General features: G+C 54.5%; 38 protein-coding genes and 1 CRISPR repeat array (1 of these 39 cut by a window edge). Of the genes, 27 read left to right on the top strand and 11 right to left on the bottom strand.

The features are described 5' to 3' along the window. Positions 1-346: 346 nt before the first annotated feature. Positions 347-1,963: direct repeats of the CRISPR family, unit length 35 nt; unit sequence GTTTCAGTCCCCTTGCGGGGAAGTGGTGGTGAAAG. A gap of 326 nt (positions 1,964-2,289) precedes the next feature. Further along, positions 2,290-2,565: a CRISPR-associated endonuclease Cas2 gene (cas2, locus tag IGS16_RS20850; protein WP_297088795.1), complete on the bottom strand. Its 276-nt coding sequence runs from the start codon at positions 2,563-2,565 to the stop codon at positions 2,290-2,292. A 12-nt stretch (positions 2,566-2,577) separates the two neighbouring features. Then, positions 2,578-4,845, bottom strand: a complete 2,268-nt coding sequence (gene cas1 / locus IGS16_RS20845; protein ID WP_297088794.1) for a CRISPR-associated endonuclease Cas1 — start codon at positions 4,843-4,845, stop codon at positions 2,578-2,580. A gap of 543 nt (positions 4,846-5,388) precedes the next feature. Here cas1 and IGS16_RS20840 point away from each other — a divergent pair. The 10 genes from IGS16_RS20840 (at position 5,389) to IGS16_RS20795 (ending at position 18,437) form a co-directional block, all read left to right on the top strand. Further along, the gene (locus tag IGS16_RS20840; protein ID WP_297088792.1) at positions 5,389-6,156 is read left to right on the top strand and encodes a hypothetical protein; all 768 of its coding nucleotides are present in this window, start codon (positions 5,389-5,391) and stop codon (positions 6,154-6,156) included. Between the two features lie 112 nt (positions 6,157-6,268). Continuing rightward, positions 6,269-8,146 (top strand): hypothetical protein, encoded by a 1,878-nt coding sequence (locus IGS16_RS20835; RefSeq protein ID WP_297088790.1) that lies wholly within the window; start codon positions 6,269-6,271, stop codon positions 8,144-8,146. Continuing rightward, the gene (locus IGS16_RS20830) at positions 8,147-10,684 is read left to right on the top strand and encodes an RAMP superfamily CRISPR-associated protein (RefSeq protein WP_297088788.1); all 2,538 of its coding nucleotides are present in this window, start codon (positions 8,147-8,149) and stop codon (positions 10,682-10,684) included. Beyond that, positions 10,674-12,272: an RAMP superfamily CRISPR-associated protein gene (locus IGS16_RS20825; protein ID WP_297088785.1), complete on the top strand. Its 1,599-nt coding sequence runs from the start codon at positions 10,674-10,676 to the stop codon at positions 12,270-12,272. The genes IGS16_RS20830 and IGS16_RS20825 overlap by 11 nt, the downstream gene beginning before the upstream one ends. 11 nt (positions 12,273-12,283) lie before the next feature. After that, entirely contained in the window at positions 12,284-12,922 is a 639-nt protein-coding gene (gene csx19 / locus IGS16_RS20820) for a CRISPR-associated protein Csx19 (protein ID WP_297088784.1), read from the top strand. Further along, positions 12,915-15,176 carry a TIGR03986 family CRISPR-associated RAMP protein gene (locus IGS16_RS20815; RefSeq protein WP_297088782.1) on the top strand — a complete coding sequence of 754 codons (2,262 nt, stop codon included), beginning with the start codon at positions 12,915-12,917 and terminating at the stop codon, positions 15,174-15,176. Before csx19 ends, IGS16_RS20815 begins: the two co-directional genes overlap by 8 nt. A 56-nt stretch (positions 15,177-15,232) precedes the next feature. Further along, on the top strand, positions 15,233-16,669 hold the full coding sequence (locus IGS16_RS20810) for a TIGR03985 family CRISPR-associated protein (RefSeq protein WP_297088781.1): 1,437 nt from the start codon (positions 15,233-15,235) through the stop codon (positions 16,667-16,669). Positions 16,670-16,772: 103 nt separating this feature from the next. Beyond that, positions 16,773-17,453 carry an HD domain-containing protein gene (locus IGS16_RS20805; RefSeq protein WP_297088779.1) on the top strand — a complete coding sequence of 227 codons (681 nt, stop codon included), beginning with the start codon at positions 16,773-16,775 and terminating at the stop codon, positions 17,451-17,453. Then, positions 17,425-17,739: a CRISPR-associated ring nuclease Crn3/Csx3 gene (crn3, locus tag IGS16_RS20800; protein ID WP_297088777.1), complete on the top strand. Its 315-nt coding sequence runs from the start codon at positions 17,425-17,427 to the stop codon at positions 17,737-17,739. The genes IGS16_RS20805 and crn3 overlap by 29 nt, the downstream gene beginning before the upstream one ends. Positions 17,740-17,777: 38 nt before the next feature. Then, positions 17,778-18,437 carry an ATP-binding protein gene (locus IGS16_RS20795; protein WP_297088774.1) on the top strand — a complete coding sequence of 220 codons (660 nt, stop codon included), beginning with the start codon at positions 17,778-17,780 and terminating at the stop codon, positions 18,435-18,437. A gap of 16 nt (positions 18,438-18,453) precedes the next feature. On the opposite strand, the gene IGS16_RS20790 is transcribed toward IGS16_RS20795, so the two are convergent. Further along, positions 18,454-18,951 carry a hypothetical protein gene (locus tag IGS16_RS20790; protein WP_297088772.1) on the bottom strand — a complete coding sequence of 166 codons (498 nt, stop codon included), beginning with the start codon at positions 18,949-18,951 and terminating at the stop codon, positions 18,454-18,456. A 62-nt stretch (positions 18,952-19,013) separates the two neighbouring features. Here IGS16_RS20790 and IGS16_RS20785 point away from each other — a divergent pair, with 62 nt between their 5' ends. The 3 genes from IGS16_RS20785 to IGS16_RS20775 all read left to right on the top strand — a co-directional run bounded on the left by IGS16_RS20785 (position 19,014) and on the right by IGS16_RS20775 (position 23,418). Next, entirely contained in the window at positions 19,014-19,697 is a 684-nt protein-coding gene (locus IGS16_RS20785) for a response regulator transcription factor (protein ID WP_297088770.1), read from the top strand. Next, positions 19,694-21,064: a HAMP domain-containing sensor histidine kinase gene (locus tag IGS16_RS20780; RefSeq protein WP_297088768.1), complete on the top strand. Its 1,371-nt coding sequence runs from the start codon at positions 19,694-19,696 to the stop codon at positions 21,062-21,064. The genes IGS16_RS20785 and IGS16_RS20780 overlap by 4 nt, the downstream gene beginning before the upstream one ends. A 113-nt stretch (positions 21,065-21,177) precedes the next feature. Then, entirely contained in the window at positions 21,178-23,418 is a 2,241-nt protein-coding gene (locus tag IGS16_RS20775; RefSeq protein ID WP_297088766.1) for a GH3 auxin-responsive promoter family protein, read from the top strand. A gap of 90 nt (positions 23,419-23,508) precedes the next feature. Here the strand turns inward: IGS16_RS20775 and IGS16_RS20770 are convergent, their stop codons facing one another. After that, positions 23,509-24,645, bottom strand: coding sequence for a hypothetical protein (locus IGS16_RS20770; RefSeq protein ID WP_297088764.1), 1,137 nt, complete (start codon positions 24,643-24,645; stop codon positions 23,509-23,511). A 165-nt stretch (positions 24,646-24,810) separates the two neighbouring features. Here IGS16_RS20770 and IGS16_RS20765 point away from each other — a divergent pair, with 165 nt between their 5' ends. Further along, positions 24,811-25,056, top strand: a complete 246-nt coding sequence (locus tag IGS16_RS20765; protein WP_297088762.1) for a hypothetical protein — start codon at positions 24,811-24,813, stop codon at positions 25,054-25,056. Positions 25,057-25,319: 263 nt separating this feature from the next. Here IGS16_RS20765 and IGS16_RS20760 read toward each other — a convergent pair whose 3' ends face one another. Beyond that, positions 25,320-27,644 carry an alpha/beta hydrolase gene (locus tag IGS16_RS20760; RefSeq protein ID WP_297088760.1) on the bottom strand — a complete coding sequence of 775 codons (2,325 nt, stop codon included), beginning with the start codon at positions 27,642-27,644 and terminating at the stop codon, positions 25,320-25,322. Positions 27,645-28,721: 1,077 nt separating this feature from the next. On the opposite strand from IGS16_RS20760, the gene IGS16_RS20755 reads away from it, so the two are divergent. The 4 genes from IGS16_RS20755 (at position 28,722) to IGS16_RS20740 (ending at position 34,723) form a co-directional block, all read left to right on the top strand. Further along, positions 28,722-29,651, top strand: coding sequence for a YihY/virulence factor BrkB family protein (locus IGS16_RS20755; protein WP_297088757.1), 930 nt, complete (start codon positions 28,722-28,724; stop codon positions 29,649-29,651). A 124-nt stretch (positions 29,652-29,775) separates the two neighbouring features. After that, positions 29,776-32,265 (top strand): HAD-IC family P-type ATPase, encoded by a 2,490-nt coding sequence (locus tag IGS16_RS20750; protein ID WP_297088755.1) that lies wholly within the window; start codon positions 29,776-29,778, stop codon positions 32,263-32,265. Positions 32,266-32,405: 140 nt separating this feature from the next. After that, a complete protein-coding gene (locus tag IGS16_RS20745) occupies positions 32,406-33,854 on the top strand; it encodes a DUF2252 domain-containing protein (RefSeq protein ID WP_297088753.1) in 1,449 nt (482 codons plus the stop codon). A gap of 77 nt (positions 33,855-33,931) precedes the next feature. Beyond that, positions 33,932-34,723: a DUF1186 domain-containing protein gene (locus IGS16_RS20740; protein WP_297088751.1), complete on the top strand. Its 792-nt coding sequence runs from the start codon at positions 33,932-33,934 to the stop codon at positions 34,721-34,723. Between the two features lie 59 nt (positions 34,724-34,782). Here IGS16_RS20740 and IGS16_RS20735 read toward each other — a convergent pair whose 3' ends face one another. Next, positions 34,783-34,944: a hypothetical protein gene (locus IGS16_RS20735; protein ID WP_297088749.1), complete on the bottom strand. Its 162-nt coding sequence runs from the start codon at positions 34,942-34,944 to the stop codon at positions 34,783-34,785. A 191-nt stretch (positions 34,945-35,135) separates the two neighbouring features. Here IGS16_RS20735 and cobM point away from each other — a divergent pair, with 191 nt between their 5' ends. After that, on the top strand, positions 35,136-36,002 hold the full coding sequence (gene cobM / locus IGS16_RS20730) for a precorrin-4 C(11)-methyltransferase (RefSeq protein WP_297088747.1): 867 nt from the start codon (positions 35,136-35,138) through the stop codon (positions 36,000-36,002). 368 nt (positions 36,003-36,370) lie between these two features. Here cobM and IGS16_RS20725 read toward each other — a convergent pair whose 3' ends face one another. Together IGS16_RS20725 and IGS16_RS20720 are read right to left on the bottom strand one after the other, a co-directional pair. Next, on the bottom strand, positions 36,371-37,693 hold the full coding sequence (locus IGS16_RS20725; protein ID WP_297088745.1) for a calcium-binding protein: 1,323 nt from the start codon (positions 37,691-37,693) through the stop codon (positions 36,371-36,373). Between the two features lie 258 nt (positions 37,694-37,951). Further along, entirely contained in the window at positions 37,952-39,778 is a 1,827-nt protein-coding gene (locus tag IGS16_RS20720; RefSeq protein ID WP_297088743.1) for an ABC transporter ATP-binding protein, read from the bottom strand. Positions 39,779-40,504: 726 nt separating this feature from the next. On the opposite strand from IGS16_RS20720, the gene IGS16_RS20715 reads away from it, so the two are divergent. From IGS16_RS20715 to IGS16_RS20700, 4 genes are all read left to right on the top strand, one after another. Continuing rightward, a complete protein-coding gene (locus IGS16_RS20715) occupies positions 40,505-40,657 on the top strand; it encodes a hypothetical protein (RefSeq protein WP_297088741.1) in 153 nt (50 codons plus the stop codon). A gap of 445 nt (positions 40,658-41,102) precedes the next feature. Then, entirely contained in the window at positions 41,103-42,587 is a 1,485-nt protein-coding gene (locus tag IGS16_RS20710; RefSeq protein WP_297088739.1) for an AAA family ATPase, read from the top strand. A gap of 54 nt (positions 42,588-42,641) precedes the next feature. Beyond that, positions 42,642-44,564, top strand: coding sequence for a serine/threonine-protein kinase (locus IGS16_RS20705; protein ID WP_297088736.1), 1,923 nt, complete (start codon positions 42,642-42,644; stop codon positions 44,562-44,564). Between the two features lie 405 nt (positions 44,565-44,969). Continuing rightward, positions 44,970-45,335: a phospholipid-binding protein gene (locus IGS16_RS20700; RefSeq protein ID WP_297088734.1), complete on the top strand. Its 366-nt coding sequence runs from the start codon at positions 44,970-44,972 to the stop codon at positions 45,333-45,335. Positions 45,336-45,434: 99 nt separating this feature from the next. On the opposite strand, the gene IGS16_RS20695 is transcribed toward IGS16_RS20700, so the two are convergent. Next, positions 45,435-47,591 (bottom strand): PAS domain S-box protein, encoded by a 2,157-nt coding sequence (locus tag IGS16_RS20695; RefSeq protein ID WP_297088733.1) that lies wholly within the window; start codon positions 47,589-47,591, stop codon positions 45,435-45,437. A gap of 456 nt (positions 47,592-48,047) precedes the next feature. Here IGS16_RS20695 and IGS16_RS20690 point away from each other — a divergent pair, with 456 nt between their 5' ends. Both IGS16_RS20690 and IGS16_RS20685 read left to right on the top strand, forming a co-directional pair. Next, positions 48,048-48,920 (top strand): alpha/beta hydrolase, encoded by an 873-nt coding sequence (locus IGS16_RS20690; protein WP_297088731.1) that lies wholly within the window; start codon positions 48,048-48,050, stop codon positions 48,918-48,920. Positions 48,921-49,080: 160 nt separating this feature from the next. Continuing rightward, a complete protein-coding gene (locus IGS16_RS20685; protein ID WP_068515513.1) occupies positions 49,081-49,419 on the top strand; it encodes a P-II family nitrogen regulator in 339 nt (112 codons plus the stop codon). A 39-nt stretch (positions 49,420-49,458) separates the two neighbouring features. On the opposite strand, the gene rdgB is transcribed toward IGS16_RS20685, so the two are convergent. Next, positions 49,459-50,040, bottom strand: coding sequence for an RdgB/HAM1 family non-canonical purine NTP pyrophosphatase (gene rdgB / locus IGS16_RS20680; RefSeq protein ID WP_297088729.1), 582 nt, complete (start codon positions 50,038-50,040; stop codon positions 49,459-49,461). 211 nt (positions 50,041-50,251) lie between these two features. Between rdgB and IGS16_RS20675 the strand changes: the two genes are divergently transcribed. Together IGS16_RS20675 and IGS16_RS20670 are read left to right on the top strand one after the other, a co-directional pair. After that, a complete protein-coding gene (locus IGS16_RS20675; RefSeq protein WP_297088726.1) occupies positions 50,252-50,554 on the top strand; it encodes a hypothetical protein in 303 nt (100 codons plus the stop codon). Between the two features lie 80 nt (positions 50,555-50,634). After that, positions 50,635-51,015 (top strand): phage holin family protein, encoded by a 381-nt coding sequence (locus IGS16_RS20670; RefSeq protein ID WP_068515517.1) that lies wholly within the window; start codon positions 50,635-50,637, stop codon positions 51,013-51,015. Here IGS16_RS20670 and miaB read toward each other — a convergent pair. Continuing rightward, a protein-coding gene (gene miaB / locus IGS16_RS20665; protein WP_297088722.1) for a tRNA (N6-isopentenyl adenosine(37)-C2)-methylthiotransferase MiaB crosses the window boundary here: on the bottom strand, positions 51,012-51,742 show its 3' portion. It continues 625 nt past the right edge of the window; 731 of the gene's 1,356 nt are visible here — the last part of the coding sequence; its start codon lies off the right edge, out of view — the gene reads right to left on this strand; its stop codon occupies positions 51,012-51,014. The two genes, IGS16_RS20670 and miaB, sit on opposite strands and share 4 nt — an antisense overlap.

The raw sequence follows: 51,742 nt of genomic DNA, 5'->3' as shown, positions 1-51,742 counted from the left end.
TTTTCGTTTTTCGTTCTTTCCCAAAGCTTTCCGTCCCCTTGCGGGGAAGTGGTGGGGAAAGGAGAAGGGAAAAAGGAAGAACGAAGAACGAAGAGGGAAGAACGAACAGGGAAGAACGAAGAGGGAGGCAATTCTGGGCGAATCCAGTTTCCTTTTTCGTTTTTCGTTTTTCGTTCTTTCCCAAAGCTTTCCGTCCCCTTGCGGGGAAGTGGTGGGGAAAGGAGAAGGGAAAAAGGAAGAACGAAGAACGAAGAGGGAAGAACGAACAGGGAAGAACGAAGAGGGAGGCAATTCTGGGCGAATCCAGTTTCCTTTTTCGTTTTTCGTTTTTCGTTCTTTCCCAAAGCTTTCCGTCCCCTTGCGGGGAAGTGGTGGTGAAAGCATGATGATTTTGACTTTGTCTGAAGCAGAAAAAAAAGTTTCAGTCCCCTTGCGGGGAAGTGGTGGTGAAAGAGAAGCTGCTTTTGATGCCGCAGTTCACGAATCCCGTCAAGGTTTCAGTCCCCTTGCGGGGAAGTGGTGGTGAAAGTCTTCTGGACAAAACCTGGCTCAACGGAACGGAAGTGATCAACGTTTCAGTCCCCTTGCGGGGAAGTGGTGGTGAAAGACTGGCGGAACTGCTACTACTGGTCCGATCAACATTGATCAAGGGTTTCAGTCCCCTTGCGGGGAAGTGGTGGTGAAAGTCGTTCGTCGTTTTGTTTGCTACGAAGTTATTACTGGAGTTGGTTTCAGTCCCCTTGCGGGGAAGTGGTGGTGAAAGATAGAGACAGTCTACGTCAACAAGCGGAATAAAGGAGTTTCAGTCCCCTTGCGGGGAAGTGGTGGTGAAAGTTGCTAACAGATCCACTACAAATGCACCGTGCAGCATTGCAAATGTTTCAGTCCCCTTGCGGGGAAGTGGTGGTGAAAGACCCGTTGAGTTTACCACCAAACCCGGTGTCACGTCACTGTTTCAGTCCCCTTGCGGGGAAGTGGTGGTGAAAGGATTAAAGCAGAGCGGGGCGTTTCTCTCCATGGCGGGGTTTCAGTCCCCTTGCGGGGAAGTGGTGGTGAAAGTTGGGTGTTTGTCTGCGGGGTGGCAGCGCCAGGGTCAACCGTTTCAGTCCCCTTGCGGGGAAGTGGTGGTGAAAGCGTCCAAGACGGGCGTAAGTTGATTCTCAAGGCGGGTGCAAAGTTTCAGTCCCCTTGCGGGGAAGTGGTGGTGAAAGTCTCTCCGAGTGAAGCGAATGCAGCGGCTGAAGCGAAGTTTCAGTCCCCTTGCGGGGAAGTGGTGGTGAAAGATGGCAACTGTAACACATGATTTTGATTGGTCAGTGCAGTTTCAGTCCCCTTGCGGGGAAGTGGTGGTGAAAGGCTGCTATGGAACGCGCCAGCGAAACACAAGCTGATCGTGGTTTCAGTCCCCTTGCGGGGAAGTGGTGGTGAAAGCTGCTTCTGCTGTCATGAGCCAAGCGAATCGTCAGGAAGTTTCAGTCCCCTTGCGGGGAAGTGGTGGTGAAAGTTTCCGGTTGAAAAGAGGTAAGAATCACCTCTACCTGACCGAGTTTCAGTCCCCTTGCGGGGAAGTGGTGGTGAAAGCAGTCTTTCTATCAGAGACACCAACAGCGCGTTGCTCAAGGGTTTCAGTCCCCTTGCGGGGAAGTGGTGGTGAAAGTCCCAGATGACACCAACGTTCAAGGCGGCTAGACACCTTGTGTTTCAGTCCCCTTGCGGGGAAGTGGTGGTGAAAGCTTCATCTAAAGAGGTAACCATGGCCAACAATCAACAACAACAGTTTCAGTCCCCTTGCGGGGAAGTGGTGGTGAAAGCGAGCAGTCTCTTGAATGGGCTTTGCAGTACCAGAGCAATTCGGTTTCAGTCCCCTTGCGGGGAAGTGGTGGTGAAAGAAACTCTGAATTACAAGGAAAAAACACCCATGTCTCACTGTTTCAGTCCCCTTGCGGGGAAGTGGTGGTGAAAGAGTGCCGTCTGAAACCCTGTCTGGGCAAGGCTCCCAGAACAAAAATCGACACGATCTTTCCGGAGTGGCAATAAAGCAAAGAAAAGAGACACCAGGACTTTTCTCTGAGAGCCAGAACCCTTACTGAGTCAGGCATCTCCACAATCGAACGAAGTTATGCGGCTTTCAAGGTGCGGTTGGATCGTGGAGGCGACCCATCGACCCCCTCAGCATAGTGGGTTCTTCCTAGAAAAGTCAATGGAAGAAAAAATAAAACGGACAGAGGTTGCCCTCCATCCGTTCCATTGGGTTTGCCCGTTGCCCAGGCTGGTGCTAAACGATTTGCGCTAGATGATATAGGCCTTTGGCGGGGGCGCGGGCGGTTCGCTGCCGATCGTCAGCGTTTTGGGCAGGCTGTCGGCGGCGATCCAATAAAACCGCACGTTGTCTTCAGCAGGCTTGACCTGTCGCTTCACCTTTTCGTAGAGCTTCTTCATCTCTGATTGGGAGAGAAAACATTCAAACACGCTATATTGCACCCGCCGCCCATGCCCTTCGAGCAAGATAGCGAGGCGATCGCGGCGTTTGTCATCGGGAATGTCGTACACCACAAGCACTAGCATGGCATCCCTCCCTCAAATTGTCCGAATAAACGGGTCGTAGGGCTGGGAGTCTTGCAGACATTTTTTGTAGCGCTGGATTTGGAGCTGAATCGCCCGCCGATAGCTAACGGGCTGTTGCACGATGGGATGAGTCACCGTTTCGGTAATGCGATCTTCAAAATGTTTGAGAAACACGCGCCGCGCCGCGTTTTCCAGGTACACGCCACCTTCGGCATTGGGAAAAGTGAAATCGGTGGGGCGAATCGCCTTTTTGTTGATTAGCCACATCACCAGGCTATCGACGATGGGCGATCGCCATTCTTCCATCAGGTCAAACGCGAGGTGTGGCTCCTTGCGGTCGGAGCGGTGCAGGTTGCCCAGGTAGGGATTTAGCCCTTCGGCGAGGATGAGGCTGAGGACGTTGTTGAACAGCAGCGTGTAGCCAAAGCTGAGGAGGCTGTTGACGGGATCTTTGGGCGGGCGGCGGTTGCGCTCCGTCAGGCTAAAGCCGGGGTTGGTGATCAACTGCCCCAAAGCGGTGAAATAGAGCCGGGCCGATGCGCCTTCGTGCCCGCGCATTGCGTCCAGATCTGTCGTTTTGGTCAGCGCGGCGATGTGCTGGTCGATGCGGTGGATTTTGGCACTCAGCCCTTCTACCTTGCGCTTGCGATTGAGTCGCAGCAGCAGATGGCGCGAGTTGGTGAGCTTGCCATGCAGGATTTGCTGCGCCATTTTGACCTGAAAGCGGGGATCATGCCGCCGCCCAAACTGGGCTGCCTCGGTGGGCAGGTCGCAAAACTCGCTGCTCCAGAGGTGCCCTTTATAGTCTCCGGCACGACTCATAAACACGACGGGAATCTGATGTTCCAAACATTCCGACAGGGCGCTGGTGCTGATTTGCACATTGCCCAATACCAAAATGCGCCCGACTTCTTTAATCGGGATTTCAAGCGGGGGGAATGGTTCTGGGGTTTTGGATTGGGGATTTTGGGTTTTGGATTTGGGGGTTGGAGGTGGGGACGGGGGCGATTGCGCCGTGAGGCTTTCGTCTTCGTCGGTTTCAAACCGGCCGCCCTCGATGACGAAGCGCCCGTGGTCTTTGCGGAGCATTGTGCCCTGACGAACCAGATACAGCGTAGACATGCCGTTTTTCCAACTCCATTCTTTAGATTCGATTTGCACGGGTTTTTCGTCGCGCACCCGATAGCCCATGACGACATACAGCGGCGGCGGAATTGGCTGTTCTGCGGTTTGAATGGCCGCCAAGAGGGCTTGCTGCATTTGGGTTGTTTGGGGCGGCGGGTCGCTGTGGTGGAGGATGGGGGATGCCTCTGGGTGAGTGGCTTTTTGGGCGATCGCCGTTTGCTCAAGCTGCCGCTGCTGCCGGGTTTTGGGCTGGTCTTGCACGACGAGCGATCGCACAAAGGTATGGCCCAAAAACCGGAATCCTTCGTTGAAAGTTGTGACGCGGGTTTTGTCGGGGTGCAGTTCCAGCCCCATCGTGTGGAGTAAACTTGCTACCAGGTCGTAGGCTCTTTCGATCCGCGCTTTGGACTTGGCCAAAATCACAAAATCATCGGCATAGCGCACCAGCTTCAGCCCGGCGGCTTCGATGGCTTCGTCAAAATCATCGAAATACACATTGGCCAAAATGGGCGAAATCACCGCCCCCTGGGGCACGCCCTTATTCGGCAAGATCAGCCCCGCCGCGGTGGACACACCGCTACCGATCCACCGCTCTACCAGATGCCCGATCGCCGGATCATGCACCCGCTCTTGTAGCTCGTCAAACAGGCGGCGGTGCTGAATATTGTCAAAGTATTTCACCACGTCGGCATCTAGCACCCAGTCATAGCCCTGCTGTCGCCACTGGTCGATCTGCTGCACGGCGCTTTTATAAGAGCGGCCGGGACGATAGGCAAAGCTGCTGTTTTCAAACTGGGGTTCCAGCAGGGGATGCAGCAGGTTGAGCAGGGCTTGTTGCACGATGCGATCGCGCACCGTGGGCACAGACAGTCCGCGCCACTCGGTTTTGGGGGGTTCGCCTGGTTTTGGCCTGGGCTTTTTGGGAATGTGGAGCGATCGCAGCGGTAGGGGTTGGTAGGTACCCGTTTCGATCTGGCGGCGCAGCGTGGCCAGCTTGCGCTCGGCATCCTGCTCAAAGGCTTCCACCGTTTCGCCATCGACCCCCGCGCAGCCCCGGTTTCGCCGCACCTTGAGCCAGGACTGCCAAAAGTTTTCTGCCGACAGAAACCGCTGCCAATCTAGTTGGGGCAGTTCCAATTTGGGTCGATCTGGCATGGGGACATCTCCTGCAAGAAAAGAAAAGTTAAAGGTTGCAACGCAAAATCAGAGACAGCGATTAGATTTGAGACTTATGTACCTAAGACCGAGCTTGATCCCTCTAGCCCGCCTTAAAAAGGCACTGACAGACTTGAGACAGCAAACTTACTGCCCTCATCCCCTAACCCCTTCTCCCCGCTTGGGAGAAGGGGAGCCAGATATGGGGTTGAAGTCCCTCTCCCGCTCTGGGCGAGGGCTTAAAGCCATCGGCATACCAGAAACGGGTGAGGGCTGAAATTGCTGCGTGAGTTATATTTAGTGCCCTTATATTTAGTGCTCTTAAAAGGGGGGGAAACCGATCCGCTCCGGAGGTTCCCTCTGTTTCTGGCAAAGCAGATGGCATAGCAGATGGCATAGCAATGACACTTGGTGCGGTTTGTGTTTTCAGTTCATATCTTCAACGGGCTTGGAAGACCTCCCTTCCAAAGGGGTGTAAAACAGTTAGGTATAGATCCGGTATCGACATCAGACCTTGAGAAACAGGGAGGTTTGCCCTACGCCATGCGAAACACGCTGACCGAAGCCATTACCCAAGCCATCAAGATTGTGTTTAATGCAGAGACGATTCTGCCGTTTTTTATTGGGTCGGTGTGCCTGGGACTCTTTGGCAATGCGGTGTATGACCTGCTCCAGTCGTGGCTGGGCGATGATGCGACGGCGCTGATTCGCATTGCGCTGATTTCGCTGCTGATTTTGGTGGGGGCGATCGCCACAGTTTCGTGGTTGATCTCTCGCCAGATTTCCCTGTTGCCAACGGACGTTCCGTTTGAGGTGCAGCAAAAACAGATGGAGCAAAGATATCCGGGGCTGATTCTGCTGGTCAGCAATCTAGAAGCTTGCGAAACGGCCATTCGCTTTCATCTACCCGCGCTCAAATGCTGTTGGCTTATCTGCTCACGCGAAAGCCTAGATAAGGCGATGGATTTGCGCCAAAAATTTCCTGACGTATGTGTGGATAATCCCATTGTGATGAATGATGTCTATGATCCTCTGAAGTTTCGCGATTGTGTGGATGAAATTTATCGAACTCGCTTACCCAAGGGCTGGTCTGAGCAAGACATCATTACTGACTATACGGGCATGACTGCTCACGCCACGGTAGGGGCAGTGTTGGCCTGCATCAACACGGCTCGCCCGCTGCAATATATTCCTGCTCGAACCGATCCAAGAACTGGCAGAGTGATCGGCTCGCTCGATCCGATCCGTGTGACGCTGGGGGTGCAGATGGTGGGGCGATCGCCCTGGCGCGATCGGCAAAAAGTAAGCTAAGTGTGCTACCTGCTGTGAGTTCTGGGTGCCTGTGAGTCCTGGGTGTCTGCGAGTCCTGGGTGTAGCTAGATCCGCGTGTTCGGTTTTCCCTTTTTATCTTTGAGCAATCGCTATGTTTCTCGTCCTTCTGGAAACGTCTGGCAATCAGGGCTATATCTTTTCGACCAACAAGCTGCGTGAAAACGTCGGCGCATCGGAGATGACCTTTCGCGCTGGCACGAAATGGGTGCTGGATGCCGTGGCTCAGAACGGTGGAAATTCCCGTTTAGGAATCTGGAAAAATTCGCAGGGCACAGAAGAAATCCGAGAAGATAAAATCCGAAAAAAGCTGATGGATTCAGCGCTAAATCCGCCGCTGGAGTCAACGCCAGACATTGATTCTGAAATCATCCTGGCAACTTCTGGCAAGGCGCTAATTCTCACTCATGACGAAGAGAAAGCAAGAGGAATGATTCAAGCCGTCACGCTGAAGGCACTGAGAGAAGCAGCCGGATTGGATATCTTCGGCGTGTTTGAGGAATTTAGCTGGGAACAGGATAACCTATCGGATGTGAACGAGCGGGTGCATCGAAAATTTGCAGAAGCGCGATCGCACAATGCCACCCATCATCTCCGCTTTTTGCGATTGCCCGTGGTCGATCAGTGCGCCACCAGCGGTTTGCCTGCCAACGAAGTAGATCCAAAAGCGGCTGGAGGGGAATCTGTGCTGCGATCGCGCGTCTCCGTAGCAAAGCGCAGGAACTACGACAGTAATATCGAACGCATCGGAGAATTACTCAAGCGAAATCAGATTCCTCAAAGCTTTGCAGAAAGCATTAAAGCCCTAGATGACGAGGATGAACGGCAGAACAAGCAAGGTTCCTGGCGGGCTGTGATTCATGCCGATGGCAACGGCCTGGGCGAAATCTTTCTCAAGTTTGGAGCGCACCTGACCAAGCTGGGGAAAATGACGGGTGATATTAGCCAAAATAATCGCACCTATGTAGACGCATTGCGCCGTTTTTCCCTGGCGCTGGATGTTTGCACTGAGCAGGCATTTATCACCGCGCTGCGATCGTTTGGTACGGGGCTTGAGAAGTTGCCAATCGTGCCGTTGGTGCTGGGTGGCGATGACCTGACGGTGATTTGCGATGGCAAAGCGGCGCTGCGGTTTACGCAGCAGTTTCTCCTCGCCTTTGAAGCCGAAACGCAAAAGACCGATGATGCTCACTACCACGGCATTCTTCCTGAAATTGCTGAAGCAGCGCTGGGCGTGAATCGTCTCTCTTCTTGTGCAGGCGTGGCGATTATCAAGCCTCATTTTCCCTTTTCAGTTGCCTACGAGCTTTCGGAATCGCTCATGCAATCGGCAAAAGCAGTAAAGCAAAAGCTGACCCATGTGTTGCCTGATGAAACAAAAGCCGTTCCCTATCCCTGCTCTGCGCTAGATTTTCATGTGCTGTATGACACAAGCGGCGTGAACTTGAGACAGATCCGCGATCGCCTTAGCCCCACATCCGACACTCAGCTCTACATCGCGCCTTACATCCTCACTCCAGTTAAAGATCTGTCGGTCAAAGACGAGATGACGCAATGGGCAGAGCCGCATCAATGGGAACACCTAGCGCGTCGAGTTGAAGCGCTAAATGCAAAGGATGAAGACGGGCGGCGCAAACTGCCGAATAGCCAGATGCACAACCTGCGGAATGCACTGTCGCAAGGTGCAGAACTGGCAGATGCCCAGTATCGGCTGATTCGCAATCGCTATATTGATTCACACGCAGATGTACAAGATGAGGATGCTGTTGAGAAGGGCGATCGCCCCATTTTCGACATTCAAGCACTGGAAGGAGATCGCGAGTCTTTATTCACAAAAGTTACTGATCCTGTCACAGGAAAATCACTCAAAATGACTGGCTTGCTGGATGCGCTGGATGCGGCTGATTTTTTAGCCGCCGACCTCTCTGCGGACCCAATTTTTCAACGCGCTGCCGACCGGGAGGATGGCTAAATGAAATTTCAACTCACCATTACGATGCGGAGCGACTGGCATGTGGGCGCTGGCGCTGGGCGGCGAGGCGACATCGATCGGCTGATTCAGCGCAACCCCGACGGCTTACCTTACTTGCCTGCAAAGACGCTTACGGGCATTTGGCGAGATGCCTGCGAACTCATTGCCGATGGGCTGGATAGCACTGGAATCTCTGAGGATGCATCCACATCCTGGAACCAGTGGGTCGATTTCTTATTTGGAGATCAGCCTGCGATCGCCAACGCTGGAATTTCAACTGCGCCCCAGCCCGCCGCTCTTTCCATCCGAGCCGCCCACCTGCCGGAATCCCTGAGAAATTTGCTGAAGCATCGGGCCAAATCCTCCAGTCCTGCACATCAGGCATTGCAAAGTGCGTTTACCTTCATCAAACCCGGAATCAGCATTGATGACAGAGGATGTGCAAAGGAAGATTTTCTGCGCTTTGAAGAAATGGCGCGAATTGGCACGGTGCTGACGGCAGATTGTGAATTGCTGGCAGTGTTGACTCCGGATCAGCAGCAAGCAGCTTGTACTCTGTTGGCAGCGGGCGCAGCGGTGGTGGAACGGCTCGGCGGCAAGCGGCGGCGCGGTGCAGGTCGCTGCGAGTTCAAGATTGATTGGCCTAAGGAGGTTGGAATTCAGCAAGCCCTGTGGGACATTCTGGCGCAAGATGCACCTGAACTTCCCAAAGCTTCAACACACAGCTCAAATCACTCAGATCACTCAGAAAAGACGAATTCTCCGGAAATTCGCAGTGATCAATCCGGGTGGCAGCGAATCACGATCGCCCTAGAAGCCCTAACGCCCCTGGTCATTCCAGCCCGCACGGTTGGCAACGTAGTCGAAACGCTGGACTACATTCCCGGCACGCAATTGCTGCGGCTGGTACTGCAACAGGTGCGATCGCTCGGCGTGGATCTGGGCGATGCGGTGGGGCGGGGCGACCTGCTGGTGACGAATGCCACGGTTGCGATCGCCGATCAGCCAGGACAGCCGATTCCTGCTTGCCTGTTTTACGAAAAATCGGGCGGTGGACTGGACAAAGGAGGCAAGGTTTACAACCGTTTCTGTGAACTGGAGCCAGACGCTCAGCTCAAGGGCTATCGCAAAGGCTATATCGAGTTCACAAAGCGCCTAGAAACGCTCCCCGAATACCAAACCGTCGATACGCTCGTTGGCACACACAATACCATCGAAGACCAATACCAGCGCCCTACCAGCGAGGTCGGCGGGGTCTATAGCTATGAGGCGATCGCCCCTGGAACCTGCTTCCAGGCTGAGCTACGAATTCGATCATCAATATACGATGCACTGTGCCAGAAACAGGCTAACTGGTATGAGAAATTGCAGGGACATCACCGCATCGGACAATCTAAAAAAGATGATTATGGGGACGTTAAAATCACTGTAAAGATCATTCAACCGGAACGCGAAACGGATGCCCAAACGGAGGATTCAAAACCAACGGGAAAACTTTGGGTGTGGCTGCTTTCAGATGTGCTTCTGCGGAACGAGTCGCTGCGGCCGACGGCATCGGTCGAAGACTTTCGGCAAGCACTCCAGCAGACGCTCAGCGCTGAGGGGAATGAATCTATTCAGCTAGAACTCTCTACTCCCGGTGAGGGGTTAATTTCCGCCATGCTACGATCGCACCGAGTCGAGTCCTGGCAGACGCAGTGGAATTTGCCTCGTCCCTCTCTAGTGGGCATTGCGGCAGGAAACTGCATGGTCTTTGAGGTAAAATCTGGAACGCTTACTCCTCAGCGCCTCAGACAGCTTGAGCTATCGGGCATGGGCGAACGAACTGCGGAGGGCTACGGGCAGCTTTGCTTTAACCATCCACTGCTCAGCGAACCGTTGAGCGCTAAGAAACCAAAGCACAAATCTGAAAAAGCTGAGTCAAGTCCGCCGCCATCATTGATTAGCGCATCTAACTGCGATTCTGAGGTTTTCAAATATGCCCGCTTGATCGAGAAGGCGGCCTGGCGCGAGGCGATTCGCAGGGCTGCTTTGTTTTTAGCTAGTCAGGGCGATCGCCGTGAAAGACTGCTAGGCATTTGGATACACCAAACCGAACAGGGCGCGTTTGTGAGCCAGCCCAGCATGAGCCAGCTTGGTGGTTTGCGCTCAGTCCTCTCTCAACTGAAGTTCAATCAAAAAGAGCCAGTTCTGTCCTGGATCGAAAACATTCGAGAGAAGCGCTCTAACACATGGGATGGAACAAGAGATGGACTGGACAAGATTGAGCGTCTGATCCATGAAAAGATACAGATTTGGCAATGGATTAGCACTGCACTTTGTCATGCTGATCCGAATCAAAACAGCCTCAACCATCCCTCTCTTCAGGAACTCACCCTGACCCAAACGGGCGAATCAGAATTGAAGCAAGAGCTTTGGGCAGAAGCAGTTCAAGTTGTCATTGATGCCTGCATTCGCGCTCACAAGCGAGAGCTAGAGGAGCTAGAGAAAAAGCAGGAGCAAGCAGGCGTTGCAGCAGGAGCAAATCATGGCGCGTAAGATAGACGCTCGATACATCATCACAGGTACACTCATTGCCGAAAGCCCCTTGCACGTTGGCGGGTTAAACAATGACCCAATGGTTGATTTAACGCTGGCAATCAACGGAGCCGGAGACTACTACATTCCCGGCACCAGCCTTGCGGGGGCGCTGCGCGGCTGGATGGAGGAACTGGAAGAAGATTCCCAAATTATTTCCATGCTCTGGGGGCCGCGTCTGGGGCAAAACGGCAGAACGCAGAGCGACGACGGCCACGCGAGTTGGGTGCTGATAGAAGATGCCGTGATTCAGGGCGATGTGCAAACGGAACTGCGCGATGGGGTGGGAATCGATCGCTTTGGCGGCAGCGCCGCAGAATACATCAAATTCGATCGCGCGATTTTGCCGAAAGGTAGCAAGCTCAAGTTGCACATTACGTTAGATCGGGTTGCAGAGTCAAAGTTGGCGCTGAATGATGCTGAATGGAAAGCAGCCTGTGAAGCATGGTCGGGGCTATTGCAAGCACTGCAAGACGGCGACCTGAGCCTGGGCGCTGCCAAAACGCGGGGACTGGGAACCGTAAAGTTGGAAAAGTTGGAAGTTAAAGAGCAACTGTTCAACTCTCGTGCAGGCATTCTTGCGCTACTCAAAGGGGAATCTGGCAACTCGTCGATTTTTAATCTGGAGGCAAATACACCGCGAAAGGCGCGTTCTGGTTTGACCGTTACCATTGACTGGGAACCTGTTTCGCCGTTGATGGCAAAGGCAGAGCGCGAAGGTATCGCAGTCGATATGCTGCCGTTGGTGAGCAGCATTGGCGACCGAGTTGCGTTTGTGCTGCCGGGAAGCTCCATCAAAGGGGCGCTGCGAACCCAGGCAGAGCGCATCGTTCGCACGGTTTGCCCTAAGTTCAATCATGCCGCCGCAACAAAGCCAGCCGATTCCAAAAAAGCATTTTTGCAGCAGGTGGAGGTTCCACTGGTCGAGAACCTGTTCGGCAAGGCAGCCAAAACCGAGGGTAAGCAACAGCAAGGGCGCATGGGTGCATTGTCCGTTGCCGATTGCTACGCTGACCACGAAATCTCAGGACAGCAATGGGAAAAGATTCAGACCGCCAAGGAATCTGCGGAGTTGCTACAGGCTCTAAAAGACGCGAAGCTGCATGATGTGCAGCAGGCGTTTCACGTTGCGATCGATCGCTGGACGGGTGGCGCAGCGGATCAGTTTCTGTATAGCACGCTGGAACCGATGGGGGTGCAGTGGCAGCCGATCGCCCTCCGGATCAATCTGCATCGTTTGGAGGGGGCAGACCTGCAAAAACAGGGTGTGGCGCTGCTGCTGCTGGTGTTGCGAGATCTAATTCAGGGGCGAATTCCGCTGGGCTATGGCGTGAACCGAGGCATGGGGGCGATCGCCATCAAATCCATTTCGTTTTCAGCCAGCGGCGCGAACTTACCCGACGAAATCCAAGCCCTTCACAACGTCACGCTGAAGGTTGAACCAGAACAATCGCAAACTTACCTCACCGCCCAGCATCTCGCTCAGATCCGCAGCCTTGCAGGGTTGAACGATGCCTGGAAAGCCTGGATCAAATCAACAATTCCTTAGGAGGTTGCATCATGAGTGAGGCAGTCGCTACCAAAACGAAACTTTACAGGCAATCAGATCAGGACATCTCTTTGAAAGACGCGCTGAACAAGGTTAAAGAGCTGATGCCAGGGGCGATCGCACTACTTTATAGCCCCCAAGCTTGCAGGTTCGGCAAATTAGAGTCAGATGGACAAGTCACAATTTGCTGCAACAGTAAACAAGACTGGCAAGAGCAGCACTTGGATCTGTCCCCTGAGTCTAAAGCCAAAGTGTTTGAAGCCAGAGTATTCAACGAACAGGCAGAGCTACGCTGGCTCAGCATTCCCGGCAGAAAAGGAAAGGCTGTGCTGATCGCAGAAACAGACTTGGGCAATGGATTTGCAGACCACAGAGAACCATTAACCTATCTCGAAACCCTCGACCAGACCTACGTGCTTTGGGGCAAGCGTCTTGCACAGCGGACTCCAGAGCAGTGGAGCATCTTATCTGCGGCTCGAATCGGGTCGATGTCTGTTCCAATTTCCGCAGGCACTAGCAGCCAGGACACTGTGATTCTGCACAGTCGCGAGTACCTGGGCGAAGTTGATAAGTACGGCAATGTCGCAGTGCAAGAAGAACGCTTGGTGAAGTTGACTTGGCAAACCCACAAGGAGAGCAGCTATGAATAAGAAGCGAGTAAATTGGTCACAATTGGCACAACTCAAATCTCAGTTGCCACTCGGGGAAGAAAATGAAAACGACGTAACACTTGAAGACGTGAGGGAGAATGAATCCGCTTTTCAAGGAGGATTTCATAATCCTTACAACTTCATTCCTGCGCCCAGTCGAAAGCAAACTGGGGAACTTCAGGATGAAAAGCCATTGGGTCATGCGAGCTATTTAGAAAACAAGTGGAGTGGACGCATTCGTGTTTCTCTAGAGACAATCACACCATTGCTGATTCCTGATGCTGCCAATCTTAAGGCAAGTGGTCAGGAAAAGCATAAGAGCTATCCAATCCGAAAGCTTGGTGAGCAGCCTTATCTTCCTCCCACGTCTATAAAAGGAATGCTGAGAACAGCTTATGAGGCTGTGACGAACTCTCGGTTTGGGGTATTCCAAAATCATCAGGATCGGCTTGCCTATCGAATGCCTGCGACAGAGGGATTAAGTCTAGTGCCTGCCCGAATTGAGGGCGATTGCGATCGCATTCAACTTTTACCTGGAACCACCCCCGGTTTACCGACTTGGAATACTAAGAATGAACGCTGGAATATTCCCGGCAATTTGATGTATGCTGCGTGGCTACCTCGATATAAGAAGGGGAGCGATCGCCTCTCTCTGGATGCTCCTAAATTTACCGGAATGCAGCATGGGCAGGCTGTTAAGGTTTGGCTGCAAAAAGTAGAGCGAAAGCCTTTCTTTTACTGGGTAGTTTGTGACATGGTGCCCAGTTCATCCGAACTTCCTGAACGTCCAACTCCACCGAACTTAAGCAGGAGTCATAGACTCACCTCGGAAACATTAAAAATTGAAAATGCCTATCTATGTATCACCAACCAAAACATCAAGAACAAATACAATGAGCGGGTATTTTTCATCCGTCCAGAAGATGAGAAGAAATGGGGTGTGAGCTTAGATGAGCCTCAAGCTGACAAACTTAAGAAAGCTTGGAAAGAGCTAATTGAGAATTATCAAGAAGAACACAAACGCGAAATTGAAGCAGGCTCAGAACGTCCACCTCAAACCCAATACGGAAAATGGTCAAGACACATCACTGGAGGGAGTCAGGAAGCTCAACTGAAAGATGGCACTCTCTGCTATGCCTTTGCTGAGAAGGATGGGCAAGACTGGAAGGTGATTGCGCTGTATCCAGTGATGATTGCCAGGAAGCTGTTTGAGATCGATCCTGATTCACTTTTGCCTGAGTCGCTAAAACCTCCTGGCACATTCAATGAGCTTTCACCCGCCGATCGCGTTTTTGGTTGGGTGAATCAGAAGGGCAAAGGTGCTTATAAAGGTCAGTTGCGGCTTCACTCAGTGAAGTGTTTGTCAACGGATGCGATTCAAAAGTTCACGGACGACCCAGCGAATCATCCTGGATTGCCGCTGACCATTTTGGGACAGCCAAAGCCCCAACAGTCTCGATTTTATGTTGCCAAGAATAAACAAGGCGAAGCTCTGGGGAATAATGTCTCCAAGCAAGATGGGTATGCCTCTGCAAATCAAGGGCTGCGGGGGCGGAAGGTGTATCCCCATCACAAGGCGATCGCCCAAAATGCCGACTATTGGAATGCCGACCATTGGGACGACCCGATGGGCGATCGCACTGGGCAATCTGTCAATGGCTACTATCAAGAATATCGCCGCCCGAAAAAAGACGGTGCTGAGCAGCGCGATAGCCAAAACCGCTCGATCCAAGACTGGGTGAAGCCCAAGACGCAGTTTGAATTTGACATTGACATTACAAACCTGTCGCCCGTAGAGTTGGGCGCGTTGCTCTGGCTGCTGGAGTTGCCAGATGGCCATTACCACCGACTGGGCGGCGGCAAGCCCCTCGGCTTTGGCAGTGTGCAGCTAAAGATTGATTGGAGCCAAACCGATCTGCGATTAGGACAAACTTGGAAGCAATATTATGAATCGCTGCTGCCGATCGAGCCACCCGATCCAGGGCAGGCAGCGGAATGTGTCGATGCGTTTAAGCAGGCCGTTGCACTTGCTTATTCACCGCACAAGAACAAAGAGGACTTTGAAAAAGTTCTGTTTATTCGAGCATTCAAGCAGGCCGCAAAAGGACTCGACGGCCCGATTCACTACCCTAGAGTGAAACCACAGCCAGACCCAGATGGCGAAAACTACAAATGGTTTACCGAAAATGAGAGCAAGGACAAGCGATCGCTCCCGCCGCTCTGGAATGAAACGGGTTTGCCCTATGGGGAATAACACGCTGGATTCGCAATCCAAAATCGCCAATCCAAAATCCAAATTGGTTCATATCTATGGAATCTTCGTTTGACTATCCGCCGACGGTAGAGCTGTTGGATTATCTGGTGCCTGGTATGCTGGGGCAAAAGGGCAATCTGCAAAAGGCAGTGCGGCTATGGGCGATTTTGCGATCGCTCTACGGCGAAAAACCCATGCTGCTTTCTACCGATGCAGTGGGTTCCTTTAGCAATGCCCAATGGCGAGACTCGTTCTTGCAGCCAGAGCAACAGCAAAGAACCCTCAAGCAGTGGCTCTTTCAGGATCAGCCTCAGATAGATGAAACGCTATGGCGGCAAGCATTTGTGAATCGCTATGGCATTCAGCGCGATCGCCTTTCTGCACTGTTGGGAGATTCGCCAGCAGATGAAGAGCCGATTCCGTTTCAAGTCGATCACCGCACCTTGCGGAACGACTTTGCAACGCTGGAAAAACTGGGCTGGCTCAAGGCTAGCGGCACAGGCAGCCAGCGGCGCTACTACAAAGTTAGCGTCTTGCCGACCTTGCCCTGGATTGCTGCGATCGCCGCCAAATCTGCGGACGAGCCAGCGTTGATCCACTTCATCCCGAATGATTTGGCTAACGTCGTTGAGCATTTTCCTCAGCCCATCAACGGCATCCAGCGGTTTATCCTGGATACGGAGTATATTATTTCCCAGGCTGTATCTTGCCAAGTGGAGCAATTACTCCAAACCTTAAAGGAGGGCTGGCAGCAGACTCCCGTACCTCCCGTGCGGCTGGTCTATCGCAGCATTCGCTACTACGAGGCAGAGTTTAATATCCTAACGTATCCCGTTTGCATTTATTATTTCCAGCGTGCGCCATACCTCTTTGCCTTTGGTCAAACGCCGCAGCATTTAGATGATGGTAAACCGGAGCATTGGAGCTGGTATGACTATCGCCTCGATCGAATTCTGTCTCTCCAGCTTTTGGATTGGAACGATCCATCACTGCCTGCCGAATGGCGGTTCAAGCCTTCACAGGTATTATCTTCGGCAAAGTCGGCCCCGCGCTTACCCAAGCGATTTGCTGAGAAAACACCGGAATTTGTGCAGCAAGAGGTTGCCTTGGCTATGGGTGTCGAAATTCATCGCCCGATCGCCCCTTTATTACTCAGATTTGAGCGCTATTTCTATGGCAACTACATTGCCAACACCGAACGCGCCAAGCTGTTTACTGAAATGGGCTTTGCCCAAGCAGAAAAGCGCTTTCGGGCTGATCCAGAGATCAGCAGGCAGGGCTTATCGCTAACCAAGCTGTTTGGCGATCGCCCCCGCCACAAGAGCAGCGTCTTTTGCACTGCCCAACATCGACTCGGCGACAACAATGTCGTGATGCGGCTGCGGGCGTGGGGTCCCAATGTAGAAGTGTTGCTGCCACTAAGTCTGCGTCAGCGCATGAAGGACGATATGCAAGAAACTTGGACGCTGTATGAATATAACCTAACTGGATAAAAACACCAAATAAATCATCCAAATCAGTAAGGATCAATCCACGCAGATGATTGCTAACAATCAGTCTCAATTCCAACCTCTTAGCTCGCGTTTTGCAAACGCCTTGACCTATGCCTTTCACTTGCATCAACATCAACTTCGCAAGGGCAGCACTGTGCCTTATATCAGTCACTTGATGAGTGTGGCGGCGCTAGTTCTCGAAGATGGTGGAGATGAAGACGCTGCGATCGCCGCACTGCTTCATGATGCAATTGAGGATCAGGGCGGGAATGCCACTCGGAATGAGATCCGGAAACAGTTTGGTGATGCCGTGCTACGCATTGTAGATGCCTGTACGGAATCGGACGAAACGCCAAAACCATCCTGGAAAGCACGAAAACTTCGGGCGATCGCCCAGATTCAGCAAGCCGAATCCGCCATTCAGCGCGTGATCCTTGCCGATAAGCTGCACAACTTGCGCTGTATCTGGGCAGACTGGCAGCGTCAGGGCGATCGCGTGTGGCAGCGTTTCAATGCCAGCCCTGCTGATATTCTGTGGTTCTACAGCATTTTCTTGCCTCGTGAGGCACATGCTGCCCTCTCGATGCAAGGGCTTATTGACCATCCGTGTGCCTCACTAGCTTCAAAAACGCTGTATCGGGCTTGCCTGGATGCCGTGGGCGATCGCTTTTCTAGCCCAATGCTAATAGAACTCCGCACACTGCTTACAAATCTGGAAAATTCTTTAGACAATCTCACCTCAAACGTAAACTCTCATGGCAAAACCCGTCTTCACAATTACTGATCACCCCCATGAGAATGGGCTAGTCTTTCGCTTGGTGGAGTTTGAAATTCCCACTGGAGTCACGACACCAGAGCAATTTGCAGAAGCGGTGCGAGAGATTGAACCAGCACTCGTGGGTTCATCGCCAATTTTGATCAACGGTCGTGGCCCGGTGTGGGGATACGGCATGATTTTTCATGCAGCGCACCCCAGTCCGGCGATCGCCACCTATGACCCCCGCCTGGGTTATGTCATTGTGCAAACGCATGATGAACGCTTTCAAGTTGGCAAGACGATCAGCCTCTAATCTCTACTCCAATCTCTAATTGTGTGCCCTCATCTACCATGACGACTCCCCATCGCCCCCTGACTCAACCCTCTTCTGCCACTGATCCCCGTGCCCACTATCACGGTCGCGTGATTGCCGTAGGCGGGCCGCCGCATTCAGGAAAATCAGTTTTTTTGGCAGAACTGTATCGACAGTTGTTGCAGCAACAGCCGTCGGGGGTATTTTTGCACCGCGCCTGTCCCGATGGAGAGGGCATGTGGTCTAATGAAGCCGATCCGACCGTGGTGCAGCAAATCCGCAAAAAAGCTGCCTTTTCGGAAGAGTTTGTTGGCTCAACGCTGCATGTGATTGAGCAATTGGGAAGAAACTCTCAGTTGTCTCTGATCTTGCTCGATCTGGGGGGCAAGCGCACGGCTGAGAATGCCGAAATCTTGCGGCGATCCACTCATTGCCTTGTGCTGTCAGCAGATGAGGAAGAGGCGATGCGCTGGCATGTCTTCGCCGCCGAGGAAGGGTGTCCAGTGCTGGCTAGCTTTCAGTCGCGCCTGGTGCGATCGCCCAACCATCAAATCGACCCGACTGCCCGCTCCACGATTCAGACCGATCGCCCCATTCCTCAAGGCACACTCGTCAACCTCTGCCGCGAATTGGGAGCCGATTGTTATCAAGAGGCGATCGCCCAGTTTGCCGACTGGCTGCTGACCCAACCGTATTAGCGCCCAACACCGACGCTTACTCAATTCGATAGCGAATCAGTTGGCGAACCTGCTCAGGCGGCAGGCTTAGCTCCTGGGCGATCGCCCGCTCCACCGTGGCATAGTCTGTGAGCGGATATTCAAACTCCAGCGCCTGCAACGTCGAGCCACGCACTTGGACGGCCACCTCAGACGTGCCCTCGCGCTGGTCAATCTCCACATCAATCGAAACCACCGTCAGCCGCAGTGTTAGCTCCACCTGTGGCGGATTGGGCAGAATGATTTGGTCTGGCAGGCGATAGGATTGCCCCAAAACGCTCTGGTTGAGCCAGCCTGTTCCCAGCCAGAAAAGCGCACCAACGGCAGGTAGCGTCAGGAAAAATAGCCCCAGTTTCAAGAATGACGCGGGCAACAGGCTGTTGGCGGGCGATCGCAGGGAGGATGAACTCTCCTGCTTTTGGGCAATCTGCCCATCCTGAGCGGATAGAATTCGGTTTTGGGAGAACCGGGCACGCAGCCAGCGAAATGGAGTCATAGCAGGTAAAATTTGAAACCTGGAGGCAGCCGCAGGACGAGCTTCCTGAGCAGAGCAGGGTTATGAAGATTCTATTGGCTGAAGATGATCCGATTCAACTGGAGCCGCTCCATGCCGCCCTTGCAAAAGCCGGCCACATTACGGATGCCACGCTGGATGGGGAAACCGCGCAGTGGCTCATGCAGGAACACACCTACGATCTGCTGATTTTGGACTGGATGTTGCCCAAGATTAGCGGGATTGATCTGTGTCAGCAGCATCGTCAGACAGGTAGAGGCACGCCGATTTTGATGCTGACTGCCAGGGATGGGTTGATGGATCGGGTAACGGGGCTGGACGCAGGCGCAGATGACTACCTGATAAAGCCAGTGAGCATTCTAGAACTGCTGGCGCGGGTGCGGGCGCTGGGGCGGCGATCGCCCCTTTGGACGGGCGACATCCTACATTTGGCAGATCTGCAACTGCATCTCGCCACGCTGACGGTTCAGCGGCAAGACGTGAGCATTCAGCTTTCGACGCGAGAGTTTCAGTTGATGGAATACTTGATGCGGCATCCTCAGCAAGTCCTGACCCGCGACCAGATTGAGCGAGCGCTGTGGGAATGGAACATGCAGCCGGAAAGTAAGGCAGTCGCGATTTTAATCCACCGGCTGCGATCGCGCCTGCAACCCCTGGGGGCAGAAACCTGGGTGCAGACGGTCTATGGCATGGGCTATCGCCTGAGCGTGCCAGAGGCAACTCTTTGAGACTCCGTTCTGATGCCGCTGACATGCTATTCAACCGCAGCCGCCAAAATCTAGCTACCTGGTTTACGCTCTCGATGGGCAGCATTCTGGTTGTCTTTGCAGCGCTGTTGTATTGGCGCGAGGCCCGCGATCGCCTGCAAACCTTTGACGCAGACCTCTACAATACGGCCCAAATCATGGCGGGCGGCGTTGAAGAGATTGAGTATCAATCGATTCGGCGCATCGACCTGGAAAGTGTGCCCCTGCTGGGAAACGATACGCTGGTGCTAGACACCTACTTGCACTTTGCCCGGTGGTATACGCCCGATCGACGGCTCCTCCAGTTTGTGGGAGACATTCCCGCTGCCACGCTAGAGGCACCTATTGGACTGGTCACTCTGACGGGTGCGGCATTGCGCCCGGCCGCTCCATCGAGTCCGTCACGGGCCGGCCCGCCTCAGCAGTTTCGCCAACTCACGCTGCCCGTGCGTCGGGGCGAGGAGGTGCTGGGCTTTTTGCAAATTGCGGCATCCCTCGATTCGGTTCAGGAACCCCTGCGAGAATTGCGGCTGTTCTTGTCGATCGGCGTGCCAGTGGCGCTGGGGGCGATCGCCCTCACAGGCTGGATTTTGGGTGGCGTGGCTATGCAGCCGATTCGCCAGTCCTATCAGCAGCTCCAGCAATTCACTGCCGATGCGTCTCATGAGCTGCGTGCGCCCCTGGCGGGCATCCTCAGCAACGCCCAGGTCGGGCTGATGGAGCCAGTGGACTCCCAGGAGCAGAGCCACCGCCTGCAAGCCATTGTCGAGATTGCCGAATCCATGAGCGCTTTAGTAGGTCAACTCCTGTTTTTGGCGCGACACTCTGGGCAACTGCCGCCGCATGTTTTGCAGTCCGTTGATTTGGGGCAACTGGTGAAACAGCTTGTAGACGCGACCCAGGCGCAAGCCACCCACCGCCAGCAAACCCTGCGCTGCACAGTGCCACAGACGGCCGTTCTGGTTTTCGCCGAGCCGCAAGTTTTGCAAATGGCGATCGCCAACCTGCTGCAAAATGCCTGTCGCTATACCCCCGCAGGCGGCACGATTGACCTGGTTCTTACTCAACAGCCCGCCAAAGCAATCCTGCAAGTCAGAGACACAGGCATCGGAATTGATGCAGCCGATTTGCCGCACATTTTCGATCGGTTCTATCGAGCTGATGCCGTGCGATCGCGCGAAACCGGGGGCGTGGGGTTGGGACTGGCGATCGCCCGTCAAATCATTGAAGCCCACCAGGGGAGCATTGCTGTCCGCAGCCAAATCCATCAAGGCTCGGTCTTTGAAATTCAGTTGCCGCTCATCCGGCAAAAAGGAAGCCGCAAGGGAAAACCCGCCCAGGGTTCCTGAAACCTTCTTGTTACTTTTGGCTGGCACTGTAGAAGCTGGCGCTGCACGGCTGCCCTCATCTTGTGCAGGTCTTTTGGAGTGCCCAGTTTCTTTAGCAAGATTTGATCAGGTCCATGAATCATCGCTTTACACGCACACTGCTGGAATCCTATGCTGCACATGCGCGAGAACGTCTGATCCACAAGACCAAGCAGGTGATGGAAACGCAAGAACTGTTTCTAAGAGAATTTATTCAAGCACATAAAAATACAGAGCTAGGACAACAGTTTGAACTGTCAACCATCAAAACACTGGAGCAGTTTCGTGAACAAGTTCCGGTGCTGCCCTACAGCTTCTATGAACCCTACACAGAACGAATTGCCCAGGGCGATCGGGGAGTCCTCAACCCCGATCCGGTGGTCTATATTAACCTCACCAGTGGAACCACCAGCCGCAAAAAACAAGTGCCCGTGACTCGACGCTATCAGCGCACGCTGCGTCGGGCTGACCTGGCCAGCATGGGCTTTGCGATCGCCGAACTGAAACAGCGCCGCCTCCCCTTTGGCAAAGCACTGCTCACCAATGCAGTGCCTCAACCCCAAACAACGAGCGGCGGCATCCCCACCGGCCCCGTCAGCGTGGGCAGCATTCGTCAGGGGCGACCGCTATTCCAGCATTTGTTTAGTCAGCCCTTCGAGGCGCTAGAAATCGCTGATACCCTGGCTCGCCACTATGTCTGCCTGCTGTTTGCGCTGCGCCATGCAGATTTGCGGGGCTGGGTCGCCAATTTCCCGATGCTGATGCTGCGAACCTGCCGCTATCTGGAAACCTATGCCGAGGAACTGATTCACGACCTAGAACAGGGGGCGATCGCCCCGTGGCTCCAGCTTGAACCCCACCTGCGGGCCCAGCTCGAACGGCGATTTACGGCGGCTCCCCAGCGGGCAACAGACTTGCGGGCTGCCCTCTACTATGATGGTCGGCTCACGCCCAAAGCGGCCTGGCCAGGACTCAGCTATCTCACCACTGCTCGCGGCGGCACTTCCAATTTTTATCTAGAGCGATTTCCCGACTACTTTGGCGACATCCCGGTATTTGGCGGCGTTTATGGCACCGCCGAAGCCACCTTTGGCGTTTATCCCAGTTTCAACACCGACGGCAGCATTCTGGCAATCGAGAGCGGCTTTTTTGAATTCGTCCCGCAGGATCAGTGGCATGTTGAACAGCCCAAAACCCTCCTGCCTGTGGAGGTGCAGGTTGGCGAACGATATCGTATCTTAGTGACCAGCTACAGCGGCTTCTATCGTTACGACATCGGCGATGTTGTGGAAGTCGTTGGATTTTATGAACAAGCGCCGCTGATTGTGTTTCGCCATCGGCAGGGTGGGCTGCTGTCTTCTACGACAGAGAAAACAACGGAATTTCATGCAATCCAGGTCATGGAACAGGTGCAGCGCGAGTTCAACATCAAGCTCCAAGACTTTTGCATTACCCTGTCTGCCGATGAGTTTCCAGCGCGATATTGGGTGAACATTGAGCTAGCCCCTGGACATTCTCTAGCGCGTCCGTATTCTTTCCTAATGCGGTTTGAATATTGGCTGCAACAGACTAATCTACTCTATGCCAGCGCCCGCCAGGATCAGGTGCCTCCGCCTGGTCTGCGGGTTCTGGCAGCAGGCAGCTTTGCCACGCTCCATCAGCGCCAGGTGCAGCGCGGTATATTTGATTCGCAGCTCAAGCTGCCCCATATCAGCGAAGATCGAACCCTGCTAGAGGGTCTACCCGTGCAGTATGAAATCGGGCTAAGCGATTTCCCAAATGCTAAGCCATTCTGCCATTCCGAATCGGATATTGCGCTATCAGATTTTGCGCTCAGCGGCAACGGGCCTGAGCCAAGTTCTCCGATCTGTGAGCCAGCGCCGCAAGTTCAGCCACAAACGCTTTGGGAGCCTCAACCTTGCCCAACCCGCCTTGTGCCAGAGCTGCACTGCTTGAGGGGCGCAAACCTAATTCGGGCGGATCTAGCAGGGGTAGATTTCAGCGGGCAAGACCTTTCCTATGCTGACCTCAGCGGCGCAAATCTCCAGGGTGCAGTTCTGCGGGGCGCAAACTTGACAGGGGCACTGCTGCGGGAGGCAAACCTGAGTAATGCAGATTTGAGTGAAAGTATCCTGATCAATACTGACCTGACGGATGCACGGCTCCATCGGGCCTGCCTGCGCGGGGCCGTGCTGGATGGGGCGTTTCTGACGCGAACAGACTTTAGCTATGCCGACCTTTCAGACGCAAATCTGAGTAAGGTGTTGATGTGGCATACAAACTTTAGCCATGCCAAGCACACGCTGCCAGCTTTGACCTCATCGCCCATGCTCTGAGCGTGCTGCAAGTCCGGCTTCCGGTATGTGGAGCATCGCAGAAGCAGCGACAGAACAGTGATGGAGCAGTTGCAATAGAGTAAGAGCCAGCTACACCCCCAGCGAAATCACGTCGGTAATGCTTTGTCCTTGGTGAACCCGATTGTGGCGCTGCCCCAGGCTATGCTCCTGGTGGTGCTGCTCGATCAGGTCTGCTTTCGTGCGAAATACCTGGGTGATTTTGGTCTGTGTGGCCACACCGATGGTCTTGCAGAGATCTTTCATCACCGGAAAGGAGATTGCCCATTTGTCTGCATGGGAGGTTTGGGCATTGTTATAGTCCATAATGGCGTACAGCGCCTTTAGCACGCCCGGATCGAGCGATGCATCTTCTGGGGCGGGTTTGGGTTTAGCGGCGCTGGGCCGGGCAGTGGTGGGCTTGGCGGCGGTGGGCTTGGCGGCGGTGGGGGCGATCGCCTTCTTGCCACGGGTCGATGAAACGCGGGACGCAGCTTTTTTCGACGCTACAGGCGTGGGTTCGGGTTCGGCAAGCGACACAGTGGGCACTGCTGGACGTACTATTTCGACCCCCTCAGAAGGGGCTGGCGTAGAAAGGGCTGGCGTGCTGCTGCCGTTTAGCAGCTTGCGGAAGGCTTCCAGCTTTTCTACGGCTGCATCTCGCTCCTGCCGGAGTCGCTGGTTTTCCTGCTGGAGGGCTGCAAGCTGAGCATTGGGCTGGGCTTGTCCTTGTTGCAGCGCTTGCTCTAGCTGCTTCACCTGGTTTTTTAGAGTTTCGATTTCGTTGGTAAACCAGGCCAGCGTTTTGGCCTGATCTGCCACAATCTTGAGGTCAACGGCGGCGGGTGAAGATTCGGCGGTCTCCTCGGCCGAGTTGACGGGTTCGGAGGCGGGTTGGGCGGACTGAGCGTGCGCCTCGACTACCTCTGCTGGATCAACGCCCAGCACCAAAAATATTTCTAGAACCTGGTGCAATAGATCTTCAGAACTGCGGTTTTTACCTTTGATGCCGATCTGTTCTGCAACGGCTTTTAGCAGGTTCAAATCCACAATCACGGGCTTTCGGTAAGCGCGTCGGGTTTTAGACGGCTTTTCATCAGACTCAGCGGCAGATGGCGTTTGGGGTTTGTCAGCGGTCGTCGCAGTCAGTTTGGCAAGCATTTCGGCAGCATTCGTTAGGTCGGTGTGGCTTACTTGGTCTTGGTCGGTCGTGATGAAATCGTCTGTCATGATGGTTTTGGAAGTCTGGGGATGACGGATGGGATACGAGAGTCGGTGGGATTGGGGCGATCGCCCGCCTTGGTTCTAGCGATCAGGCTTCGCAGGCTGAACTGCTTATGGTTCAAGGATTTTACAGATTAGAGCATCGGCGTGTGCTGCTGTTCAGGGGCAAAAATGGCAGAAGACTGTGAGCAGGGCGCGGCTGCTTTATCCATGCGGCGCAGTTTGGCGCAACCTGGCGCAATCTGGCGCGATCGCCCGATCGTCCGCCATCACGGCGGTTGGGGCAGTGGGCATGAGATACGCTCAACCCACAGCACTCGTCACCTTCGCCTCAAGCTGGCGTGCATTAACCTGCTGTGCATTAATCTGTGCATTAATTTTGACCAGAGCCTCAACAGAATAGCTTACTTAGAATAGCTTATTTCTAAAGAAAGCGTGCAAAAATATCTCACCTTTCAGGAAGGAATTGAGATCCAGGCAAATGACAACTCCAAAATTGCTCTGATAGGTCTCAAATAGGTGTCAAAATTGTCAGAATTTAGGGCACTCAAATCTGAGACGCAAAAGCAGTTCAAGTATACTAACGCCACGACTTCAGCTTGGTCAGGAGATGCTGCTTTTATCTTATTCCTGACAGCCTGAAACGCTGGAGTTTGAGGGCGATCGCCATTTTATAGGACTCAGCGAAAGCAGGTTTCCAGGTTAAATAGATTATCGGCATCAAAGTTCCTGGCATACTCTCGACGCTGCAATCGAGCAGGTTCCGAGCGCAAATAGCGATTGACCAAGGAGCGCCAGGGGCGATCGCCATCGGGCAAAGCCAGACCATAGAAACTGCATTCCAGAGATTCATTGGGCACTAGCCCAAAGTTGCCCGTAGCGTAAAAAGGTTCAGAGAAGACAATTCCGTTGACCGTGGTGTGGATCGGGTTGGGGCCACATTCCAGATGAACAGATCCATTCCGAACCAGGTCAAAGCGATTGTCTGCATTGGACGGCAGCACCACCAGCGCCACCGACCTTGATTCCGTCCTCGTAATATAGTCAGCCAGTTGCCTGGCCATGTCAAAGCAAAAGCCCGTCCACTCTGACTGTGGATTAACGTAACCCAGCGGAGCCACTTCGGAGCGAATCCCAATTCTCAGAACGCCCGTTGCGTCTAGATCGTCTAGCACGGAACGACTAGCGGCGACGGGTGAAGAACGGGATGCAAGAGGGCGATCGCCCCCCAGAATTTGCCCTCCGTAGGCAGCGACCAACTGCGCCGGGGATAAAGATTTAATCAGATAAAGCCGATTTTCGTCGTTGCTGAAGGCCGCCGCTCGCTGGGTCAGCACTTGTCCAAAGGAGGCAGTCAAGTAGGGAAGATACTCAGACGTTTCGGGGCGATCGCCCAAATAGGCTTTGAAAAACGCGACGCTGAGGTTGCGGATATAGGAACGCCCAATCGCCCAAGCCGGCCCCCGAATCCGCGCAGGAACCAGTTCTTCATTTTGGGGCGGGCTGGTGGAGAAGTGGGTTCCAGGCACCATCAGTCCCAAATACTGATCGGGGGCATCCATCCAGGCAAACATCGGAATTTGCTCATACACCGATGGCGCTAAGATATCGCGAGTCCCCGCTAGAATCAGCATCGGAATTTGCACATTGCCCACCCCGGACGGGCCATACAGGGTTGCCCCCATCGGATATTGAGCAATCCCAGCGCGAATGCGGGGGTCTGTAAAGTCATAGAGAGTCGGCGGCAAGAAGCGAGCGTGGCATTGCAGCAGAAACGATGGATTGAGCTGGGTTAACCCCTCCGCACAGCGCGGCACAAGCTGAGCCGGGTCGAAGCTGGCCCCTGCTGCTCCCAGAACGGTCATCGCACCCAGAGATTGACCGATAATGCCGACCCGCTGCACGTCGATTTGCCCCTGCCACTGGGGATCGGTCATGTCGAGTTTTTCTAGCTCGTCTAGCAAAAAGATAATGTCTTGCTGCCGACTCACATACTCCGTCGGACTGGTCAAATCGCCCAACCCACCTGCCAGGAACAGACTGCGATAGGTGTCCGTGGTGCCAACATGTTCGGGCACTGCAACGGCAAATCCATAGGAGGCCAGGTGTTCGCCATCTACCATGCCATCGCTGAGACGACCACCCCAGCCGTGGGTGTAAATGACCAGCGGCGCGGGCGTTGGAGCGTTCTCTGGAATGTAAACATCTACCCGCATGGTGTAGCGTCCAGAGAAACCATCGAGCGTCGTGCGAGTGGCTTGGATATCAAACGTCAACTGTTCCCGGCGAAAAGCATAGGGACCGGGCTGGCTCAGGTCTGGCAGCTGATCATAGGCAAACTCCGGATCAGCAGCGGCTTCTTGATTAGAGGCATCCATCACCACTTGAGCGGCTGCATCCTGATACAGAACGACGGTTTTCAAATCTTGCAGAAGCGCCATTAGCGAACGCAGATCGACTCGAATATCTGGAGTAGGATACTGCCGCATCCAGTCGATCCAGGTCCAGCCGTCTGGGTGATTGGCGGCAGAGAGGATGAGCGCCGATCGCACCGCACGAAACCCATTGAGTCCAGAATTGGTTTGCAGAGTCTTGCCGATGCTCTGCAACACCTGCTCCGCCATTGGAATACTGAGAACACGCGAGACTAGCGCGACATCGGCTTTCATTTCGTGCTGGAGCAGTCGCCGCAGTTGCGCTTGAGCGTCAGCATCCAAAAAGCCCAGAAATAGCCTTAAATTGCCCGATACTTGCCCCGTTTGGGCATAGGTTTCGAGCGCATCGACGGAGATCGAGAGTTGGAGGGGGCCCACGTAGGTCGTGAGCCGCTCTGCGCTGAGGGCTGGCGATGCTCCCAGCAGATTACCCCAAACGCCAATGCCCAGTGCAGCGCAGGTCGATAAGAAACCTGTAGAGAGCGATTGGATTAGTCTCCTGGAGGAACGATCAGCAAATCGTTGCAGGGAAGAGATTCTAGAGATGGACGGTTGAAACGAGTGACCCATCGGCTATTGCAGGTTCAAAATGGTTGGACAGGACAACTGAAGTAGGGGAATTTTCAATCCCAACCGTTCGCGCCCGACTTCTGCAATAGCTTACAGTATTTCCCTACGGGGTGCGGTACGATCTATTTCGCAAGAACAGGGGGCAGACATCCGCATTCCTCATCCGATAAGGGAAGACTTAGTTTTCCAGAAGCAGCGATCCCAACAGGCTAAGCAGCGTGCTGCCGTCGTCGTCTACGCCGTCGGGATCAGCGAGGTTATCGGCCTGGGGCAATATTGATGGATCGGTTGTATCTGTATTGCTGGGGCCGGCCCAGATGGGGGCGCCAGGAAAAATAAAGAGAAGATGCAGCCAGTCTTTCGTCAGAACTTGTTTCCAAATTGATGCGGTGCGACCTAGCGTTAGCAGACTAGTCGCCAAAAGCAGACAGTAGAAACCCTCTTAAAAAGAGCTCCGGGACTTACGCACTTGCGACAAGTTTTCCGGGTTTTGGACGATTTCTCGCGGGCTGCGCCCGCGAGAAATCGTCCAACTGCGTAAGTCCTAAGCTCGATAAAAGCATTCAAAGATACCTGACCTGCATCCCTAATGCTTCCGAAATTTGTTTTCGGCGGCGTAGACCAGCGATTGAAAAACATCTGACGTGATTGGAGCGATCGCCATTTTGTCTTGATCGAATTTACTGTATCGAAAAGCGTCAGTCCTCTATGTATCTATCCTCTATGTATGCGCTACAGCATTTTCTTGCAGAGTGAGATATGCGCTGTCTTGAAAAGACGAAGGTTTCGTAGCCTTCTGCACACATCACTAGCTTCAAAAACGCCGTACCTAGATATCCGCCATCCTAGGGAAGGAGTAGAACCGATGACAGTACCGCTATGGGTACCTGTCCTTTTAATACATAGACCTAGAATCGCCTCAGGAGCAAAATTGCAATCTCAACAAAACTTGACCCTGATACTCTAGAAGTTCGCCAATTCAGACTTTGCAAGGTTTTCAGCAATATCAGGTCTAGTCTTGTTTAAGATAATCAATGTAAATTCTGTGTGCAAGACAGCGCGGGATTCAGCAGTATCATGCGGTTTATTCAGTACATCCGCTCGACCATCCTGCCGTCGAGGTTAGTTCAATTGTTTATTCAATCGGGTCTGCGTTGGAATCAAGACAATTGTCCAGGGATGGCGGCGGCGTTGTCCTATCACGCGCTGTTTGCCATGTTTCCCCTGCTGCTGGTGATGTTGAGCATCATCAGTTCCTTGATCGGGCCAGATACGGAAGCGTTTCGGGCGATCGCCGCAGGGTTGGCGCGGGCCCTGCCGCCCGAAGCCCACGAACTGGTCAGGGGAACCATCGTCACGATGAATGAGAACAGCGTCGGCGCGGGACTGGTGGGCTTTGGGATTTTGCTCTTTGCATCGAGCAGTGTGTTTGGAGTATTGCGCTATTCGGTAAATTACATCTGGCGATCGGCCGATCCAGACTCCAACGGGCGGGGTCTGGTGGATTCAGTGCTATTTTTCATTAAAAATCGGCTATTTGCATTTTTGCTAGTGCTGGGAACAGCGCTGCTGCTGCTGGTTTCGCTCGTGTCCAACATTGCGATTCGGATTTTTTTGAATCTGGTCAAGACGCTCCAGGAAACCTTTGAAGTAACTCAGTTTGACGATATCTCGCTGGATCGAGGTCTGCAAACAGGGGTGTCTTTTTTAATATTGGCGATCGCCATTTGTATCTTATTCAAAATTCTACCCAGCGTGGGCATCCAATGGCGAGATGTCTGGCCTGGGGCACTGCTGACTGCCGTGGCAATCTTTGCATTACAGCAGCTTGTGGGCAATAGCGTCATCTCAATTGGCGGACGGTTTCTCTCCTACGGCGTGATCGGTAGCGTGATGATCCTGATGCTGTGGATTTTCTTGACCGTTCAGATTTTCTTCTTTGGCTGCGAGTTTACCTATGTCTATGCCCATTTATTTGGCAGTCGCCGCAGTCGTGTAAAGCATTAGAACGTTGTGTTCAAAACCCCCTCAGCATCACGATTGGGGTTAATATTCTTCAAATTGATGATGTCCACTGACTTCAACACACCTCCAAACCCAAAATCCAAAATCCAAAATCCCAGCTAAGCCCATGTCTTCCACGCCTTCCGCCCTCCAGGGTCTCAGCCAATCCGAAGTTCTTGCCCGTCGCGCTGCGGGACAGGGAAACGATATTCCAGTGCAAACCAGCCGCACCTATTGGGATATCTTTCGCGATAACCTGTTCACGTTTATCAACAGCGTGTATCTGTTCCTGAGCCTAGTGCTGATTGCCCTGGGGCGGGCCAGCGATGTGGTGGTGATTGCCTTTGTGGTGTTGCTCAACGTCGTCATCAACATTATTCAAGAAATTCGCGCCAAGCAAAAGCTAGACAAGATTGCGCTGCTGACGCGCCCTTCGGCCACGGTGATTCGAGATGGGCAATCGCAAGAGATTGACCTGGCAGAAATTGTGGTTGGCGATATTCTGATGCTCCGCCCTGGCGATCAGGTAGTGGTCGATGGCGTTGTGGTTGGTGAGGGCGAAGTCAAAGTAGACGAGTCTCTGCTAACGGGTGAATCGGATCAGATCCTCAAGCGGCCGGGCGACTCGGTATATTCCGGCAGCTTTTGCGTCAGTGGCTCGTCTTGCTATGAGGCAGAGAAGGTGGGGGCTGCCAGCCTGTCCAGCAAGATGACAGCGGAGGCACGTCGATTTCGGAAAGTCCTGACCCCGCTGCAACGCCGAATTAATCTGATTATTCGCCTGTTGCTGGGTGTGGCGATCGTGCTGGGATTGGTAACGTTTCTGCGAATGCTGCTGGGCGTTACTTCCATTACAGCGGGCGTACAAAACTTGGCGGTGCTAGTGGGGCTGGTGCCGATTGGCTTATATCTCATGATTACCCTGGCCTATGCACTGGGTGCAGTCCGCATTGCAGAACAGAGTGCGCTCGTACAGCAGTCCAATGCAGTGGAGTCTTTAAGTAACGTGGATGTCATGTGTTTGGACAAGACCGGGACTCTAACGGCGAATCGAATTAACCTGCGATCGCTCGAACCCATTTACACTGATCGCGCATGGCTGGAAGAACGCCTGGGAGAATACGCTGCGAGCGCCGCCGCGAGTAATAAAACGAATGATGCGATCGCCGAGTTTCTGCCCCGATCGCCGCGTTCTGTCAAGCAAGAAATCCCATTTTCCTCGGTTTATAAATGGAGTGCGATCGCCTTCTCAGATCAGCCTGGGGTGTACGTTCTGGGTGCGCCAGAGGTGCTGGCGATGGCTATGTCTCTGTCGGAAGATCTCCTTAAGCGCATCCAGGAAGGCGCAGACCAAGGACTACGGGTGCTGCTCTTCGCCCATAGCCCCGCGCTTCCCGACTGGTCAAATGCCTCAGAAACTCCAATTTTGCCCCCTGACCTGAAGCCACTGGCGCTCCTGTTCTTTGGAGATGAACTGCGGCCGGATGCCGAAAAAACGCTGGCAGAGTTCCGTCAGGCGGGCATCCAGGTCAAGGTGATTTCGGGCGATAACCCGGTCACAGTTGCAGCCCTGGCCAAACAAGCTGGGTTGAGCGACGACATCATCGCTGTGTCAGGTCAGGATCTGGCAGAAATGGAAGATTCAGCATTCACTCAAACCGCTGAGGAAAGTACGATTTTTGGGCGCATTACGCCAGAGCAAAAGGCGCGGCTGGTGCAGAGCCTCCAGGCTCGCGGGCACTATGTCGCCATGATGGGCGACGGGGTAAACGATGTGCTGTCGCTCAAGCAGGCAAATGTCGGCGTTGCGATGGAAAGCGGCAGCCAGGCCACGCGCAGCGTTGCCGATATTGTGCTGCTCAAAGACACCTTCAGCGCCTTGCCCAAAATCTTCACAGAAGGGCGACGCATCCGCAACGGCGTGGTAGATATCAGCAAGCTGTTTATGGTTCGGATTTTCTCGTTTATCTTGGCGATCGTAGCGATCGGCATGATTACGCTCTCGTTTCCCTTTAGCATCAAAGCCAGCACAATTGTCACGTTCCTCACCGTCGGTCTGCCGCCCTTTTTTGTCACGCTCTGGGCCCGCCCTACCAGACCCAAAGTGTCCTTGTGGGAATCCTTCCGTCATTTTGTCGTGCCTGCCGCACTCACCCTCTCTTTGGCGAGTATTTTGGTCTATCTCTACTTTTTGGCAGAAAACGTCGGCCCGTTGATGGACTGGTTGAGCGGCGCAATTTCGCTAGAAGAGTTGGCACGGCAAATCAATCGCGCACAGATCAGCCAAGCTCAGCAAATTGCAGAATCCGCAATGGTGACAATGCAAGTTTTGGGCGGGCTGCTGTTGCTGCCGTTCCTGAAGCCGCCAACGCCGAGTTGGGCGGGCGGAGAGCCGCTGAGTCGAGACTGGCGCTATACGATTCTGGCAGGACTGGTGCTGTTAATTTACATTGCGATTATTACGGTTCCCCCGCTGCAACGCTTTTTTGAATTGGCTCCTCTGGAACCGCAGGAATATATCGGCATTGGGCTGGTTGCTATTGTTTGGGCGCTGCTGGTGCGCTTTATCTGGCGACGCAAGCTGATGGAGCGCTTTCTGGGGCTGATTCCATTCTAAAACAGCATCTCTAGCGGTGGGGTATGCGGTGCCCCGAAGAGACAAAACCTTTGTGATCACTCGTGTACCTCACTTTAGAAACGTTGTAGGCTGAGTCTAGCTGCTGAATAAATCTGACTTTCGCCGTAGCAAACCCCGAAATGCCGTTTTCATCGTCTGAAAATCTCCGGGTCGATGCAGATACGCTGCCCTTCTCGACTGAGAACCGATCCGTTGCTGAACGTCGGGCGGAGGGCAAAGCTCTGCGTCAAGTCCTCAAGCGCTCGGCCCTCGGCAGCTATAGCCCTGCCGACCCTCGTGAAGACCCGATCGCAATTCTGGAAGCCCAGGCAAAAACTCGCTTATCTGACCTGGTGCCGATTCGCTACGGGCGAATGCTGGCTTCTCCCTTTGCGTTTTTGCGAGGAGCGGCGGCAATCATGATTCGAGATATTGCCCCAGCGCCAACAACGGGCTTGATGGTTCAAGCCTGCGGGGATGTTCATTTATCTAACTTTGGTGTGTTTGCTTCGGCAGAACGCAACTTGATCTTTGGGATCAACGATTTTGATGAAACATATCCAGGGGCATGGGAATGGGATTTGAAGCGGCTGGTGGCCAGCTTTGTGGTGGCGGGAAGGACGCTGGGAGCCAGTTCGGTGCTGTGTGAAGAAGCAGTGCGGGCGGTCGTGCAGTCCTATCGGCAAAATTTGCAGATCTATGCCGAAATGGGGCATCTAGAACTGTGGTACGAAACAATTTCAGAAGATGAGCTGCTTCAGAAGTTGCCCGATGAGCTACGCCAAAAAACCGATCGCCTCTTGACTAAGGCGCGTGAGAGAACGAACTTGCAGACACTAGATAAGATAACAGACTTGATTGATGACCAGCGCCATATTGTGGAGTCGCCGCCTTTGATCGTGCGTCTGGAAAAGACCAGCAGCGGGCGATCGCCCGTAGACGCGATCGCGCTCCTCATGCAGGACTATCTGACCTCCCTGAGTGGCGATCGCCGCTTTTTGCTGTCTCGATATAGAATTGTGGATGGGGCCCGCAAGGTGGTGGGAGTTGGCAGCGTCGGGACTCGATGTTCAGTCATTTACCTAGAAGGCACAGGCGACAATGATCCCCTGTTTCTGCAAATCAAAGAGGCCCAGCCTTCGGTTCTAGCACCCTACGTAGACCCAGTAAATCAAGATCCGCTCTGTCGGCATCGGCTGCCAGATCATCATCAGGGACACCGCGTTGTGATTGGGCAGCGATTGATCCAGGGTGCCCCAGACATTTTTCTAGGATGGGGGACGCTGGATGGCGTTCATTACTACCTTCGCCAACTGCGCGACATGAAAGGTTCCCTCAAGATCGAACCCGGTAAGTTTGCGCCCTCGTCCCTGCCAAACTACGGCGTGCTGTGCGGCTGGGCGCTGGCCCTCGCCCATGCCAAATCTGGCGATGCGGCGATGCTGGCAGGCTACGTGGGCAAGAGCGCCGCCCTAGATGACGCACTGGTTCCCTTTGCCAACGCCTATGCAGACCAGACAGAACGAGACTATGATCTGCTAGTGGCGGCAGCGCGACAGGGACGTATCCCCGTCACCGAGGGCGTTTAGGCAGCAATATGCGATACCGCACTTATCATTTACAACATTTGTAACCTGTTTTCACCGACTATTTTTCACCGACTATTATGACTTCTGAAACTTACTCTCCACCCGTCAACGTGCTGCTTCAGCTTGGGGAAAAGCGCCTGCGCCTACATCACAAGTGGATAGACTATCCCCAGCAGTATGGGTTCACTGAGGCGGATATTCCTGAATTGACTCGAATGGCGATCGACCAGGAATTAAATTGGGCTGAGTCGGATAACCCAGAGTCTTGGGCACCTGTTCATGCGTGGCGGGCACTAGGGCAGCTCAAAGCCGAGGATGCAGTTGAGCCGCTGCTCTCAGTCTTCAGCGCTATGGAAGAGAATGACTGGTTCAATGAAGAAATGCCTGAAGTCTTTGCGCTGATTGGTTCGGCGGCTCTCTCTCCAACTCGGGATTTTTTAGAAAATCCAAAGAATCCTTTCTACTGCCGCTGGACAGCAGCTAACATCCTGGTCAAACTGGGTCAAACCCACCCGGAGATGAGGGCAGCATGTGTGGCGGCTCTGGAAGCGACGCTTGAGCAGTATTCCAGCAACAGCCCAGAGATGAACGGGGTTTTGGTCAATAGCCTGCTGGATCTGGCATCTCGGGAGTCTGCGCCCATCATCGAGCAGGCCTATGCTGCGAAATGGGTAGACTTTTCGATATGTGGAGACTGGCTAGATGTGCAGCGTCACTTAGGCTTGCTCTCGCCAGCGGAAGTGTATGAGCATCGGCATCGGGTTGATGCAGAACGGCTGAGGGTGAAAACGTCGAAGCTGCCTGCGTCTCCTTCTAAGGGATTTGGTGCTGAAACTGCACAGAAGAAGCCGAAAAAGAAGAGTAAGTAAGCTAATTGTTGATTCCCTGCCCCGTGGCGATCGCCCCTCCCTGTCCTATTGGGTCAATATCACAGCGTTCGTAGAAACAGCGCGATCGCCCCTGTGTTATTACCGTGACCGATGTGCGGGCGTAATGTATGACGCTGAAAGCTGTCGGAATAGTGACAGGTGTGGCGAGTGACAGGTGTGGCGGGCCGACGCTCTATTTTGTCTCGGTCGCGCCCAAACATGAAACGCTGTGAATTCCCTAAATATTCGCAAATATTCGCTACACTTTGCTTTCAGGACTGACGCACTTGCGAGCGGTTTGCTGAATTTTGGACGATTTCTCGCGGGTGCAGCCCACGAGAAATTATCCGCCACGGGAAATTGTCCAACTGCATCAGTCCTAGTTTTCTAATCACGTTTGGGGCGATCGCCAATGACGGGTCTTCAGGTCACTGATTTCGGGGCAAATCTTGCAGTTGGAACAGCGGAACCGCTGGAGCCAGCCGTGTATATCGTGGGCGCGGGGCCCGGCGATCCAGAACTGCTGACGCTGAAGGCCTATCGCCTGCTGTCCCAGGCAGACGTGATTCTGGTAGCCGATTCGCTGGTGCCGCAGCAGGTGTTGGGCTGTGTTCGTCCGGATGCAGAGATTGTGCGGACGGCCAACAAAACGCTGGAAGACATTTTGCCGCTGATGGTGGCGCGAGTGCGATCGCACCAATCGGTCGTGCGGCTGCATTCCGGCGACCCCAGCCTCTACAGCGCCATCCACGAGCAAATGCACCTGCTGGCGGCAGCGGACATTCCCTTTGAGGTGATTCCGGGCATCAGCGCGTTTCAGGCGGCGGCGGCACGGCTAAAAGTAGAACTGACGCTGCCCGGACTGGTGCAAACCATCATCCTGACGCGGATTAGCGGGCGCACCCAGGTTCCCGATGCCGAAAATCTGGCTTCTCTGGCAGCGCACCAAGCCAGCCTGTGCCTCTACCTCAGCGCTCGCCATGTAGAAGCCGCCCAGTCGCAACTCATGGAACACTATGCCGCCGATACGCCCGTGGCGATTTGCTTTCGGCTGGGCTGGCCCGATGAGCAGATCTGGCTTACGCCGCTCAGCCAGATGGCAGCAACGACCCAAGAAAAAGACCTGATTCGCACGACGCTATACGTGATTAGTCCGGCGCTGGCGGCGGCAAGGGGTTCTGCGGAAAGATCTGAAACGTCCGTGCGATCGCGCTTGTATAACCCAGAGCATGATCACCTATTTCGGCGATCGCCCTCCAGGAGAGCGATCCAGCCATAGTTCAGCTATCGTAAAGGGTCCGCAGAGCGTCGCGGGGAAAGGAGCAAGCTCAGGAACTCTCAGAACAATTCTCAGAATATTTACTTAAGCACTTTGAACTTTTCCGTAATTTCACAGAAAACCCAATACACTATTTTCAAAGACCAGTAGTGATCCTGAAGGGCAGGCGGTGCGCTCCGTCTGCTCTTTTCTTTTCTGTCGGGATTTAGCCTTCTCTGATGTAGCAAATGCTTCACAGGCGAGCTTATGATTTTGGATTTTGGATTTTGGATTTGCGATTTTAGATTGCCGGTCAGCGTCCGCTGGGCCTCCGCAATTTCGTCCATAGCGATCCTTTAGAAGGATGGACACTAGGCCGGCCGGGTCACCTAGAACAGCACCAGGTCGATGCTGGGTGAAAAGGTCAACCCCGGCAGAAGCTGCATCACCAGCGTTCCGTTAAACGTCAGCGCTCCAGTGGCGCTGCTGTAGGCAAACTGGCTCGTCAGCATCGCCCCAGTGCCAAATTTGGAAATTTGAATTTTATCGCCTTCGGCGCGAGAAAAATCCTGAATCGTCGCCACGCCGTCGAAGCTGAAAAACGAGAAGGTGTCTGCGCCCGCGCCACCCGCCAGCGTGTCGTTGCCGCTGTTGCCGGATAGCACGTCATTTCCCTCGCCGCCGCTGAGGCTGTCGTTGCCCAGCCCGCCGGTCAGGGAGTCGTTGCCCGCGTTGCCCAGCAGCGTGTCGTCGCCGTCGCCGCCGCTGAGGGTATCATCGCCCTCTTGTCCCTCCAAGCGGTCGTTGCCATTGCCGCCAAAGATCTCGTCGTTGCCGCCGCCGCCAAACAGCGTATCCTTGCCGTCGCCGCCAAAGATCAGGTCGACATCCTCGCCGCCAAAAATCAGGTCGTTGCCGTCGCCGCCGCTGAGTTCCTGGTCATTGCCAAAGTTGACTTCCGTTGCACCGTCTGCCAGTCCGCCATAAATCGTGTCGTTGCCCGCGCCCCCCAGCAAGATATCCTTGCCATCGCCGCCGATCAGCAAATCTCGCCCCGCCATACCATCTATGATGTCGTTGCCTGGGCCGCCGTTGAGGGTGTCGTTCCCTGCGCCGCCGTTGAGGGTGTCGTTGCCTGCGCCCCCCAGCAAGTTATCTTTGCCCTCTTCGCCAAACAGCGAGTCATTGCCGCCACGACCGCGCAGGGTGTCATTGCCCTCCTGTCCCCGCAGGGTGTCGCTGCCGCTTTTGCCGTCTATCGTGTCGTCGCCTTTGCCTGCAAAGATTGCGTCGTCGCCAGCAGACCCCCCGTAGCGATCGCCCTGTTTGCCCAACCGCACCGGCACCACTCCCGCATCCAGCAGAATAATCGTCACTTCCTGCGATGCGGCCCCTTCTGCCAGGCGGATGCTGAAGATCTGGCTGCCCGCAGCGGGTTCTCGAAACACGTAGGTCGATTTGGCAAAGCCCAGGCCATCGCCCTCCGACAGCGTGAACACCACCGAGTCAGTACCGTCGGGCACGCCGTCGTTAAATACTTCAAACGAAACGGGGCCGGCTTCAAACTCGAAGGGAATACCGCCAGAGGCCGTGCCCACCTCTACTGGATCGAGCCAAGTGGGTAAGAAGTCGCTCTGATCCCACGACCGCTCATCGCCCCAGAAGGAAGACTGGTTGCGCTGCCGTCCTCTGCCCTTGGCTTTTTTACTCATAGATCGAACCTCTTGTATGGGCTACCGGAGACGCGGGAGCTGGGGAGGGGGTTCCTGCATCCACCGGGTTTGAAATGAAACGTTAGAATTGGGCCGCCTGCAATAGGCATTCCACCTTCTGGACTGACAATGCTTTCTTCAATCCTAAAGAACCCTTTTGCGGAATCTTTGAACGCATAAAAAAGGGCAGAGCTAAACACACTCTGCCCCTTTGGATTACGCTTGAGGAACGATACTTGATTGATTAGATCAAGTAAATTACGCCATTAGCTCACCCGTTTCCTGCAAAGCGTGGAGGCGGTGATAGATGCCGCCGTGGGCGAGGAGTTCCATATGGCTGCCCACTTCCACAATTTGACCCTGATCTAGCACCACGATCTGATCCGCTTCCCGCACCGTACTCAGGCGGTGGGCGATGATGATCGTCGTGCGCGTGCCCAGAATGTTTTGCATCGCCAACTGGATCGATCGCTCGGATTCGTAGTCCAGGCTGGAGGTGGCTTCATCAAACACTAGCACGTCCGGGTTCATCAGCAGGGCGCGGGCAATGCCGAGGCGCTGTCGCTGACCGCCAGAGAGCCGCACGCCCCGCTCGCCGACGACGGTGAGATAGCCCTGGGGCAGGGTTTTCACGAATTCGTCCACGCGGGCAATGTGGCAGGCTTCGGCGATCGCCTCCTGCGTTACGCGGGGGTTGCCGTAGGTCAGATTGTCCATCAGCGTGCCGTTGAACACATCCACCTCCTGGTGCACAATCGCCAGTCGCTTGCGATAGCCCGTGATGTCGAGCGATCGCACGTCCTGACCATCGATCAACACGCGCCCACTGTGCGGCTCGAAATAGCGAAACAGCAGCTTCACCAGAGTCGATTTGCCAGAACCAGAACGACCCACCAGCGCCACCGTCTGGCGCGGCTCGATCAGCAGATTGATGTTTTGTAGCACCGGGCGATCGCGCTCATAGCCAAAACTCAGGTTTTCAAAATGAACCTTACCGGTGAACTGGTAGTGGCGCACCGCTGCGGGCGGATCGAGTAAGTTATGGGAATCTTGCCCATCCGGAGTTTGCATGAACTCGTGAAAGCGGTTCATCGAGGCATAGCGGCGGGCAAACACCTCCGCCACGGTGCAGATTGGTTCCAGTTCTGCATAGGCCATGCTGGACACCGTGAGCGTCGTCACAAAATGCCCCAGCGAGATATTGCCCTGCACCGTCGCCCACAGCGTCAGCGCCAGCACCACAAACACCGACGACTCCACCACCAGCTTTTGCCAGGCAAACAGGGTGACGTAGCCCTTATGAACCCGATAGTCCACCACCTTAAACTCGCGTTCTATCCGCTGTCGCTGCCGCTCTAGCTCGTTTGCTTCCGTCGCAAAGGCTTTCACGGTTTTGATGTTGGTGATGATTTCCGAAGTGCGGCTTTCGGTGTTCTCCATGTATTCATCGAGCCGTTCCTCTTTTTTGATCAGTCGCCGCAGGTTGTGCAGCAGAAAGGCGAGAATCAGCACGAACGAAATCAGGAACAGGATCGCGATGCGCCACTCGATTAGTAAGATGACTCCAAAGATCCCAATCACGCGAACGATCTTGGGAATAAGCTGACCCGCGATTTCGGGATAGGTCCAGGTATGGTTTGCTAAGCCCCGCGCGACTCGCCCAGAGATGCGACCCGGATTGTTTTCGTCATAAAACTCCAACGGTAAAGAGAGAACTTTGGCGATCGCCCGAATTGTGTGATCGCGGCGTGATTTCAGCGCAATATCCCAGTGAAACCAGACCCCCAACCACGCCTGAATCGGCGCACGAACCACCGTCACCAAAAAGATAATGCCCAGCAGCACCACCAGCGAGAGCGATCGCCCCACGTCCCAATCGCCCATTGCGCCCACCTGCGCCACAAACCGCTGCAACGGCCCGTCCAGCGGCTGCCCCGACAGCACATTCAGCAGTTGCCCAATGGCATAGGGGACGGCCAAATCCACTACCTCAAACAGGCTGCTGGCCGTAATGCTAAACACCGAGAGGCCCCAGTATCGTCTGTAGTAATTCAGAATATTGTGAAAACTCTGTGAACTCGCCATCGCGGGAGACCTCCACCCAGATCGGCAGACAGGCATGTGCCCAAGAGCCTCATCAGAAACTCAGGGGCGATCGCCCTTCTGCACGGTTAGATTACGATTGTAGCACGATGTAATACAACCGACTGAAGATTCTGCATAGAGGCGCGACTGGCAACTGGCGAACCAGCCACCCAAGACAGCACACCCTAAACCCCATGCTGCCCTGGGGTTTGCTCTAGGCCTACCTCAAATCGCTATCCCAAAATAGTATCTAGAGAATATTTAGTGCCGGAAATACACAATGCTGCGCTGAAAACTCTGGATGCGCCTAGCATCCGGAAGCAGCCTCCAGACGGTAGGACAATTTTGTAGACGACAATTTGTAGACGACAATTTGTAGACGACTTGTAGACGACAAGTTGCAGGTGCAGTCAGTCATCGCCCCAGCACAGCCTATCTAGCGGGGAGCAGACCCAAAGCGATGCTGCGTCAACCGTCTATGCATGTGTTATGCATCGTGTTACGCATCGTGTTATGCATCGGGATCGGACGATCGCCCAGCGACCTAGCGAGGCGGATTCGGTTTCTGATGGCTGGTCAGACAGGGTAGAACCGTAAACAAAGAAAGCCAGAGCACCAGGGCACCAACTTCAAACATAGGATGTCGTTAAGGATTAGTTGATGTGAAACAGGGAACAGAGTAGAACCTGAAGCTGGGCAGCGGAGAGCCACAAAGCAAATCACAACATGCACCAACCTGAAACAGGCACAGACCAGACGCAGCCCGGATATCGACACAGACCGGATATCGACCCAAAACAAATTGAACTGCTGGTAGAAACTCCCCATTTGCTGGTCACTGAATCGTCCTTTAGCGCGGCTGTAGAACTGCTTACTTGAGGTCACTGAGCAGTCCTTCAGAAACAGGACTCGTATCTTCTATTCTTACCATTAATTTCACGGATTCATACCGTCAACATACTGAGTTCCCCAGATCACGGCGGTTCATCCAATCGGGCGATCGCGCTTCATTATTCCTCAAGGTTGACGACAGTTTCCGAGTGGGAATACTACAGGTTAGTGTTTTGGGGTTAGAGCCATTTGAAACCCTTGATTCCGCCTTGATCTGTCATCTGCTTGAAGCAAAATGACCGGTTTGAATCCAGAGAAATGGCTCAAAATCCTTCTTTTGAAGGAGATTTAGAGGAGCGCCTGTTGATGGGCAATCCAGCAGTCAGGTCGGTGCATCCGCCCTTGCAACCTGATGCACCCTGCCTGATGTTTCACCCCCCCTCTTTGCATCAGTCGTTGCAGAGTCATTATCCCTAAGCTCATTAACTTTCTCATGTCCGCAGAACCCCTTACCGAGTCATTACCAGAGCCGCCCACGGGAGCATCCGCCGGATTCGCCGACAACTGGAGCTACCTGAAGACCGAACTAGGCTGGCTAGAACGGATGTTGATGGTGGCGGTGGCGCGACAAAAAAAGGAAGCCAAAGAAATCGACCGGGTAGCCCAGTCGCGGGCAGACCGAGTGACGAGCCACTGGTGGCAGGGCGTGATTTCGCTGGACGGCAAGATTTGCTACGACGAATATCGCCAGCCGCCTGCGACAACCGCGGTGACCACACCCCGACCGGGCTATCAGCAGCAGCTTGAGGGACGCATCCGGGCGACAGAGTCCCGCGGCATTTCACTGGGGCTGCCGATGTTGTGCGATCGCCTCCAGCTTTCGCTGTTTGAAAAGCAGGTGATTTTGCTGGCGATCGCCCCAGAGGTGAACCGCCGCTATGCCCGTCTATATCGCTTTTTGCAGGGGGAAGAGTCTGCCATGTCTGACCTGCCCACAGTGAACCTGGCGCTGCAACTGTTGTGTCGCAATGACCAGGAATGGCGAGTCGGGCGATCGCACCTGCTGGATGACGCGCCCCTGCTAAAGTTGGGTCTGCTAGAGCGACACCCGCGCAACACCGACACCCTGCTCAACCAATCGCTGCGGCTGGCGGCTCCCCTGGTCAACTTCTTGCTAGACGAACAGCCCCAGGCGGCGGTGCTGGATCGCCTGCTGCAACCTGCCGCCGTCGAGTCGTTTTTGACCCTCCGCCGGACGGAAGTGCGGTGGGATGCGCTGGTATTGCCAGAATCGCTGATCGAGCGGCTGCGATCGCTCTGTGATCTGGCCAGCGCCGCTGCCGTTTCCCCGACCGCCAGCGGGCCCGTCGCCGTACTAGCTGGGCCCTCGGGGGTCGGCAAAACCCTAGCCGCCGAGGCGATCGCCCACACATTGGGGCAGCCCTTGGCAACGGTCGATCTGTCCCAGGTCAACCCGGCCGACTTTCCGCTGCTGCTGCAAGACATCGAGGCTACCCGTCCGCCGTTGCTGCTGGTAAAATCGGCCCAGCTTTGGCTGCGACGGTCAGCGGCGATCGCCCCCTCCGAAATCTCCCGCCTGCTTTCCCTTCGGCAAGAAGATAGAACGCTGACCCTATTCAGCCTGCCCCACGCCGAGGCGATCGCCCTGCCCTGGCAACGCCAGCTCCGTCCGGTTCTCTCGTTTGCCATGCCCGACGCGGCTCAACGCTGGCAGATCTGGCAGCAAACAGAACTGTTTCCGCAAAGCAGCCCCATCGACTGGGAGGCTCTGGCCAAGCAGCTTGCCGTATCCGGTGGCGAGATTCGGGCGATCGCCCAGACTGCCCGCCAGCTTCAGCTTGCCAAGGATGCGCCCTTGGCCGAACACTTGCAGCGGGCGATCGCCCTGCGAGGACATTCTCTCTCACTGCCACTGCGGTCGCGCAGCCGGGGGCGCAAAGTGCAGAAAGAGTCTTAGCAGATTGGCAATCCAAAATCGTCAATACTAAAATTCAAAAGCGGTATTGCCCCCATGTATTGCCTCAACCCCCGCTGTCCCAAGCCTGCCAATCCCCAGAGCCATCGCTTTTGTCAGACCTGTGGGGCGCGGCTGCTGCTGGGCGATCGCTATCGGGCCTATCAACCCTTGGGCAATGGCGAATCAAGCCGCACCTTTTTGGGGCTAGATACCCACAAAATTACCGACAACCGCTGCATTATCAAGCGCTTTCAAAACCAAACTGGCGAAGAACGATTTCGACAAGAAACGGCGCGACTCGACGAACTCAGCAGCCATCCGCAAATTCCCGACCTCTACGCCTACTTTGAGCGCGAAGATGTCCAATTTCTGGTGCAGGAATTTGTCGAAGGGCGCAGCCTGTTTCAGGAAATGACCCAGGACGGCAGCTTCGACGAATCCCAAATTCGCGCCCTGCTGGCTGAGATCTTGCCCCTCCTGCAATTTCTCCACGACCACCAGATTATCCATCGAGACATCAAGCCCACAAACCTAATTCGCAAAGGGCAGCCCCCCAGCGGCGGGCAGCAGGCAGAACTCGATGTCACCAGTTGGGCACTAACAGACGCACCAGAACTAACTGGCTGGCTGCAACCCTCCAAAATCCAAAATCCAAAATCCAAAATCCAAAATCCAAAATCTCTCGTCTTGGTCGATTTTGGCGCAGCCAAACGCCTCACCCAATCCGCCCTGGCCCGTCCGGGAACCCTCATGGGCAGCGCCGAGTATGCTGCGCCAGAGCAGCTGATGGGCCAGGCAACCTACGCCAGCGATTTATACAGCTTGGGCGTAACCTGCATTCAGCTTTTGACAGGGCTAAGTCCGTTTGAGCTATTTGACAGCGTCCGGGGGCTGTGGCACTGGCGGTCGGTGGCGGGCAGCATCAGCGACACCCTGGCACAGGTTTTGGACAAAATGCTGGCCACGAGCCTGGGCGATCGCTTTTCGTCTGCCGCTGCGGTGATGGACGTGCTTGGCATTCGGAATCAGGAATCGACGATCGGCAGTCCGGGAACCAGGGTCAGCCTGAAACCCGAACCCGAAAGCCACTGGCGCTGTGTGGGGACGCTGGAGGTGGGGGCGGGGGTGAATGCGATCGCCCCCCTCCCTGGTCGAGATCTGCTGTTTAGCGGCGGCAATGACGGGCGGCTGGTGGTGTGGGACTGCGATCGCGGCGAGGCGCTATGGATGTTTGAGGAGCCAGGGGTGGTCGTGACGACGGTGGCGGTGAGTCCCCTAGGCAACACGCTGGCCAGCGGCGGCTTTGACCGCACCATCAAGCTTTGGGACTGGCAGGCCGGCACGCGGACGCGGACGCTGGTGGGCCATACAGACGTGGTGACGGCGATCGCCTTTGCCCCCGACGGTACCCTCTACAGCGCCAGCCGCGACAAAACGATTCGCCAATGGCTGCCCCACACTGGCGAGGCGATCGCCACCTTTACCAGCCACAAAGCAGCGGTAGAGGCGATCGCCCTCCACCCGCAGCAGCCGATTCTGGTCAGCGGTGGCGCAGAAGGCGCGGTAAAAATTTGGCATACTGGCACGCGAGAACTGCTGCGAACCCTATCGGGGCACGGGGCCCAAGTGAGTGCGATCGCCCTACCCCCAGAGTCGGCTACGGCGCAAAGCAGCACCGTCCTCAGCGGCAGTTGGGACATGTCGCTTAAGCTGCGAAACCTACACGCGGGCGGGCTGCGCTACAACCTGACCAGCCATCTATTGCCGATTACGGCCCTCTCTTGCAACCCATCCGCCCGCCTGCTGTCTACCGCCAGCCACGACACTACTGTTAAAATCTGGAGTCTAGAAACAGGGGCGCTGCAAGCGACTCTCACAGGGCACACGGCTGCGGTGGAGAGCGTCGCATTTCTGTCCGAGAAGCGTCTCGCCAGCGCTGGACGAGACGGCACAATCAGGCTCTGGCAGATATCCTAAGCAAGTTTCAACCACTGAGTAGAAAGACTCACTTGGCTCGCCCAGTAGCCGCGTGTTTCCGAGTCAATAAACGATGAATTTTTCAGGAAGCTGGCTGAATCGGCTAAAACCCTGATGTACCAGGCATCTTGGATTGTTATATTTGAGGGAATCAAGGGGTTTTACCCCTCAGCGCTGACCGTATTTTCCAGGCTGCTTAATCTATGCTTTGTATTTTTTGAAGCCAGCCTAAGTGTTTACACGTAAAAGGTTGGCTAACTGGCGGATTCTCAGTAGTTACACCTGCTTAAGCTTTATGTTAGGCTTCACATAATTTCAGATTAAGTGAATCTATCGAGAAGATTCAGCAGAGATGTAGCTAGCCCCCCATTCGCTAGCTGAAAATCATAAAAAGGATGTGCATTTATGATTTCAGGAGCTTTGTCATTCGTTGAATCTACAGAAATGAACACCCAGTCATCTGCCAAAGAAGCGACTCATTCTCTCTTCAAAACGATTCCGCCAGAACGGGTTGGAATCGATGGTGAGTACGACTATAACGGACTTGCAAATCGCGTCATGCAGGCATTAGAACAGCAATTTAGCTACGAGGACTTGCAGCATCTAAAGGTGTACCAACGAGGGACAGTAGTGATGCTTTCAGGCAAGCTCTCCAGTCAACAGTTGCTTCAGCAAATTCGCTGCATTTCTCTTAGTATGTCTGGTGCAACGGATGTTGAAACGCACGGCGTGAGCATTGTGCCCCAGTCTGTCTCTAGAGGTGCTGCTTAGGGCAGCTTCGTCAAAGGCTCACCCTGATTTCCTGATTTACGATTTTTTAGAGTTTTTAAGAGGCGCAGGCTCTGTCGGTAGAAGCTTTAGCTCACAACTTTAGCTCCAGAATTGATCCAGATCAAAGCCCGAAATTTCTTCTTGAATCTCCTGAAAATAGTTGCTGCGGGTAATCATTTCTACTTCTGTAGCACGACGACTTTGATCGATTTCGATCTGGAGTTCTTCTAGGTGGCGGCGAATCTCTTCTTCCCAGCGCTTTCGCTCGGTAATATCCTGCACAATGCCTTCGTAATAAAGGATGTTTCCTTTTGGATCTCGTACGGCTCTAGTACTTTCCTCCACCCAAATCATCGTCCCATCTTTTTGATAGCTCTGGTAAGTAAACGCTTCAATCCGGTCGGTGATTTCTAGCGCTGTTTTGAAGGCCTGGCGACGCTCTGGATGGACATAGATTTGGGTCGAAATGTCTTTTACTGAATTCACCATATCTTCGGGCGAATCGTACCCATAGAGGCGGGCCATGGCTGGGTTGACGTTAATATATCGCCCATCGGTCGTGGACTGAAAAATACCCTCGACGGCGTTTTCATAAATGCTGCGATATTTTTCTTCAGCAATGCGAAGCGATTCTTCTACTCGTTTACGAGCAGTGATATCGCGCACCATAATCAGCACTTCATCTTGTCCCAAGACGGCAATGCGGACTTCTTCATCCTGCCGCTTGCCATTGACCTCGATTTGCTGTTCGTAGACCTGAAGCCGCCCGGTCGTAAGGGCCTGCTGAATATACTTGAGGCGAGTTTCGGCGATCGCCCTCGGCAGCGAATCCGTTACGTTGGAACCGGGCACAAACTGCTCATTGCCGTAGACTTGCAGCAGGCGATCGCCCCCCACAATGTCGATGTAGGTTCCATCCCCGCTGACCCGCATTAGCAAATCGGGAATCGCCGTGACGATGGCGCGGTTGGTGGCTTCGCTCTGGCGCAGCGCCTCGAAGGAATCCTTGAGCTGGTGGCTCATGCGGGTAAACGTGTTAGCCAGGGTTTGAATTTCAGTAATCGAGCCGATGGGTTCAACGGGCTGTCCCCAGTTACCCTCGGCAATACCCGCTGTGGCCTGGGTGACGCGCAGGATCGGACCGGTGATCCAGCGGGCCGTAAGGATGCTGCCCAGGATCGATGCCCCCAGCGCCCCCAGACAGAGCAGCCCTGTGTTGCGTGTGCTGGCATCGATCTGCGCCATAAAGTCTGACTCTGGCACGACAACGACAATCAGCCAGTCTAGCCCGTAGCCGTCGCGAAACGGCACCACTTCAAGAAACTGGCGTTGCCCATTGAGCGAAAAATCTAGCCGCTGGGGCTGGGCGATCGCGCTGGCATCAAACCCGCCAAACCGCTGCGTCAGGTAAGCTGCTGTTTCGCGCACCAGCCGATCCTTACTTGCAGTGGCGGGCAACAGCTTGGCATCCTGCCCTTCGCCCAGCATCAGCGGCTCGTCGATGGAGTTGGAAATCAGGTTGCCGCTGCGATCCATGATGAAAGCCTGCCCCGTTTTGCCGATCTGGAGATTCCGCAAAAACATGCGAAACTCTTCTGGCAGCACCACATCCGTCGCGCAAACGCCGATCAGCTTGCGCCCCGCTTTGTCATATACAGGCTGGCTGGCGGTGACGTTGGGCAATCCGGTCGTAAATGCAATGTAGATATCTGTCCAGGTGGGCCGCTCTGCTAGCACTGCGGCCTTGTACCACGGGCGCTGACGCGAGTCGAAGGGCCGGTCGAGCTGGCGCAGGCGGTAGGTGCGCTCGCCTCGCACGTCCAGGCTGTAATATTCCCGCAAAAACTGGTTGGAGGCATTGCCATAGGACAATTGTAGGGAGCCATCCTGGGGCGATCGCAGCACGCCAAAAAACTCCCCCGCCTGGGCGCTACCGCAATAGACAAACGCTACCGTCGGCGCAATTTTCATCTGCTGATAAAACTGGCTCTCGCCCCGCGACGCATTTTCAATATCCAGATCGCCCAGGGAAAAAGCGCTGGCATTCAGTCGATTGATTTCGTGGGGTACTGCAAAATAGCCCTGTAGCTCTCGCTCGATGCGGGCGGTCAGTTCTTGCCGGAGTTGGTTTGCCAGATCATTTACCGCCTTTTGCCCATTGCGAAACGAAAGGTAGCCTACTAGCCCCACGACTCCAATAATTTGGGCAACCGAAGCCAAAATCAGTAGGTTTCTGAGTGGCAAACTCTTGGGCATTGAACGGATGAGGATAAATCTGGAGGGGCAGAAGGATGGCTCTATGGCGCTGACATGAAGGCGGTAGAGGAGTTTTGGGTTTTGGGTTTCGGATTTTAGGGCTGGGGGTGAGATATCCCCTGGTAGGGGGTTTCGCCTATCATAACCCTCGGACAAGAGAATTAAAGCAAGTGTTGCGGGGCTGGCATGATGAAGATGGAGGTTAACGGCAGGGCTGCTGGCGAGCCGCTTCGGGGGCTTGTTTCAGGGTCTGCTGTAGGGAAGTGAGCAGGCGAATCCAAAAGGGTCACAAACTCTCTTGAGTGCCCATTCGATAGCTCATCGCGTAACGATGGCGCAACGACTCAACAATATCCAGCAGTAATAATTCAACGTTGGGCGTTGAAATTTAGACTTTGAACCCAGACAGAAACAACAAGACGACGGATGCAATCCAGCACTGACCTCAAGTTGAGCATGAAAGACCGAATCACTGAGCCGGAGGCCATCGCCCTGCTGGAACAAATGCGACGAGAGCCGATCGTCACGTCGCTCTGTTCAGAGGCGATCGCCACCAACCTAGTGCAACTGGGAACTGGCGATCCGCCGATTTTGCTGCTGCACGGATTTGATAGTTCCTTGCTGGAGTTTCGGCGGCTGATGCCGCTGCTGGCAGCCTATTTCAACACCTGGGCGATTGACCTGTGGGGATTTGGGTTTACCGAGCGGCGACCCGACCTAGACATTCATACAACAGCACTCCGCACACACTTGCACTATGCCTGGAAAACCCTAATTGGGCAACCTGTGGTGCTGGTGGGGGTGTCGATGGGTGGTGCGGCGGCGATCGACTTTGCGCTGCGCTATCCCGATGCAGTGCGGCGGCTGGTGCTGATCGACAGCGCGGGCTATCGCAGCGGCCCCGCCTTTGCCAAACTGCTGCCAATGGCGATCGCCCGACAGGGAGCGCGGTTTTTGGCTCGTCCTACGGTGCGCCAAGACGTGACGCGGCGGGCATTTTACAATTCTCAACTGGCCACCGACAGCGCCTACGCCTGCGGGGCATTGCACCTGGCAGAACCCCACTGGGAAACAGCCCTGGCCCAGTTCACTCGCAGCGGCGGCTACGGTTCATTTCGTTCTCAACTGTCCACGCTCCGTCCGCCCACGCTAATCCTCTGGGGCGACACAGACCGCATCTTGGGAACTCGCGACGCGCTTAGGCTAGCCCACAGGATTCCCCAAAGTCAACTGATCTGGATTTCCCAATGCGGACATCTGCCCCACCTCGAAAAGCCGCAGGAGGTCGCCACTGCAATCTGCCAGTTTTGCCAACCCAACGCCCAATGACAGACCTCCGTCTTTGGAGACTCGCGCACTGCTCACCCCAAAGCCTTAAACTAATCATGAAAACGACGTATCACCAGCTACAAAATGCTCCCCTAAGCGGTGATAGAACGAATCTGCTGGTGTGCGGACTGAATTTAAACTTTCAGGAGTGATCGATTAAATGAAAAAAGTAGAAGCGATTATTCGGCCCTTTAAGCTGGATGAAGTCAAAATTGCCCTGGTCAATGCGGGCATCGTGGGGATGACCGTTTCCGAAGTGCGTGGCTTTGGGCGGCAAAAAGGGCAAACCGAGCGCTACCGGGGATCGGAATACACGGTAGAGTTTTTACAAAAGCTAAAAATTGAGATTGTGGTGGAAGACGAGCAGGTAGACATGGTGGTGGAAAAGGTGATTGCCGCCGCCCGCACCGGAGAAATCGGCGACGGCAAGATTTTCATCACCCCGGTAGACAAGATTATCCGAATCCGCACGGGCGAGGCTAACCAGGAAGCGATTTAATCTCGCTGCCTGTTCTGCTGTCCATTTTGCATTTCCTGTCTATCTTTCGTCAGCGAGGCGCTCTAGCTCTGGCAGCAGCGCCGCAAACGCAAGCCCCCGGTGACTGATGCGATGCTTCAGGTCTGGGGGCATTTCTGCATAGGTCATGCTGTATTCCGGCACGTAGAAGATCGGATCATAGCCGAAGCCGCCTGCGCCTGCGGGGGAGGTGGCAATTTCGCCGGGGCAGATGCCCTCGGTCTGAAACGCAATGGAACCATCGGGACGGGCGATCGCCACTGCACAGACAAACTGGGCCCGCCGATCGGTCTTTCCCTCCATTTCCCGCAGCAGCCGCGCAATCCGATCTGCATCACTCTTGCCATATCGCGCTGAATATAACCCCGGCGCACCGCCCAGCGCGTCCACCTGGAGTCCGCTGTCATCGGCGATCGCCCACTCTCCCGTTGCCGCTGCCACCTGCGAGGCCTTCAGCGCCGCATTCTCCAGAAATGTGTTACCGGTTTCTTCAATCTCTAGCGTCGCAGGCTTCAGTTTCAGTTCCCACGGCGTTTCTGCCAGATAGGCCGACATTTCCTGCACCTTGCCCGGATTGCCCGTCGCCACAATTAAGCAATGCATGGCCATCAACCTCCCACCCTCTGGATTTTTCCAGCGACTTGCTCGCATTTACTTTGTTAAGTCTAGGCAAATCTGGTATGGTATGCGGTGGGTTCACTGAGACTGAACTGCAACCATTGCGGGTCGCAGCTTTTGGCCTGTTGACCTTGCTGTGAGAACCCGTTCTGGGGTTTTGTTTAATTTGCACTCTCTATTTAATAAGCGTTGGGTTATGCGGGCAGGTCGCGTTTTTTCTCTCTGCTTGATTAGCTTTTTGATTGGGGGCATTCTCGGCGGTATCTTAGGAGCGCTGGGGGGCGGCGTGACGGGCGGCTTTGTGGGCGTGGCTTCTGGCGCTTGCACGGCGGCCAAAGTGGCGATGGATCAAGGACTGATTACTGAAGACCAGGCCAACCAAATCATTGGCACCACCGCAGACAGTTTTTTGGCGCAGGGTCGGCTGGATCGGCGCGTCACGGAAGCTATGAAGGGCGGCGTGCAGGGCTGTTTGCAGCAGTCCAACCAGGGACAGTAAAAACTCGAAAAAATTAAAGTTTCAAAAAGATTCAGACCATAAAACTCTTTAGCAACTTTTTAGCAAATTACTTCAAAACTATGGAAGGCTGGATTATCGGACTGCTCATTTTTGCCTTGGTGACGGCAGTGAGCCTGGTGATTATTTCTAACTTGCCCCTTGGCATTGATATCGACAGTTTCCCAAAGGCGTTCCTCTCTGGGTTGGTAATTGGCGCACTCAATTCGCTGGTGTTGCCGCTGCTGAGTTCGCTGAGGCTGCTGAACCTGCTAACGCTGGGGCTGTTTGGTCTGATTGCAACCGCAATTGTGTTTGGGCTGGCGGCCTTTTTGGTGCCTGGGTTTCGGCTGCGCTGGGGTTTTGTTAGTGCGCTGCTGGGGGCGATCGCCCTCAGTTTTATCAACAGCTTCCTGTTCTGGCTGCTGGGCAGACTCGGCATCTATACCCAGCTAGCAGGCTAGCATTCAGCGGCGACGAGGGCGCGACCTGTCAGGCTAAAGGCACGAACTTCGGTGATTTCGACCGGAACGACCCGTCCGCGTAGCTCCTCTAGGTTGCCCTCAAAGTAGGTAAGGCGGTTGCCGCGAGTGCGCCCCATGACCTGGGTTGGGTCTTTGGGGTTTTGGTCTTCCACCAGCACCGCTTCGACGCGACCCAGATACCGCTGCGATCGCTCGGCTGCTTTAGCGGCAACGAGATGATTCAACCGCTGGAGGCGATCGCGCTTGACCTCTTCCGAAAGCTGATGGTTCCAGTTGGCTGCGGGCGTGCCCGGACGCGGTGAGTAGGCGGCCGTGTTAAGTTGGTCAAACCCGATATCGCTCACCAGCTTCAGCGTATTTTCAAACTGCGCCTCCGTCTCACCCGGAAAGCCCACAATTGCGTCAGCGCTAATCGACGCATCGGGCATGTAGCGACGAATCGTGTCGATAATGCGGCGGTACTTTTCCTGGGTATAGCCGCGAGACATGGCCTTCAGCACGTCGTTGTCTCCCGACTGAAAGGGAATGTGGAAATGCTCGCAGACCTTGGGCAATTCGGCACAGGCGCGAATCAGCCGCTCTGTGAAATATCGCGGATGGCTAGTGGCAAACCGGATGCGCTCAATTCCCGGCACATCGTGAATGAAATAGAGCAAGTCGGTGAGCGTGTGCAAGTGGCGGCCGTCTGGCGTGGCTCCGGGCAGGT

The organism is Thermoleptolyngbya sp. C42_A2020_037, assembly GCF_015272455.1.
Taxonomy (GTDB): domain Bacteria; phylum Cyanobacteriota; class Cyanobacteriia; order Elainellales; family Elainellaceae; genus Thermoleptolyngbya.
This window is presented reverse-complemented; position numbering and strand designations above follow the sequence as displayed.

Bases quoted from the DNA above. Each gene is read 5' to 3' on its own strand.
- cas1 (WP_297088794.1), bottom strand. From the start codon at position 4,845: ATGCCAGATCGACCCAAATTGGAACTGCCCCAACTAGATTGGCAGCGG.
- csx19 (WP_297088784.1), top strand. From the start codon at position 12,284: ATGAGTGAGGCAGTCGCTACCAAAACGAAACTTTACAGGCAATCAGAT.
- IGS16_RS20750 (WP_297088755.1), top strand. From the start codon at position 29,776: ATGTCTTCCACGCCTTCCGCCCTCCAGGGTCTCAGCCAATCCGAAGTT.
- cas2 (WP_297088795.1), bottom strand. From the start codon at position 2,565: ATGCTAGTGCTTGTGGTGTACGACATTCCCGATGACAAACGCCGCGAT.
- IGS16_RS20700 (WP_297088734.1), top strand. From the start codon at position 44,970: ATGATTTCAGGAGCTTTGTCATTCGTTGAATCTACAGAAATGAACACC.
- IGS16_RS20690 (WP_297088731.1), top strand. From the start codon at position 48,048: ATGAAAGACCGAATCACTGAGCCGGAGGCCATCGCCCTGCTGGAACAA.
- IGS16_RS20675 (WP_297088726.1), top strand. From the start codon at position 50,252: ATGCGGGCAGGTCGCGTTTTTTCTCTCTGCTTGATTAGCTTTTTGATT.
- IGS16_RS20695 (WP_297088733.1), bottom strand. From the start codon at position 47,591: ATGCCCAAGAGTTTGCCACTCAGAAACCTACTGATTTTGGCTTCGGTT.
- IGS16_RS20725 (WP_297088745.1), bottom strand. From the start codon at position 37,693: ATGAGTAAAAAAGCCAAGGGCAGAGGACGGCAGCGCAACCAGTCTTCC.
- IGS16_RS20755 (WP_297088757.1), top strand. From the start codon at position 28,722: ATGCGGTTTATTCAGTACATCCGCTCGACCATCCTGCCGTCGAGGTTA.
- IGS16_RS20835 (WP_297088790.1), top strand. From the start codon at position 6,269: ATGTTTCTCGTCCTTCTGGAAACGTCTGGCAATCAGGGCTATATCTTT.
- crn3 (WP_297088777.1), top strand. From the start codon at position 17,425: ATGGCAAAACCCGTCTTCACAATTACTGATCACCCCCATGAGAATGGG.
- IGS16_RS20810 (WP_297088781.1), top strand. From the start codon at position 15,233: ATGGAATCTTCGTTTGACTATCCGCCGACGGTAGAGCTGTTGGATTAT.
- IGS16_RS20685 (WP_068515513.1), top strand. From the start codon at position 49,081: ATGAAAAAAGTAGAAGCGATTATTCGGCCCTTTAAGCTGGATGAAGTC.
- IGS16_RS20705 (WP_297088736.1), top strand. From the start codon at position 42,642: ATGTATTGCCTCAACCCCCGCTGTCCCAAGCCTGCCAATCCCCAGAGC.
- cobM (WP_297088747.1), top strand. From the start codon at position 35,136: ATGACGGGTCTTCAGGTCACTGATTTCGGGGCAAATCTTGCAGTTGGA.
- IGS16_RS20830 (WP_297088788.1), top strand. From the start codon at position 8,147: ATGAAATTTCAACTCACCATTACGATGCGGAGCGACTGGCATGTGGGC.
- IGS16_RS20790 (WP_297088772.1), bottom strand. From the start codon at position 18,951: ATGACTCCATTTCGCTGGCTGCGTGCCCGGTTCTCCCAAAACCGAATT.
- IGS16_RS20740 (WP_297088751.1), top strand. From the start codon at position 33,932: ATGACTTCTGAAACTTACTCTCCACCCGTCAACGTGCTGCTTCAGCTT.
- IGS16_RS20770 (WP_297088764.1), bottom strand. From the start codon at position 24,645: ATGACAGACGATTTCATCACGACCGACCAAGACCAAGTAAGCCACACC.
- IGS16_RS20785 (WP_297088770.1), top strand. From the start codon at position 19,014: ATGAAGATTCTATTGGCTGAAGATGATCCGATTCAACTGGAGCCGCTC.
- IGS16_RS20745 (WP_297088753.1), top strand. From the start codon at position 32,406: ATGCCGTTTTCATCGTCTGAAAATCTCCGGGTCGATGCAGATACGCTG.
- IGS16_RS20710 (WP_297088739.1), top strand. From the start codon at position 41,103: ATGTCCGCAGAACCCCTTACCGAGTCATTACCAGAGCCGCCCACGGGA.
- IGS16_RS20670 (WP_068515517.1), top strand. From the start codon at position 50,635: ATGGAAGGCTGGATTATCGGACTGCTCATTTTTGCCTTGGTGACGGCA.
- IGS16_RS20795 (WP_297088774.1), top strand. From the start codon at position 17,778: ATGACGACTCCCCATCGCCCCCTGACTCAACCCTCTTCTGCCACTGAT.
- IGS16_RS20765 (WP_297088762.1), top strand. From the start codon at position 24,811: ATGGCAGAAGACTGTGAGCAGGGCGCGGCTGCTTTATCCATGCGGCGC.
- IGS16_RS20720 (WP_297088743.1), bottom strand. From the start codon at position 39,778: ATGGCGAGTTCACAGAGTTTTCACAATATTCTGAATTACTACAGACGA.
- IGS16_RS20815 (WP_297088782.1), top strand. From the start codon at position 12,915: ATGAATAAGAAGCGAGTAAATTGGTCACAATTGGCACAACTCAAATCT.
- IGS16_RS20715 (WP_297088741.1), top strand. From the start codon at position 40,505: ATGCACCAACCTGAAACAGGCACAGACCAGACGCAGCCCGGATATCGA.
- rdgB (WP_297088729.1), bottom strand. From the start codon at position 50,040: ATGCATTGCTTAATTGTGGCGACGGGCAATCCGGGCAAGGTGCAGGAA.
- IGS16_RS20735 (WP_297088749.1), bottom strand. From the start codon at position 34,944: ATGTTTGGGCGCGACCGAGACAAAATAGAGCGTCGGCCCGCCACACCT.
- IGS16_RS20760 (WP_297088760.1), bottom strand. From the start codon at position 27,644: ATGGGTCACTCGTTTCAACCGTCCATCTCTAGAATCTCTTCCCTGCAA.
- IGS16_RS20840 (WP_297088792.1), top strand. From the start codon at position 5,389: ATGCGAAACACGCTGACCGAAGCCATTACCCAAGCCATCAAGATTGTG.
- IGS16_RS20775 (WP_297088766.1), top strand. From the start codon at position 21,178: ATGAATCATCGCTTTACACGCACACTGCTGGAATCCTATGCTGCACAT.
- IGS16_RS20825 (WP_297088785.1), top strand. From the start codon at position 10,674: ATGGCGCGTAAGATAGACGCTCGATACATCATCACAGGTACACTCATT.